Genomic DNA, 56,526 nt, shown 5'->3' on the forward strand with positions numbered 1-56,526 from the left:
GGTGCGACCGCCGGGCAGGGCCGGCCGGCGCAGCGGGCGCAACGCCCGCGCGGAGTCCAACTTGCGGGTGATCATCTGCCGCCTCCGTCCCGGGTGCCGTCGTGGTGACACCCGTAGAGCGGCAGGTTAGGCCGGCAACGGCCGGCGCTGCGGACCCCTCGTCCCCGCCTGTGGACAACTGACCGGCCTGTGGATAACGCCCATCTACCGGCTGGATCTGCTATCGCACCCGGCGGGACCCGCTATGGCACGGAAAGGGAATCCGGGCGATCGACCCGGCCCGGCCGACTTTCGGGAACCCGAGTGGATCAAGGATGGACAGCGCCGCCCGGGCGATCGCGGGCGGCGCTGTCGGCGAGCTTGGGGAAGGCTGAGGTCAGGACGTGGAGCTGGCCGCCGGAGCCTTGCCGCCGCCCGACCCACCGGACGAAGACCCACCGGACGAAGACCCAGACGACGACCCGGACGACGAGGACGAAGACGACGATCCGGAATCCCCACCCGAGGACGAGGACGACGAGGACGACGAGGACGACTCGGACTTGGCCGGCTTGCTCGGCGTGCCTCCAGCGGAGGTCTCGGAGACGGACGCGCGGGAGTCGGTGCGGTAGAAGCCCGAGCCCTTGAAGACGATGCCGACCGAGTTGAAGACCTTGCGCAGCCGCCCCTGACACGCCGGGCACTCGGTCAGCGGCTCGTCCGAGAAGGACTGCACCGCCTCGAGCTGGTGACCGCACGCGGTGCAGGCGTACTGGTACGTGGGCACGTTCTCCTCCGGTATCTGAGCTCGGCCAGTTGGCACTCGACGTATTCGAGTGCCAATGGTGCGTCATTCGCCCCGGGTTCGTCCAGCGGACGTGTGGGGCGCGACACCCTGCGCCGCACCCGGGCCGTCGTCAAGCGTACGCATCCCGTCGGTGGGGGTGACGACCGCGCGGACCGGACGGTCGTGCGGCTCCGCCGGCAGCGCCTCGACCAGCTCCCCGTCGTGCAGCGGGACCACGGTCAGGGTCGCCGTGGGCACCCGTGCCAACGCCCGGTCGTACGAGCCGCCGCCCCGGCCCAGCCGTCGGCCGCGTCGGTCGACGGCGAGCGCCGGCACGACCACCAGCTCCGCTCCGGTGACCGCGGCCACGCCGAGGCGGGGGCCGGTCGGCTCCCGCATACCCCGACCGGCCGCGCTTAGAGCATCGGGTCCGGAGTACGCGGCCCAGTCCAGGTCCAGGTCGGGGAGGAGCACCGGCAGCAGCAACTCGGCGTCGGGCGGCAGCGCCGACCGCAACACCTCCGGCAGGTCGGCCCCGCCCGGCTCGGAGCCGACCGGGACGTACGCCGTGATCCGGCGCGGGCGCAGCCGGCGTACCAGGGCGACCAGCTCGGCCTGGACGCGCCCGGCGGCCTCGGCCCGCGCCGGAGCGGTCAGGGCCCGACGGCGGGCGAGCAGGTCGACGCGGGTGTCCCGCTTCGCCACTCGGGTCACTTCCGCTTCATCAGAAAATTCCGGCACGCAACACTCCTGACGCAACGCCACTCCCACGGTTGCTCTGTGTCAGCATCGCAAGCAACGGAGGCGGAACTTCCGGGGGGACCGAGTGACGCTACGCGGGCGGTTGACGGCAGCCTTCCTCGTGGTGGTGCTCGGCCCGGTCCTGCTCGGGGCGTTCTTCGTGGCCTCCACCGTCACGGCCGTCGACCGCAGCCGGTCCACCGAGCGCCTCGCGGTGGCGGCCTCCACGGTGCGTACCTCAGTCGACGCGCTCTGCCAGCAGCTGCGCGCCGCCGCCGACGCGGTCGCCCTCACCGGTGACCCGGCCGTCGCCGCCGGCCAGCTCGTCGGCCGTGGGCTGGCCGCAGCGGTGCTGGTCACCGACGTGAACGGACGCGTCACGTACGCCTCGCCCGGCGCTCCGTCGACCCCCTGGCGGGACTGCTCCGAGCCGGCCACCGCGTCGTCCGGCCCGGTCCGCGCGCTGGCCGCCCGGGTGGACCGCCGCGACCCGGCCGGCGCGCTACTGGGCACGGTGGCCGCCGCGCACCTGGTCGACCCGGCCTTCGTGGCCCGGCTGGCGGCGGTGACCGGGGTCGCGGTCACCCTGCTCGACAGCGGCGCGAGCGCCGCCCGCGTCACCCACACCACCGAGTCCCGGGAGGTACGCGACGCGGTGCTGGCCGCCGCCGGGGCCACCAGCGGTGAGCGCGTCACCGAGAGCACCAAGGGTCGGTACGTGCGCCGGATCGGGCCGTCCGCGGGCCAGCCGCTGCCGCTGGTGTTGTCGGTGCCGAGCGAGCGGCCGCCCGGGCTGCATGTCACGCTTGCCGGCGTGGTCGTGCTGGCCGGGCTGCTCGCCGTGTTCACCGCCTGGCGTCTGGCCCGGGTGACCACCCGGCCACTGGTGGAGCTGGCCGGAGCGGTCGACCGGGTGGCGCACGGCGACCTGACCGCCCGGGTGCCGGTGCGCAGCCGCGACGAGCTGGGACGGCTGGCGGCCGCGTTCAACCGGATGACCCGCGAGACCGGGTCGTACGTCGCGGCGCTGACCAGCAGCCGCGACCAGCTACGCGGGCACCTCGCGGTGCTCGGCGACACCCTGGCCAGCACCCACGACCTGCAACGCATCCTGCGGGTGATCCTGCACAGCGCCATCGCGGCCACCGGGGCGCGGGCCGGCGCGGTGCTGCTGGTGGAGGCCGGCGGGGTGCTCGTCGCGCAGTGCAGCGAGGGGTTGGACGGGCGCTGGCCGGCGGGGGACCAGGACGGGTCGCAGGGACTGCGGGTGCCCGTGGGCGTCGGTGTGGTCGGCGTGGTGGCCGCGACCGGCGAGCCGCAGCGGGGCCGGGTGGAACCGACCGAGGCCCCTACCGGCGAGCCCCGCTGCCGCACCTACGTCGCGGTCCCCTTCGCCACCCCGGGCGGCGCGAGCACAGCGGGCGGCGCGAGCACCCCGGGCGGCGCGAGCACCCCGGGCGGCGAGAGGAGTCCCGACGAGGCCGGCGCCGCTGCGGCCGCGCTCGGTGTGCTGGCGCTCTACGACCGGGTGGGCGCGGACGAGTTCGACGACGACGACCTGGTCAACCTGCGCACCTTCGCCGGCCACGCGGCCGTGGCGGTGGAGAACGTCCGGGTGCACGAGGAGGCGCAGCGGCTCTCGCTCACCGATCCGCTCACCGGGCTGTGGAACTACCGCTACCTGCGCGAGTCGATCCGGCGGGAGGTGGAGCGGGCCAGCCGGTTCGGCCGGATGCTCAGCGTCCTCGCCCTCGACCTGGACCGCTTCAAGGACGTCAACGACACGTACGGGCACGCGGCGGGGGACACCGTGCTGGCCGAGTTCGCCCGGCGGGTACGCGGTGAGATCCGCGAGGTCGACCTGGCCTTCCGGCAGGGCGGCGAGGAGTTCGTGCTGCTCCTGCCGGAGACCGACGCCCGGGGTGCGGCGATCGTCGCGGAGCGGCTGGGCGCGGCGGTGCGCGAGACACCGATCGCGGTCGAGGCGTACGCGGGGCCGATCGTGGTCACCGTGTCGGTGGGCATCGCCGTCTACCCGGACCACGGCAGCACCGGACGGGAGGTGCTGGAAGCCGCCGACGACGCCCTCTACGCGGCCAAGGCGGCCGGCCGGGACACCTATCGCGTGGCCGAGGCCCGCCCCGACGTGCCGACGCGGGAGATACCGGTACCCGCTTGCGCCGTCAGCCCACCCGACGGGCTGCCGCGTGCCGGCCGGCCCGTGCAGGCGCCCCGGGAGCCGGGCGGGCACGCCCGGTCGGAGTCGACTGCTGGCGTACCGGAATCGAACCGGTCGGGGCCCGCGCACGCCGGCCCGGATCCGGCGGACGAGCCGGCGGCCACCGCCGCGGACGCCGCGCGGGCCGGCCCCGACGTCACCCGGCCGGGGTCGGGCGGCGGCGCGTCTTCTGGGCCACACCCGCCGCGGCAGAGCCGTGGCCGATAGTCTCGCGGCATGTCGGAGCACTCAGCGAACCCCTCATCGACGGTCGCCGCAACCGGCCGTCCCGTGGCGGTCAAGGCCGTTATCCCGGCCGCCGGACTGGCCACCCGCTTCCTGCCGGCCACCAAGGCGGTGCCGAAGGAACTGTTGCCGGTGGTGGACCGGCCGGTGCTGCAGTACATCGTCGAGGAGGCCACCCAGGCCGGCATCGGCGACGTGTTGCTGATCACCGGCCGGGGTAAGACGTCGATGGTGGACCACTTCGATCGACGCCCCGACCTGGAGACCAGGCTGGAGGAGAAGGGCGACGCCGAGCGGCTGGCCGCCGTGCGCCGGCCCAGTGAGCTGGCCGAGATCTACACCGTCCGGCAGCCGGAGCAGCTCGGGCTGGGCCACGCCGTCGGGTACGCCGAGTCCCACGTCGGCGACCAGCCCTTCGCGGTGCTGCTCGGCGACGAGTTCGTCAAGCCGTCCGAGCCGCTGCTGCCGGCGATGCTGGAGCTGCAGGCCCGCACCGGCGGCGTGGTGCTGGCCTTCTTCGAGGTCGACCCGGCCGACACCAAGCGCTACGGCATCGCCTCCGTCGAGCCGGCCGAGGCGGAGCTGACCGACATCGGTGAGGTCGTCAAGGTCACCGGCATGGTGGAGAAGCCGCAGCCGGAGGACGCGCCGAGCAACCTCGCGGTGCTGGGTCGGTACGTGCTGCCCGGCAAGATCTTCGACGCGATCCGCCGGACCAAGCCGGGCAGCGGCGGCGAGATCCAGCTGACCGACGCCATGGAACTGCTGCGCACCGAGGGCACACCGGTGCACGCGATCGTCTACCGGGGCACCCGCTACGACACCGGCATGCCACTGGGGTACCTCCAGACCGTCGTGCAGATCGCCGCCGAGCGCGAGGACCTCGGCAGCGAGTTCCGCTCCTGGCTGGCCGAGTTCGTCAAGGCCGACGCGGCAGGCGGATCTGGTACATGACCGCGACGGCCGACGCCGAGGCGGCCGCGAACGAGTTGACGCCGCTCGCCGACTACCTGGGCAGCGTGCTGCGCAGGTTACGAGCGCTGCCGCCACTCGACCTCGACCTCACCCAGGCGCACGGCAACGTCCTCGCCGAGGACGTCGTCGCGCCGCACGCCTTCCCGGCCTTCGACCAGGCGGCCGTGGACGGGTACGCGGCCCGGTGGGAGGACATTTCCGGAGGGGGCCGGGGCCCGAGCTACGTCCCGGCCCCCTCCGGCACGCCAGGCGGCCGGACCATCCGGCTCAACGTGGTCGGCGACCTCGGCGCGGCGAGCTGGCGGCCGGTGCGGCTCACCCCGGGCTCGTGCTTCTCGGTGGCCGCCGGGGCGCCCCTGCCGGTCGCCGCGGACGTCGTGGTCCCGGTGGAGTGGACCGACCAGGGCATGGCCGCCGTGGAGATCTTCCGCACCCCCAAACGGGGGTACGGGGTACGCCGCGCCGGTGAGGAACTGCCGGCCGGCACCCTGCTCGCCCGCGCCGGCACGTACGTCTCGCCGGCGCTCGTCGCGGTCTTCGCCGCCACCGGCATCGGGCACGTGGTGGTCCGGCCCAGCCCTCGGGTGGTCATCGTGGCCACCGGCGACGAGTTGGTCGACGTGGGCCGGGGCAGCCAGCCCGGTCAGGTGGTGGACGCGAACTCGCACGCGCTGACCGCCGCCGCCGCCGAGGTGGGCGCGCTGGCGTACCGGGTCGGTATCTGCGACGACGACCCGGAAGGGCTGCGCGGGCTGCTGGAGGACCAGACCCTGCGCGCCGACTTGATCATCACCACCGGGGGGACCGGCACCGGCCCCGGGGACATGGTGCGGCGGATCCTGTCCCGCCGCGAGGGTGGCCGCGCCGGGCCGGTGACCTTCACCGACGTCGCGCTCTATCCCGGCACCGCGCTCGGGTTCGGCACCGTCGGCGCCGAGGAGGTGCCGGTGGTCTGCCTGCCCGGTGACCCGGGGGCCGCGCTGATCGGTTTCGAGGTGCTGGCCCGCCCCGCCATTCAACTGCTCGCCGGCGCCGAGCCGGTGTTCCGGCCCAGCGTCCGGGCGCACCTGCTGGAGACCGTGTCGTCCCCCGGCGGGTTGCGGGAGTTCCGGCCCGCGCACGTCGCGGAGCGGCGCGGCGGCGGTTACACCGTGCAGCCGCTGCGCGGCGGCCCGTTCACCCTCTCCGGCCTGGCCGAGGCGAACGGGCTGCTGGTGCTCGGCGAGCGGGTCACCACCGCCGCCGCCGGCTCCACCGTGGACGTCCTGCTGCTCGACCGGCGCCGGTGAGTGCGCTCGGCTGTTCTTCGACGGTGCGCGTGGTGGGTCCACTTGCGCACGATCCGGTCCCGCGCGGGAGACTGTGCGGGTGAGCCTCTTCGGACCCGCGCGAGCCCCCGGCTGGCCGGCGGTGCTGGTCGACGGCCCGGTGCTGCTACGGCCCTACCGGCGCTCCGACGCGGCGGCGTGGTCGGAGGTGCGCCGGGCCAACCGGGCCTGGCTGGCACCGTGGGAGTCGTCGCTGCCGGGCAGCTGGGACGAGCTGAACTCGCCGGCCGCGTTCCGCTGGGTGCACCGTGACCAGCGGCGTTCCGCCCGCGAGGGCGAGGGTATGCCGTTCGCGGTCTGCCTGCGGGAGGCCGACCGGGACCGGTTGGTCGGGCACCTCAACGTCGGCAGCATCGTGCGCCGCGCCTTCTGTTCCGGCTACGTCGGCTACTGGGTCGACGCCCGGGTCGCCGGACAGGGCGTGATCCCGACGGCGCTCGCGCTCGCCGTGGACCACGCGTTCGGCCCGGGTGGGCTGCACCGGGTGGAGGTCAACATCCGGCCGGAGAACCGACCGTCGCGGCGGGTGGTGGAGAAGCTGGGCTTCCGCGAGGAGTCGTACCACGTGCGCTACATGCACATCGACGGCGCCTGGCGGGACCACATCGGATACGCGATGACGAGCGAAGAGGTCGCCGCCGAGGGCGGTCTGCTGGCCCGCTGGCACCGGGTACGCGCCACCGCGCGGTGAGCCGTCCCACGCACGGGATCGGCGCGGCGCGGCGGCATCACGGTCGGTGCGCCGTAACCTCAAGTAACTGCAAGCTGCGGCAAGCGCTCACCGCCCGGACGATCTACGCACCCAGGCACGATCGGTGGAAGATCCTGCGGTCGGGCAGCGTTTGCTCCGAATTCGGTGACGGGAGGGGTGAGGGTGCCGACCTCGGTGCTCCTCGCCGTCCTCGCCGCCGCCGGCCTGCTCGCCCTGGCCCCGGCGCTGGTTCGTCGGTACGACGCCACCGAGCGGCTGGTGGCGGAGCGGGCGCAGTCGACGGCGCGGGTGCTCCAACGCCGTCGACGGCGCCGCACTGTGCCAGGACGGCAGCCCGTGCACCCGCCCCGCTCCCTCGTCGTCACCCTCAGTGAAGATGCGACTACAGGAAGGCTGGCTGCGCCGGTCTCCGCGCCCCCGGCGGCACGCCGCTCCGGCCGGCTGCGCGCCGTACCGCCGGCACCGAAGCGCTCCCGCCGTCGTCCGCCGCGCCGGCAGCACACCCCCGCCGTGTACCGCCGACGCCGGGTGCTCGCCGCGCTGCTACTGCTCAACGTCGTCGAGTTGATCGGCGTGCTGTTCGTCAGCCCCGGCTTCTGGATCGGCTTCTCGGTCACCTTCCTGCTGCTGGCCCTGTACGTCGTACACCTGCGCGGGCGTGCCCTCGCCGGCCGGCGTCGACGCCGCGCCCACGCCCGGGAGGCGGCGTGGCTGGCAGCCCGCCAGGCCGAGGTCCGCCGCGAACAGGCCCGCCGAGCGGCGGCCCGCCGGGAGGCGCAACGCCGCCTGGCGGCCCAGCGCGAGGGGGTACGCCGAGCAGCCATGGGCCTCGACCGGCCCGGCGACCTGCCGGCGGCCGTCAACGGGGGCTCGGTCTCGTACCGTCGCTCCGGAGGACTGCGCGGCCGCCCCTACGAGGCCGGCCGCGGCGCCTGACCCCGCGCTGCCTCGACCTCGCGGTGCCCGGCGTCGCGCTGCCCTGTGTCGCGGCGCCTGGCCTCGCGGCGCCTGGCCTCGCGGCGCCCGGTCTCGCGACGCCCGGCGTCGCGCTGCCCGGTGTCGCGGCGCTTGATCGACTCCGGTTCGCCGAGGTGGGGGTATCGCCGCGAGATGATACCGCCACATCGGCGACGTCGAGTCGATCAAGGGTGTGCGGGGGCTTGATCGACTCGACTTCCTGGAAGGCGGGGTGTCGAGGCGTCCCGGATGCCCCGGTTTCCTGGAAGTCGAGTCGATCTCCGTGCTGGTGACAGCGCCGCACCGGGGGCGGATTCGCGGTGGAGGCCGGCGACCTGTTAGCCTTGCTGCCGGCCCGCCCGGTGTAAGCCGGGTGGGACCGAAGCCGGTTCGCCGGTGGGGGGCTGTGGCGCAGACTGGTAGCGCACCTCGTTCGCATCGAGGGGGTCAGGGGTTCAAATCCCCTCAGCTCCACCCCAGGTCAAAGGCCGTTTCCGCGAGTCGGAGACGGCCTTTTTCGATCATGAAGGCAAGCGCGGCGGCGCGGACGTGCACGGTCAACTGAAGCGCTCGGTGGTCACGAGCACCGGGCGAGCACGGCCGGATCGGTGCGCAGACCGCGACTCAGCGAGGCGGAACTCCACCAACCGGCGCTCGGCGTCCAGCCCGCGCTGTGCAGACCCGTCGTGGTGAAGTCGTCGTGCCGGGTGAACTCCTCGACGAGGATGCCCTCCACCTCATGATCGCCCTGCGCGGACCGGACCAGGTGGTAATCCAGCGAAGGCCCGGCGTGCGGCCGATCGGTGCTCACCGGCCCCATCCTCCGGCCACGCCGCACACCGGGCAACAGTGATCCGTCCATACCAGACGGTTAGCCCGCAGACGTCGATCATGTCGTCCATCCGACCTGCCGCAACCGAGAGGCATGTTCAGGGGTGCTTCTGGCATCAGTTGACGCCCGGGAGTATCCGGGCCGCCCGCACGGGGAGAAGAGAATGACGCACACCGCTCGACACCGGATGCTCGCCGGCACCGCCGCCGGCCTGCTGGCCGCCTCTCTCGGCGTCGCCGTGGCCTCGACGGCGACCGCCGCGCCCAGGACCGGGGCCACCAGCGCCTGCACGATCAGCACCTTGCCCTATCCGACGGACACCTACCGCGCCGACGCGAGCGTCATCGACCCGTCGGGCCGCTTCGTCGCCGGCACCGCCCTGCGGATCCGGGAGGACGGCAACCAGTACCTGCTGCTGACCTGGGACGGGCAGCAGCTCACCGAGACCGAGGCGCCGGGCAACGGGATCGACCCGGTCGACGTCAACGAGAGCGGCATCGTGATCGGCAACGGCTGGGCGGAGAACGGCATCGGCCGACCGTGGACGTACCGCGCCGGCAAGCTCGAGCAGTTGCCGGTGCTGCCGTCCACCGGCATCTTCGTCTCGGCCATCAACAAGGCCGGCGACATCGTCGGCTACGGCTCGGACATCGTGCCCGGCGAGTTCGTCGCCCTGCGCTGGCCGGCAGCCCGCCCGGGCACGGTCGAGGTGCTCGACGCCCCGGTCAACGCCCAGCCGGTGGGGATCTCGCCGAACGGGACGATCGTCGGTTACGCGGGCCCGTTCGGTGACTGGACCAGCTGGGTCCGCCGGCCGAACGGCAAGATCAAGCCGCTCGCGGTTACGGGTGGTGGTTCGACCTCGCTTAACGCCGCCGCGGGCCACTGGGCCGTCGGCCAGGCCTGGCTGGGTGGCACCAGCCCGGCCAAGGTGCGGTGGGACGTGCGCGACGGCTCGTACACGTTCCTCGACCAGGAGATGGGGCTGGACGACGTCAACGCCAAGGGCGTCGTGGTGGGTGGCGACCGGGTCGCGCGCGGGTCCACCTCGCGGGTCCTGCCGGGCAGCGGCGAGCGGATCAACATCGGCGCTCGGGCCATCTCCGACACCGACACCATCGTCGGCTTCCGCAACGCCGACCGGGTGACGCCGGTGCGCTGGACGGGCTGCTGACCGCGCACCAAACGGGGGCGTGGGGCCGGTCCGATCACCGGGCCGGCCCCACGGCACGTCACGGCCTCCAGGAGCCGGCGGTCGCGAACTTGTGCTGGTACTCCAGCACTCCCGAGGTGTCCTGCACGTCGAACACCACGCTGCCGGTGCGCTTGGTGCCCGCGGTCAGGTCGTTGGCGGCCGGCATCGGTTTGCCGCAGCCGGAGAAGGCGCCGGCGATCGCGTTGGTCTCCGTCCCGTCGGCGGCGACCCACTGGAAGTACAGCGGGTTCGCCGAGCCGGTGCCCTTGGTGACCGCCACAGTCACGTCGGCGATCACGTACATGCCCTCGTCGGGCTTGAGGCCGTACGACGTGCAGGGCTTGGTGGCGGTGCTGAACTTCGTCACGGTGATCTCGACGGTGCCGCCGTTGTCGTCGATGACCAGGGTGTCCCCGGCGGACATGTTCCGGGTGTCGCTGTCGGCGGACGCCCGGGGCGACGGCGCGGTGCTGGCCGGCGGCTGCCCGACACCACGGGTGACTGCCGGGGTGGGCAGCGCGTCGGTCACCTCGTTCGCGGCGCGGTTCGCGCCGATGACCACCGCCACGATGCCGCCCGCGCAGCACAGCAGGGTGAGCACGGCCGCGGTCACCGCGATGGCCACCACTGTCTTCTTGGAGTTCTTCGTCTGCACGGGCGGCGGCGGCATGAGCGGGTAGCCCGGCCCACCGGGCTGCGGGTAGGCGCCCGCGCCGGGCTGCGGGTAAGCGCCGCCGGCCTGCGGGTACGCGCCGCCCGAGAACGGCGGCTGCTGCGGGTTCGCCGCTGCCGACCACGGGCTGGGCGGCACCGGCGCCTGCGGGACCGTCGGGTCGGCGGCGGACTGCTGCGGCTGCGGTGTCGCCGCGAACGGTTGCGTCGGCGGCTCCGGGTTCGGCTGCTGAGGGTCCTGCGGCCCGGCGGGGGGCTGGGGGTGGGTCACCGTACTCCTTGACGCCTCGTACGTGCGGTTCGGGAACCCGCCGACGCTACCGTGCGTCGCCGACCCGCCGGTCGCCGCGCCGGCTCGTGTCCCACCGTCCGCGAGTCGTCGACGCACCGGCCAGAATGGACGGTGCAGGGGTCAGCGCAGCGTGAGGACGGCGGCGGTGCGGACCAGGCCGTCGGCGACCACGAACCGGCCGGTGATCGTGCCCGGAGGATCGGCGACCTGCGCCGCGTCCACCCGCGCCGGTGCGATCCGGGCGGTGAACGTACCGGAGTCCGGGTCCAGCGTGAGGTGGGCGTCGTGGAAGTCCAGCCAGCTTCCGACGACGGGGTGCCAGACCTTGTAGACGGTCTCCTTGGCGCTGAACAGCACGACGGGCCAGGAGATGTCGGAGGGTAGCCGCGCGAGGGTCTCCTCCTCCTCGGGCAGCAGCACGAGTCGGCGTACCCCCGCATTGATCTCGCGGTGCCGTTCGGCGTCCATGCCGACCGATCGCAGGTCGGTGGCGCGCGCCGCGGCGGCGGCGCAGTAGCCGGTGGTGTGGGTGATGGTGCCGACCACCCCGGCGGGCCAGATCGGCGCGCGGTCGGCGGCGGCCGGCACGGCCGCCACCGGCAGGCCGAGGTCGGCCATCGCGCGGCGGGCGCACACCCGGCCGGCGGTGAAGTCCCGTCGACGGGTCTGCACCGCCCGTTCGCCGAGGCACGCCTGTTCGGCGGTGAGGAGTTCCCCGGTCCAGTCGTCGGGTGCGGCGACCGCCACGGCGACCGTCGGCGGCAGGAGGTCACGCACGGCCGCCACCTACCGTCCGGTAGCGAAGGGGCATCCGCTCGACCGTCAGATTTCCGACTCCCACGACGGGAGAAGGTACCGCAAAGATGTAACACCGGAGGGACGCGTCGCGCCCTCCAGGATGGCTCCGGGGGGACCACCATCAACACCTGGCCAGTCCCGCGAACATCTTGAGAGGACCTGCGATGAGCGATGGCACCGAACCGCCGGGGGATCGGGCCGACGACCACGCACCGACGACCCCGGGCTGGAGCTGCGGCTCCTGCGGCGACGAGTGGCCGTGCGCGACGAAGCGCAGCCGGCTGCTCGCGGAGTACGGGGATGACCGGGCGATGCTCAGCGTCTACCTGGGCTCGTGTCTCGCCGCCGCCGCCGAGGATCTGCGCGCGGCCCCGGTGATGTCGCTGCAGGACCGGTTCATCGGCTGGCTGCCCCGCGGCGCGCGACGCCGCTGAGCCCGCCGGTGGCCCCGCCCGGCGTGGGCGGGGCCACCGGTTGGCCGGGCGGGTTCAGGCCCGGCGAGGCCGGCGGGTCAGCGCGAAGCCGAACACCCCGGCCACCGCGGCGAGCACGCCGCCGATGCCGGTCCAGATCCACCGCGAGCCGAGATCCGGCAGCCAGTCCGCCGGCGAGTCGCCCTCGTCGTCGGCCTCCGGGTCGGGCGTCGGTACGGCGTTGAGCACCGTCCCCGCCCTGGTGTTCGCCACCAGCGGCGCGGCCAGCTCACCGTCGTCGGCCGAGGCGCCCCGGTCCGCGAGGACGCCGACCAGCAGGTCCACGTCGACGGGTGCGCCCAGGTCGGGCTCGGGCAGGTCGATGACGGAGAGCCGGACGACGTACGTGCCGGGCAGCGGGTCCGCCGACCACGGCTCGGCCCAGGGCCGCACCTCGCGCAGCGTGCAGCCCAGCGCCACGCTCGACGCCTTGCCGTCCACCGTCGGGGTCTGCGCCCCGGCGGTGCACGCCTGCCGTCGGCGCAGCCCGTCGAACACGTCGACGGTCCAGGTGGAGGCGCCGCTGCGTGCCTTCGGGAAGGTGACGGTGGCGCTGATCTCGTGCACCTGCCCGGCGGTCGCCGGGAACGACCAGTAGAGGTGGTCGCCGACCGAGGCGTCCACCCGCACCGGTTGGCCGGCCGTGATCGGGGTGGCGGTGAGGAACGAGGTGCCGGCCCGGGTCACCGGCGTGGCGCCCGGAGACGGGGTGGGGGCGGCCAGGGCCGCCCCGGGCAGCAGCGCGGCCCCACCGGCGGCGAGCAGCGCCGCCAGCGACCGGAACAGTGCGGTACGCATCAGTTCTCCCTCCAGGTGGCGACCCACCAGCGGGTGAGCAGGCCGGCGATCAGGCCGGTGAGCAGGCCGGCCACGGTGAGCAGGGCGAGCAGCACCCAGCCCCGGCCGAGGTCGGGCCCGTCCGGGGCTCCCGCGGCGGCGACCACGTCGATGGTCAGCTCCACCGGCATGCCGGGCGTCGCCGCGGTGCCCGGGCGTGCGGCGAACGAGTTGCTCACCACCAGGCAGACGGTGGTGGGCTCGACGACGGGCGTCGAGGTGTCGGCGGTCGCGTTCTCGTCGTCGGCGGTGTCCTCGTCGTCGGCTGTGGCCGACCAGCGCAGACCGGCGGAGAGCACGTCGGCCCGGCCGCTGCCCGCGTCGGCGCCACGGACGAGTTCCCGGCCATCCGATGCGGTGGCCCGCAGCAGCACCCCGTAGTCCCGGTTCACCGGCCGGTCCAGCGCCATGCTCACCGACGCGCGCAGCTCCTGCCCGGGGCGTACGGGCACCCGGTAGTAGCGGTGCTCGGAGAACGACTCCCGGTCGGCGTACACGCCTGGGGCGAGCAGCGGCGCGGAGTCACAGGCGCTCGCGCCGCCGACCACGGTCGGGGCCCGGGTGTGGGTGTCACCGGCCCGCTCGACGAGCTGTTTGATCCGGCCGGTCAGCTCGTCGGCGCTCTGCGCCGCGGTGTAGGTGCCTCCGGTCGCCCCGGCGATGCAGAGCAGCTGACGGCGTACCTTCTCGTCGGGCGCGAGACCGAGCGTGTCGACGACCAGGCTGGTGCCCTGCGCGGCCAGTTCCCGGGCCACCTGGCACGGGTCCGGTGGTGCGCAGGTGTCCTCCCCGTCGGTGATCAGCACGATCCGCCTGGTGGTGGCGCCGGTGCCCAGGTCCTGTGCGGCGGAGCGCAGCGCGAGCCCGACCGGGGTGAACCCGGTCGGTCGGAGCGTCGCTACCGCCGCCTTGGCCCGGGTCCGGTCGACCGGCCCGACCGGAACGATCTGTTGGGTGTCCTGGCAGCCGACCTTCTTGTCCTTGCCCTTGTAGGTCGCGCCGAGCACCCGGATGCCGAGCTGGGTCTCCTCCGGCAGCGCGTCCACCACGTCGTTGAACGCCTGCTGGGCCACCGAGATCCGGCTGCGCCCGTCGATGTCCGCGGCCCGCATCGAGCCGCTGACGTCGAGCACCAGCTCGACCCGGGGCGGCTCGGTCGCCTGCTCCTCGTCGGCCGCCGCCGGGACCGGCCCGGTCAGCGCGGTGGTCGCCAGCAGTCCGAGGAGGACGGCCGCCGATCGTCTGAAGTTGATCACGGCGGGCAGTGTAGTAAAATCCACTTTGGATGATCATTGGGGTGGTTGGTCGTCCCGGATGACCGGGGACGCGTGGACCCGGCCGGGTCAGGCGGGCGGGTCGAGCAGTGCGACCAGCCGCGTCGGCGCGATCTCCCGGTACGCGTCCCGACACAATTCGTCGATCTCGGCCCAGTCGACCGTGCCGTCCAGCCGTACGCCGACCCAACCCCGACCGCCGACGTAGGGCGGGCGGAAGAAGCGGGCCGGGTCGGCGGCGGTCAGCTCCGCCTGGGCGCCCGTCGGCGCGGCGCACCAGAGGTGGGGAAAGTCGTTCTGGTGGTGCCCGTCGGCGTGCAGAGTGACGAACACGCTCTTGTCCCGGACGAACCAGGTCGGTGACCCGTGGCTGGGCCGCTCGGTCACCTCGGGCAGCGCGAGGCAGATCGCCCGGACCCGTTCCAACAGCTCCACGGCACCCCGCCTCCCGTCACGATCCCGACGCCCACCACGGCGAGCCTAGTGCGTCGGGCCGGGTCGCCGGCAGCCCTCGAAGCGGCCTCCGTCGGCGTCGAGTCAGCCGGTTCGGGGGCGCTGGGTCCACGTCAGGTCACCCTCGGTCAACGGTCGGAGGGGAGACGTCGGCCCGGGTGGAATCCGTCGGAAATCTGACCCAAGTTGACCCGTTGTGCCGGTGGTGCGCGGTGGTTAAGCTCTTCATGCGCGCCCCAATCGCCCGCTTCCCCCGTGGCAGGCGATCGGGGCGCGCGTCTTCGTGTAAGAGGTCGGGCCCGCACGCGTGACGCGTGCGGGCCCGATTTTCCGTCGCGCTGTGCGGCGCGTCGCCCGCCGGTGCTTATATCCAGCGGCCGTCGAGCCACATTCGGGACAGCCAGTCCGAGTACGGGATCAGCCGTCCCACGAAAATCGGATAGAAGTACGCGAAGCACAACGCCACCAGCAGCACGTACGCCCCGGCCGCGATGCTGCCCACCAGCCGGCGTTCGTAGCCCGCGTCGCCGGGCACCAGGGCTGCCGTCTCACCCACGTCACCGCCGGGCGGAGCGATCAGCGCGCCCAGCACGTACACCACGGCCAGCACCAGGAACGGCAGCGCCGGCGCGACGTAGAACGAGAACATCGTCCGGCCGTCGAGGGCGAACCAGAACCAGGGCAGCAGTCCGGCGGCCACGGTGAGCAGGATCGCGCCGGCCCGCCAGTCCCGTCGGGCGATGCCCAGCCAGACCAGCGCCACGAGGGCGGGCAGGAACGACCACCACAGCAGCGGGGTGCCGAGCAGCAGGATCTCCGAGGCGCAGGTCGGCGCCCCGCAGGCGCCGTCGCCGGACCAGTGGAACGCCACCGGCCGCCCGAGCAGCAGCCACTGCCACGGCCACGACTGGTACTTGTGCGGATCGTCGAGCTGGGCGTGGAAGCCGTACGCGGCGCGGTGGTACTCGAAGAGGTTGACCAGCGGGCCGATCACCGGGGTGTCGCTGAGCGGGGCGCTCGGGTAGGCCGACGCGAGCCGGTAGTAGCCGTCGTCGCTGAGCAGCCACCCCGACCAGGTGGCGAGGTAGGTGCCGACCATCAGCACGCCGGCCAGCACCAGCCACGGCACCTCGTCGAGCAGGGTGTCCCGCCAGGGTCTGCGGACGCCCGCCGAGCGGCGGACCCCGACCTCCCAGAGGACGACGAACAGGGCGAACACCGGCACGAAGTAGAGCGCGCTCCACTTGACCGCGCAGGCGCAGCCGATCAGCACCCCGGCGGCGAGCCGCCACCACGGCCACGTGCGCCAGCCGGTCGCCGGCCGGCCCGCGCGCCCCGGCAGACTCGGGTCGAGCCCGTCGTCCAGGGCGCGCGCCCAGCGCCGGCGGCGGGCGTCCCGGTCGAGCACCAGCGCGCCGAAGGCGGCCAGCACGAAGAACAGCAGGAAGATGTCGAGCAGCGCCGCGCGCGACAGCACCAGGTGGAAGCCGTCCAGCGCGAGCAGCAGGCCGGCCGCGCAGCCGAGCACCGTCGAGCGGAACAGCCGCCGACCGATCCGGACCAGCAGCAGTACCGACAGCGTGCCGATCACGGCCGCCGAGAACCGCCAGCCGAACTCCGGCGCGGTGGTGAACAGGTGCCCACCGACGGAGACCTTCGACTCCGCGTCCTGATAGCCGAAGGCCCACTCGCCGACGCCGATCAGCCACTTGCCCAGCGGCGGGTGCACCACGTACGACGGGCCGTTGTCCTTGTAGTTCCACTCGACGCCCCGGCTGATCAGCCCGTACGCGTCCTTGGCGTAGTACGTCTCGTCGAAGATCTTGCCCTTGGGGCTGGACAGGCCCACGAAGCGCAGGATCCCCGCGATCGCCACCACCACGGCGGTGGCGAGCCACGAATACGGGTCCATCCGGGTGTCGACGGTGGCGAACCGGCGGCGGACCACGGCGGATATGCCCCCACCGTCGGCACGTGGTGCCGTCGGTTCCTGGTGGGGGCTGGGCTCGCCGGACACCTCGACCGTGTCTGCCGGGTCGGCGCTCGGGCTCTGCGCTGTCGACGCACTCGTCACCCGGCGATCGTAGGCTGCCAGGGTGTCCTGTGGCGCCCGTCGTCCCTGATACCGGTATTCGCTGTCGATGAAGGAGACGATGTCGTGGGTGAAATGTCCGAAGCTGGGCGCCTGATCCTGCTCGGTGCCCCGCTCGGCAACCCCGCCGATGCCTCGGTGCGGTTTCGGGAAGTCCTGGCCAGCGCCGACGTGGTGGCCGCCGAGGACACCCGCCGCCTGACCCGGCTGGCCCGCGACCTCGACATCACCGTCGGCGGCCGGATCGTCTCCTATTTCGAGGGCAACGAGGAACGGCGTACGCCCGAACTGGTCGAGGTCATCCTCGGCGGGTACGTGGTGGCGCTGGTGACCGACGGGGGCATGCCGAGCGTCTCCGACCCGGGTTACCGGCTGGTCCGGGCCGCGTTGGACGTCGGGGCGCCGGTCACCGTGGCCCCCGGGCCAAGCGCGGTGACCACCGCCCTCGCCGTTTCCGGGCTGCCCTGCGACCGGTTCTGCTTCGAGGGGTTCCTGCCCCGCAGTGGGGGTGCCCGCCGGTCCCGGCTGCGCGCGCTCGCCGCCGAGGAGCGCACCCTCGTCTTCTTCGAGGCGCCGCACCGGATCGGCGCGGCGCTCGCCGACCTGGCCGAGACGTTCGGCGCGGACCGGCCGGCCGCGCTCTGCCGGGAACTCACCAAGACCTACGAGGAGGTGCTCCGCCGCCCCCTCGGCGAGTTGGCCCGGTGGGCCGCCGAGGGTGATCCGCGCGGGGAGATCACCCTGGTGGTGGCCGGCTCGCCGGTGACCGCGCCGGAACGCCCCGACGACGACACCCTGCGCGCGGCCGTCGCCGAGCGGGAGGCCGCCGGCCGGTCCCGTCGGGACGCCATCACCGACGTCGCCACCGAATACTCGCTGCGCCGCCGTGAGGTCTACACGATCGTGCACAGCTGACCCACCGGCGCGTTCACCACGCGGCGGCGAGGAAGCCGAGGGTGATCAGCGCCGGGCCGGCGAGAGCCGTGGCCACCGCCCAGCGGCGGTGTCGCCGGCCGGGCAGCCGGGCCGACCCCGTCCACCGGACGATGCCGGCGGCGCAGCCGAGCACCGCCAGCAGCCCGGGCAGCCAGCGCAGGTGTCGGCCCGCGCCGGTGTCGGCGTACGCGGTGTCGCCGTCCGGGCCGGTCATCCGTGCCCGCAGCGCCGCCCCGGGGGCGCCACCTCCGGCGGGTACGCCGCTGACCCGTACCCCGTGGGCCAGGAACCGCCCGTCGTCGGCCGTGAAGATGCCCCGGCACCGCTGGGTGAGACCGCCTCCGGTGCAGTGGTCGATCACCACCGTGCCGTCGCGCGCGTGCCCGACCGCGAGCCAGAACGGGCCGGCGCTGACCCAGGCGAAGAAGGCCGCGACCAGGCTCAGCAGCACCAGCGCGGTCAGTCCGGGCAGCGGGTCCGGCAACGCGGTCGTCCGCGACGAGGGACGGCGAGCCCGGCGCTGGGGGGCGGCGACCTCGCGGACGGGAGTGCCGTCCCAGTGCACCTGCTCGATCGGCGCCCAGAACGTGCCCTCGTCGTCCGGTGGCCGGTCCCCGTCGACCCGGTGAGCAATTCGGCGACGGCTCTGCTGGCGTACCGGCACCCGACGCGGCACCGCGTCCACCGGCGCCCCGGTGGTCGGCTCCACCTCGACCGGGACCCGGGTTGCCGGCTGCGCCTCGACCGCCGTTCGGGCCGGTTCGCGCGCCGCCGGCGCGACGTCGGCCGACGCGCCCGGCGGGCTCGGCGGCTTCGGGCGGGCTGGGCTGGGCACGGGCGCCGTCGGGCTGGGCCGCGCCGGGGTGGGGGCCGGCGCGGCCGGCGTGGGCCGGGCCGGGGTGGCGGCGAGCTCCGTCGAGGTGTCCCGCCGTGGCGCGGCCGCCCGCCCGGACGGCGTGGGCCGCTGGTGGCCGGGCCGATCGGGTTCGGGGGCGGTGACCAGCCGGGGCTGCGGCGCGACCCCGGCGGCCCGGGGTGAGTCGGGCTCGTCGCCGCCGGTCGGCCCGGTGGGACGCTCGTCGTGGTCCCGGGCCGCTCCTCTGCCAGTCACGACGTTCATTGCACACCGGCAGCGGAGGCAGATCGGGCAGCTGGACCGCGTGTCGACGACAAATCGGACCAATGGGCGGGGTGGTCGATCCGGTCCGGCGGCCCGGCACCCCCCATTGGTTCGCGGACGCCCCGGGCGGGTCACTAGGCTTGCTGCTCATGAGTCACGTTCTCGCGGCAGTGGCCTGGCCGTACGCCAACGGCCCCCGCCACATCGGCCACGTCTCCGGTTTCGGCGTTCCCTCCGACGTCTTCGCCCGGTACATGCGGATGGCCGGCCACGACGTGCTCATGGTCTCCGGCACCGACGAGCACGGCACCCCCATCCAGGTGCAGGCCGACGCCGACGGGGTGACCCCGCGCGAGCTGGCCGACCGGTACAACAGGGTGATCGTCGAGGACCTGCACGGCCTCGGGCTCTCCTACGACCTGTTCACCCGCACCACCACCCGCAACCACTACGCGGTGGTGCAGGAGCTGTTCGAGGGGATGTACCGCAACGGCTACATCGTGCCGAAGACCACCATGGGCGCGATCTCGCCGTCCACCGGGCGCACCCTGCCCGACCGGTACATCGAGGGCACCTGCCCGATCTGCGGGTACGACAGCGCGCGCGGCGACCAGTGCGACAACTGCGGCAACCAGCTCGACCCGATCGACCTGATCGACCCGAAGTCGCGGATCAACGGGGAGACCCCGAAGTTCGTCGAGACCGAGCACTTCTTCCTGGACCTGCCCGCCCTGGCCGACGTGCTGCGCCAGTGGCTGGACACCCGGGAGGGGTGGCGGCCCAACGTGCTGCGGTTCTCCCGCAACCTGCTCGACGACCTCCAGCCGCGGGCGATCACCCGGGACCTGGAGTGGGGCGTGCCGATCCCGCTGGACGGTTGGCGGGATCGCTCCGACAAGCGGATCTACGTCTGGTTCGACGCGGTGATCGGTTACCTGTCCGCCTCGATCGAGTGGGCCCGCCGCTCCGGCGACCCGGAGGCGTGGCGCAGGTGGTGGTCCGCCGACGGGGAGGGCAAGGACGCCCGGTCGTACTACTTCATGGGCAAGGACAACATCGTCTTCCACTCGGTGATCTGGCCGGCGCTGCTCTCCGGGTATTCCGGCGAGGGCTCCCGCGACGGTGAGCCGGGCGAGCTGGGTCGGCTCAACCTGCCCACCGAGGTGGTCTCCAGCGAATACCTGACCATGGAGGGGCGCAAGTTCTCCTCGTCCCGCAAGGTGGTCATCTACGTCCGCGACTTCCTGGAGCGCTACGACGCCGACGCGCTGCGCTACTTCATCGCCGCCGCCGGTCCGGAGAGCAACGACACCGACTTCACCTGGGCGGAGTTCCTGCGCCGCAACAACGACGAGCTGGTCGCCGGCTGGGGCAACCTGGTCAACCGGTGCGTCTCGATGGCCGCCAAGAACTTCGGGGCGATCCCGTCGATCGACCCGGCCGGCCTCACCGAGGCCGACGAGGGGCTGCTCGCCGTCGCCCGCGCCGGGTTCGACACGGTCGGCGACCTGATCGGCCGGCACCGGCAGAAGCAGGCCATCGGCGAGGCGATGAGGGTCGTCGCCGAGGCCAACAAGTACCTCTCCGAGCAGGCGCCGTGGAAGCTCAAGGCCGAGGCCGACAAGCCCCGCCAGGGCACCATCCTGCACGTCGCCCTCCAGGTGGTCAGCGACGCCAACACGCTGCTCACCCCGTTCCTGCCGCACTCCGCGCAGCAGGTGCACGAGCTGCTGGGCGGCACCGGCGTGCACGCGCCGATGCCGGTCATCGAGCAGGTCGACGACCTGGACGGCGGGCCGGCGTACCCGGTGCTGACCGGGGACTACACGGTGGGCGCGCGCTGGGAGTCGGTGCCACTGGAGGCCGGTCGGCCGCTGGCCGCGCCGAAGCCGGTGTTCCGCAAGCTCGACCCGTCGATCGTCGACGAGGAGCTGGCCCGACTGGCCGGCTGATCAGCGAACGGCGCGCGGCGGTGGGCTCTCGGACCGCCGCGCGCCGTCACATCACGTACCGGGTGTCCCTGATCTGGTCGTCGCTCACCTCGGCGCCCGGCGCCCAGGTCTCGTAGACGCCCCGGTCGTGGCACTGCGCGCCGGTGGCGATCACCGCGTCCGGGTCCGGGAAACGCAGCCGTAGCCGCAGCCAGCCGGCCTCCTCGCGCAGCACCAGGCACGACACGCCCCGCCACTGCGCGAACCGGACCCGGCGGGCCACCGCGTCCACCGGATAGCGGGCCGCCCGGGTCATCGCCAGCACCCGGAACCCCCCGGGCAGGTCGGCCACCGCCTCGTACTCCGTGTCGCCGTAGAGGCCGACCAGCTGGGTGGAGCGCGGGGCGTCGCCGGTCGGCACGTACTCCTGGTCGGGGGAGAGGCCCGGCACCGCGGCCAGCAGGTGCCGCCACTGCGGGCCCACCATCCGCAGCCACGCGCGCTGCTCGGCCTGGTAGCTGTAGAGCACCACCTCGACGCCCTCGGCGGGATAGGCGACGAGCGTCGCGTTCGCCGGCATCGGCAGGTCGGCGAAGTCCCGGGTGATGAACTCGGGGATGAGCTGGCCGTTGCTCGGCACGAAACCGGTGCCCAGCACCGGCGGGCCCAGCCGGTCCCGGGACGCCAGCGCCGTCAGCCCCCGGTGCGCCTCGCCCACCGGCACGTCGTAGTCGCCCGGGTCGGCGGCCCGCCAGCGCAGCGCGTACGCCACGTCCGAGCCGTCCCGCCCGACGTCGCCGTCGGTGCGCAGCACCGTGGTCGTCGACGGCGTACGCAGGTGCGCCACGTCGTGCTCGCGATAGCAGAAGCCGTGCGGCAGCCAGCCCCGCACGTACCCGGCGAGCTGCCGGCCGGAGAGCACCTTCACCATCCGGGTGCCGCGCCGGATGATCGCCGAGGCACGCATCGCGGCCAACACCGGGTCACCCGCCGCGGACGGCTGCTGGCTGAGCTGGTGTACGTGCGACCAGCCGTGTTCCCGGTGCGCCGGCATCATCAGCGGTGTCTCCGGCTCCTCGGCCGGCACGACGGCACCGTGCACCGCGCTCACCTCCGTGACGTGCACGAACCGACGCCACGGCAGGGCGCTGCCCGGACGCGGCGCCCGCTCGAAGCCGGCCACCTCCTCGGCGCTGAACAGCTCGTACGCGGCGCCCCGGGCGATCTCCTCAGCCGGGTAGACGCCGCCGCCGAAGGCCACGCGCAGGCCGGTCCGTTCGCCGGCGGCGTCGCTCGCGTGGGGTGTGACGCTCACCCCGCCGCCTCGCTCCGCTCGGCAGCGGCGTGAGACGCCACGCTGCTGTGCCTCATGGTTCGCTCGCTGCGCTCGCTCACCCCGCCGCCTCGCTCCGCTCGGCAGCGGCGCGAGACGCCACGCTGCTGTACCTCATGGTTCGCTCGCTGCGCTCGCTCACACCACCGCCTCGCTCCGCTCGGCAGCGGCGCGAGACGCCACGCTGCTGTACCTCATGGTTCGCTCGCTCACCCGGCGACGGTAGAGTCGCGCGGCGTAGTCGAGGTGAACGCCGGGTGGCGGGCGGATGGACGGCCCCGGTGTGTGATGCTGTCGCTGATGAGCGAGCCGACTGAAACCCGCCGCGAGCGTGCCGCCCGGCGGGCCGGAGAGTTCCCGCCCGCCCCCGAGCCGCTGCCCCGGCCGGTGCTGGACAGCCACACCCACCTGGACATCACCGTCAGCGAGGCTGGCGTGCCCGGTGGCGGGCCGTCCGACGACCCGGTCGCCACGGCGATCACGGTGGCCACCAAGGTCGGCGTGGACCGGCTGGTCCAGGTGGGCGTGGACGTGGCCTCCTCGCGGTGGGGCGCGGACATCGCCGAGGCGTATCCCGCCGTGCTGGCCACCGTGGCGCTGCACCCCAACGAGGCGCCCCGGCTGGCCGACCTCGACGAGGCGCTGCGGGAGATCGAGTCGCTGGCCGCCCGCGACCGGGTCCGGGGGATCGGCGAGACCGGCATGGACTTCTTCCGTACCGGCGACGAGGGGCGCGCCGCGCAGGAGACGAGCTTCCGGGCGCACATCGCCATCGCCAAGCGGTACGGCCGGACGCTTGTCATCCACGACCGGGACGCGCACGCCGACGTGCTGCGGATCCTCGACGACGAGGGCGCACCGGACACGGTGGTGCTGCACTGCTTCTCCGGTGACGCCGAGTTCGCCCGCGAGTGCGTGCGCCGGGGCTACCTGCTCAGCTTCGCCGGCACCGTCACCTTCGGCAGCGCGACCGCCCTGCGCGAGGCCGCCGCGCTCACCCCGCTGGACCAGATCCTGGTGGAGACCGACGCCCCCTACCTCACCCCGACCCCGCACCGTGGCCGGCCGAACGCCTCGTACCTCATCCCGCTCACCGTCCGGTCCCTCGCCGCGACCACCGGCAGCGACCTGGACGAGCTGTGCGCGGCCATCTCCGCCACCGGCGACCGGGCCTTCGGCCCGTGGTGAGCCCGGCCCGGCGGCCGGTCCCGACGACGCCGCTACGCTGCCAGCCATGACCGGTCTCCTCGGCCCGGCGGAGATCCGGGAGCTGGCCGCCCGGCTGGGCGTCGCGCCCACCAAGAAACTCGGCCAGAACTTCGTGCACGACCCGAACACGGTGCGGCGGATCGTCACGGCCGCCGGCCTGACCCCCGACGACGTGGCCCTGGAGGTGGGCCCGGGGCTCGGCTCACTCACCCTGGGGCTGCTGCCGGTCGCCGGGCACCTGCACGCCGTGGAGATCGACCCGACACTCGCCGGTGCGCTGCCGGAGACCGTCGCCAGGCACGCCGGGGCGGACGCCGCCCGGCTCACCGTGCACCGCGCCGACGCGCTCCGGGTCAGCGCCGCCGAGCTGGCTGACCCGCCGCCGACCGCGCTGGTCGCGAACCTGCCCTACAACGTCGCCGTACCGGTGGTGCTGTACCTCCTCGCCGAGCTACCCACCCTCCGGCACGGCCTGGTGATGGTGCAGAAAGAGGTCGCCGACCGGCTCGTCGCCGGTCCCGGCTCGAAGGTGTACGGCATCCCGTCGGTCAAGCTCGCCTGGTACGCCCACGCCCGAAGCGCCGGTAAGGTGCCGCCGAACGTGTTCTGGCCGGTGCCCAACGTCGACTCCGGTCTGGTCGCCTTCACCTGCCACGAACCGCCCCGCGCCGACGTGCCGCGGGAGCGGGTCTTCGCCGTCGTGGACGCGGCGTTCGCGCAGCGCCGAAAGACCCTGCGCGCCGCGCTGGCCGGCTGGGCCGGTGGCCCGGACCGGGCCGCCGCCGCGCTGACCGCCGCCGGCGTCGACCCCGGGGCCCGGGGGGAGTCACTGACCGTCGAGCAGTTCGCCGCCATCGCCGCGTCGGCCCCGGCCGGTACGGTGGCCGCGAAGTAGGCTGACGCCGTGTCCGCCGACTCCGCCGAGGAGCTGATTTTGAGCAAGCCGTTCGACATTCGCCTGCGCACGCGGGACCTCACCCCGTGACCGAGGCCTGGCGACCGGACGACGAGGACGATCGACGCGGGGCCATCGGTCCGGTGCGGGTCCGGGTGCCCGCCAAGGTCAACCTGCACCTCGGGGTGGGCCCGCTGCGCCGCGACGGCTACCACGAGCTGAACACCGTCTATCACGCCATCTCCATCTACGACGAGCTGACCGCCCGCCGGGGCGACACGCTGGCGTTGACCATGGAGGGCGAGGGCACCGGCGAGCTGGCGCTGGACGACTCCAACCTGGTGATCCGCGCCGCGCACGCCCTGGCCGGGTACGCGGGGGTGCTGCCGCACGCCCGCCTGCACCTGCGCAAGCAGATCCCGCTCGCCGGCGGGCTGGCCGGCGGCAGCGCCGACGCGGCCGCCGCGCTGGTGGCCTGTGACGCGCTGTGGGGCACCGGGCTGTCCCGCGACGAACTGGCCGGGATCGCCGCCGACCTGGGCTCCGACGTGCCGTTCTTGATCTACGGCGGCACCGCGCTGGGCACCGGCCGGGGTGAGGCGGTCAGCCCGGTGCTGGCCCGAGCCACCTCCTGGCACTGGGTCGTGGCGATCGCCGACAGCGGCCTGTCCACCCCGGCCGCGTACCGCGAGCTGGACCGGCTGCGCGACTCCGGCGCCGCCGGCGCCCCGCTGGGCAGCACCGACGCTCTGCTGGGTGCGCTGCGTCAACGCGACCCCCGGGTCCTCGCCCGAACGCTCGGCAACGACCTGCAGGACGCCGCGCTGGCCATGCGGCCCGCGCTGGCCGACACCCTCAAGGCCGGCGAGGCGGCCGGCGCGCTCACCGGCATCGTCTCCGGCTCCGGCCCGACCTGCGTCTTCCTCGCCGCCGACGCCGCCGACGCCGAGCGGATCGCCGCCGAGCTGACCAGCGCCGGGGTGTGTCGGGAGGCACGGGTCGCGCACGGGCCCGTGGTGGGCGCGCGCGTCGGCTGACGTCGCGTCCCGGACGGCCCGCGCGGCGAGGGTGGCCGGAACGTCCGCGTACCCTTGGGTTCAGGCGTCCCGAGGTGCCCGCCGGCACCCGGACGCCTTGATCTTGAAGGGTGGAACGTGGCCAACATCGTCAATCTGGACCGGGTGTCCAAGGGGTACGGCGCCGCCGGGCGGCTGCTCACGGACGTCTCGCTCGGCCTGGACGACGCCGACCGGATCGGTGTGGTCGGCCTCAACGGCGCCGGCAAGTCCACCCTGCTGCGCCTGCTCACCAAGCAGGAGGAGCCCGACGACGGCCGGGTCACCCACCGCCGTGACCTGCGCGTGCTCTGGCTACCGCAGCAGCTCACCCTCGCCCCGGACGCCACCGTCCGGGACGTCGTGCTCGGCACCGCCTGGCTCGGTGAGGGCATGGGCGCCGAGCACGAGTGGGCCGGCGACGCCGGCGTCCGCAACATCCTCGACGGCCTCGGCATGCCGCACCTCGGCCTCGACCAGCCGGTCGGCCCGATGTCCGGTGGCGAACGGCGGCGGGTGGCGCTCGCCGCGCTGCTCGTCCGCGACTCGGACCTGCTGATCCTCGACGAGCCCACCAACCACCTCGACGTCGGCGGTGTCGACTGGCTGGCCCGGCACCTGGTCGGCCGCAAGGGCGCCCTCGTCGTGGTCACCCACGACCGGTGGTTCCTGGACGCGGTCTGCACCACCACCTGGGAGGTCGGCGACCAGACCGTCCGGGCGTACGAGGGTGGCTTCGCCGCCTGGACCCTCGCCCGCGCCGAGCGTGAACGCGTCGCCGCCGCCACCGAGGCCCGCCGGCAGAACCTGCTCCGCAAGGAGATCGCCTGGCTGCGGCGCGGGCCGCCCGCCCGCACCTCCAAGCCGCAGTTCCGCATCGACGCCGCGAACGCGCTGATCGCCGACGTGCCGCCGGCCCGCGACACCATGTCCCTGCAGCGCATGGCCGTCTCCCGGCTCGGCAAGCAGGTGTACGAGCTGGAGAACGTCGAGCTGCACGCCGGGCCGAAGGAGATCCTGCGCGACGTCACGTGGCTTGTCGGCCCCGGTGACCGGATCGCCATCCTCGGCGCCAACGGCGCCGGCAAGACCACCCTGCTGCGGATGCTCGCCGGCATCACCCGCCCCGACGGCGGCCGCCTCGGCACCGGCTCGACGGTGCGACCGGCGTTCCTCTCCCAGGAACTCGTCGAGCTGCCCGGGCACCTGCGGGTGCTGGAGGCCGTCGAGGAGGTCGCCCGCCGGGTCCAGCTCGGCGACCGGGAGGTCTCCGCCGCCCAGCTCGCCGAGGTCTTCGGGTTCGACGACCGCCGGCTCTGGACGCCCGTCAGCGACCTCTCCGGCGGTGAGCGTCGCCGGTTGCAGATGCTGCGGCTGCTCGCCGGCGAGCCCAACGTGCTGCTCTTCGACGAGCCCACCAACGACCTGGACACCGACACGCTGGCCGCGCTGGAGGACCTGCTCGACTCGTGGCCCGGCACGATCATCGTGGCCAGCCACGACCGCTACCTCATCGAACGCGTCACCGACACGGCGTACGGGATGTTCGGCGACGGCCGGCTCGTGCACCTGCCCGGTGGCGTCGACGAGTACCTCGCCCGGACCGCCGAGCGAGCCGGCGCCACCCGGGCGGGCGGCACCGGCCCGGTCGCGCCGGCCGGGCCCACCGCGGGTGGCATGTCCGCCGCCGAGGTGCGCCAGGCCCGCAAGGAGCTGACCCGGATGGAACGGCAGCTCGGCAAGCTCGACCAGCGCGAGGTGACCCTGCTCGACCAACTCGCCGCCGACGCCACCGACTACGCCCGCGTCGCCGAGCTGGACACCCAGCTCAAGGATCTGCGCGCCGAACGGGAACGGATCGAGGAGACCTGGATGACCCTCGCCGAGGACCTGCCCGAGGGCTGAGCGGGCCGGGCACGCCGGCGCGGGGGCCGTGTGCGGCGTCACACCGACACATGCGGAACAATCGTCGGCGACACCTCACCCTTGGAGACCCAGACATGGCCCACACCCCCATCAACCACCCCGCGCGGCCGATCTACCGGGCGATCGGCGGGCTGACCGGTCTGTACCTGGTGGTCTTCGGCGTGCTCGGCATCATCACGAGCGCCGGCAACGAGATCCTCGCCCAGGACGACACCCGCGTCCTCGGCCAGGGCGCCAACCTCGGCTTCTCGCTGCTCTGCGTGCTGCTCGGGCTCGTCGTGCTGGTCGGCACCGCGCTCGGCCGCAACATCGACGTGGCGATCAACCAGTGGATGGCGTACGCCCTGATGGTGATCAGCCTGGCCGGTCTGGCCTTCATCCGGACGGACGCCAACTTCTTCAACTTCAGCATCTTCACCGTGATCGTCGTGATGACGGCCGCCCTGGTGCTGCTCATGGCCGGCATGTACGGCAAGGTCGGCACGGAGGATGAGGCGGAGGCGTTCCAGAAGGCTCGTCTCGTTCTCTGAGTCTCTTCCGGTGTGTGGTTTTCGCCGGAGCCCGAGCTGCTCCGGGCGGTCAGGCTTGATCCCTGCGCAGCTCGGGCTCCGGCGAAACCTGACCTGGTCCGGCCTGCGGCGGACCGTTTCGGGCTTTGTGGTTCTCCGGACGGTCGGCTCTGCCCTGGGTGACAATCCTCCTGAAACGGTCGATTCAGGGGGGTCTGGGTATGCCGCACTTTCCGGTGAACCATCCGGCACGGCCGCTCTACCGGGTGCTCTCCGGCCTGATCGGCGTCTACATCCTGGTCTTCGGCGTCTGGGGTGTCGCCGAGACGATCGGCGACCCGCTCTTTGACCGGGGCAACCACTGGGCCCTCGGGCTCCGCACCAACCTGGCCTTCTCGCTCGCCTCGGTGGTCTTCGGAGTCGTCCTGATCATCGGGGCGTCCCGGCGCAGCAACCTCGGCCACTACATGAACCTCACCGCCGGGGCGGTGTTCCTGGTGACCAGCATCCTCATGATGTCCGTGCTGCAGACCGACGCGAACTTCCTCAACTTCTCGATGTCGACCGTGATCGTGTCGATGCTGTTCGGCCTGATCCTGCTGGGCACCGGCCTGTACGACAAAACCGGCCCGTCGGAGCACGCCGAGGCGGAGCTGGAACGCCGCAAACATCCGGTGGCCGACGTGCACCGCCGCTGAACGGTCAGCGGCGGCGGGCGGTGATCAACGTGGGCTTCGCCTCCAGGTGCGACAACCCGTTCCAGGCCATGTTGACCAGGTGCGCCGCCACCGTCTCCTTGCGCGGCTTGCGCACCTCCAGCCACCAGCGGCCGGTCAACGCGACCATGCCCACCAGGGCCTGCGAGTAGAGCTCGGCCAGCTTCGGGTCGTACCCGCGGCTCTTGAACTCGGCGCCCAGGATGTGCTCGACCTGGTGGGCCACGTCGTTCATCACGCTGCTGAAGGTGGCCGTGCCGGACAACAGCGGCGACTCGCGGACCAGCACCCGGAACCCGCTGGTCTCCTCCTCGATGTAGCCCAGCAGGGCCATCGCCGCCTGCTCCAGCAACTCACGCGGATGCCCCGCCGTCAGCGCCGTGGTGATCCGGTCCAGCAGGGCCCGGACCTCCCGGTCGACCACGACCGCGTACAGCCCCTCCTTGCCACCGAAGTGCTCGTACACCACGGGCTTGGAGACCTTGGCGCGGGCCGCCACCTCCTCGATGGAGGTGGCGTCGAAACCTCGCTCGGCGAACAGCTGCCGGCCGATCGCGATCAACTGCTCCCGCCGCTGCGCAGCCGACATGCGTACGCGTGAGGGGGGCTTGGGTTTCGCCGCCGCGGCCGGCACCGCACGCCGGCCGCCGGCTTCGTCACTGACCTCGGGCATGTCGCCGCCTCGCTGGCGCTCGGTGACGCCCTGCCGTGGAATGGTGCCTCCGCTGTGCCCGCTCACGTCGTCGCCTCACTGGCGGGCGGCCCGTCCGGCCTGCCGTGCCGTCCGACCGTACCCGGATCGGGCTCGGCCCCCCCGTCCGCCGAGCCGTCCGGCCCCCCGCTCCGCTCGGCCACCCGGCCATCCTGCCAGGTGGCACCCCACGGCACCGCCCGGTTTACCGGGGTGCGACCGGTTTCACGAGCTTGGCCGCGAGACGTTCGGGCTTCGGCCAGCGCACCTGCGACGCCGCGCCGACCTTCTCGAACAGCCAGATCACCCGGGCCGAGATGTCCACCTGACCACGCAGCACACCGTGCCGCGCGCTGGTCGGGTCCGCGTGGTGCAGGTTGTGCCAGCTCTCACCGAACGACAGGATCGCCAGCGGCCAGAAGTTCGACGCGCGGTCGCCCTGGCGCATCGCGAACGGGCGCTCGCCGTACACGTGGCAGACCGAGTTGATCGCCCAGGTGACGTGGTGCAGGAGGCCGATCCGGACCAGCCCGGCCCAGAAGAACGCGGTGAGCGCGCCCTGCCACGACCAGGTCACCAGGCCCCCGATCAGCGCCGGGCCGAGCAGCGAGACGGCCACCAGCACGGGGAACAGTCGGTCCACCCGGCTGATGTCGCGGTCGGCGATCAGATCCGGTGCGAACCGCTCCCGGTTGGACAGCTCGCGGCGGAACAGCCAGCCCACGTGTGCGTGGAACAGACCCCGCGTCAGTGCCCAGAAACTGGTGCCGAAACGCCACGGCGAGTGCGGGTCACCCTCCAGGTCGGAGAAGGCGTGGTGCCGCCGGTGGTCGGCCACCCATTGGATGATCTCGCCCTGTACCGCCAGCGAACCCGCGACCGCCAGGGTCACCCGCAGCCAACGCTTGGCCTTGAACGAGCCGTGCGTGAAGTAGCGGTGGAAGCCCACCGTGATGCCGAGCCCGGAAACCACGTACCAGACCAGGCCGATGATCACGTCGCTCCAGCCCAGCCAGCCGCCCCAGGCGATCGGCACGGCGACCAGCAGGGCCACGAAGGGGATCACGACGAAGGCCCACAGGGCGGCCAGGATCCCGTTGGACTGGCTGCCGTCGGTGAGCGGTTTCGGGCCGGGGCCGGCGGTGTTGGGTTCGAGCATGGTAGTGGACATGGCACCTCGCAGAGGGGACGGAAACGATCACGAACCTACGCCTACGTCACCGTAACTTACGGCTCGGTAGATCGCACGGGGAAGTTTGAAAAAGCTGTCGTACGTAGGTCCTAAAGCCCTGCTCAGGGCCCACCCTCCATTCGCTGTGGGGTGCCGCCCGAGCGGTTTCCCGCGCGGGGTGTCACCGCCGCCTCGGTCACGAGCCACGTGCGATGGTCGGCAAGGCCGAGGGGATCATGAAGGGCAGGAGTGCTGGCGTCGCGGCCGTCGGGCGTTAAGGTGTACCGGCAGGATGCTCGTTCTGAGGCGACGGTGTTCTTGACGTTGCAATCGGCCGTGGTGTAATTGGCAACACCCGGGTCTTTGGTACCCGTATTTCAGGTTCGAACCCTGGCGGCCGAGCTGTCCCGACAAGTCCGTTTTGGGTTCTGCTGGGGGTAAGAGGACGCGCTGCCGGGCCGCGTGGTTAGCATGGCCGCGAGAGTGTCCGCCGTCCCGACGGGAGCCACGTCGTGCCCCAGCCCCACCTTCGTACCGTCGTCGTGCTCGCCGCCGGTGAGGGCAAGCGGATGAAGTCGACACTGCCCAAGGTGTTGCACCCCCTGCTCGGCCGTACGCTGCTCGGCCACGTGCTGAGCGCGGCCGGGCCGCTGGCCGCCGACCGCACCGTCGTCGTGGTGGGCCACGGCGCCGACCAGGTCCAGGCCCACCTGACCGAGATCGCCCCCGACGCCACGCCCGTGCTCCAGGCCGAGCAGCTCGGCACCGGACATGCCGTGCGGATCGCGTTGGACGCCGTACCGGAGGGCGCCGGCACGGTCGTGGTGATCAACGGCGACGTGCCGCTGCTGCGCCCGGAGACGGTGGGCGCGTTGGTGACCGCGCACGAGGAGGCCGCCGCGGCGGCCACCGTGCTGGCCGCCGAGGTGCCCGATCCGACCGGGCTCGGGCGGATCGTCCGGGACGCCGACGGCCGGCTGGAGCAGATCGTCGAGGAGCGCGACGCCGACGCGACCCAGCGCGCGATCCGGGAGATCAATGCCGGCATCTACGCGTTCGACGCGGTGCGGCTGCGCGACGCGCTGGGCAAGCTCTCCACCGACAACGACCAGGGCGAGGAGTATCTGACCGACGTGTTCGGCCTGCTCCGGTCCGTCGGCGAGCCGGTCGCGGTGCACGTGGCCGTCGACCACGTCGAGACGCTGGGCTGCAACGACCGGGTGGAGTTGGCGTCGCTGCGGCGACTGCTGCGCGACCGGGTCAACGAGGCGTGGATGCGCACCGGGGTGAGCCTGCTCGACCCGGCGACCACCTGGATCGACGTGACGGTGGCGCTGGACCGCGACGCGGTCATCGACCAGAACACCCAGCTGCGCGGGGCCACGGTGGTCGGCGCGGGCGCGCTGGTCGGGCCGGACGTGACGCTGATCGACACGATCGTCGGCCCGGCGGCGTCAGTGGTGCGCAGCCACGCGGTGGGCGCCGAGGTGGGCGCGGGCGCCAGCGTGGGGCCGTACGCGTACCTGCGGCCGGAGGCCCGGCTGGGCGAGAAGGCGAAGGTCGGCACGTTCGTCGAGGTGAAGAAGTCCGAGATCGGGCCCGGCTCGAAGGTGCCGCACCTGACGTACGTGGGTGACGCGACGATCGGCGAGCAGACCAACATCGGCGCCGCGTCGGTCTTCGTCAACTACGACGGGGTCAACAAGCACCGCACGGTGATCGGCAGCCACGCCCGGACCGGGGCGGACAACATGTTCGTCGCGCCGGTCGAGGTGGGTGACGGCGCGTACACGGCGGCCGGCTCGGTGATCGTGGACGACGTGCCGCCGGGCGCGATGGGTGTCGCCCGCGCGCGCCAGCGCAACATCGAGGGCTGGGTGGTGAAGCGGCGGGCCGGTACGGCGGCGGCCGAGGCCGCGCAGCGCGCCGGCGACGCGGAGGGTGCGTCGGAGGTGGCCGGCACCGCAAGCGACAGTGAGGCAATGCACGGGCGGGCCGAGACGGTGGGCGGTGCGTCCGGCGCGGGAGATACTGCAACCGAATAGTCCCCGACCCACCACCACCGGGCCGGGTACCGCCGACAAACGGGAGCAGACGGGCCCATGGGCAGCATCGTCGCCGAAAACCGCAAGAGCCTGATGCTCTTCTCCGGACGGGGTTTCCCGGAACTGGCCAAGGAGATCGGCGAGGTGCTCGGTGTGGCACCGACGCCGGCCGACGCGTACGAGTTCGCCAACGGCGAGATTTTCGTACGGTTCAAGGACTCGGTGCGTGGTTCGGACGCCTTCGTGGTGCAGTCCGTGACGCACGGGGTGAACACCTGGGTCATGGAGACCCTGATCATGGTGGACGCGTTGAAGCGGGGGTCGGCGAAGCGGATCACCGTCGTGCTGCCGTTCTACCCGTACGCGCGCCAGGACAAGAAGCACCGGGGTCGGGAGCCGATCTCGGCCCGCCTGGTGGCGGACCTGCTGAAGACCGCCGGCGCGAACCGCATCCTCACCGTCGACCTGCACACCGCGCAGATCCAGGGCTTCTTCGACGGCCCGGTGGACCACCTCTTCGCGATGGACATCCTCGCCGAGTACGTGGAGCACAAGTACGCCGGCCGCCCGATGACCGTGGTGGCACCGGACTCCGGCCGGGTGCGGGTGGCCGAGCGGTGGACCGACCGGTTGGGTGGCTGCCCGCTGGCGTTCATCCACAAGACCCGTGACCCGATGAAGCCGAATCAGGTCGTGGCGAACCGGGTGGTCGGCGAGGTCGAGGGTCGGGTCTGCCTGATCGTCGACGACATGATCGACACCGGTGGCACCATCGCCAAGGCCGCGGACATCCTCAAGGAGTCGGGCGCGGCGGAGATCGTGGTCGCTTCCACCCACGCGCTCCTGTCGGACCCGGCGACCGAGCGGCTGAAGAACAGCTCGATCAGCGAGATCGTGGTGACCAACACGCTGCCGTTGCCGCCGGAGAAGCAGCTGGACAAGCTGACCGTGCTGTCGATCGCGCCGCTGCTGGCGCGGGCGATCCGGGAGGTCTTCGACGATGGCTCGGTGACCACTCTCTTCGGTGGCCTGAGCTGAAGATGGCCGAGTCGGCCGGCCGGAGCTGACAAACTGGTCGAAACGGGCTGGCACGCTGGCGGGGAACACCGTCGGCGGGCCAGCCTGGAGCCGTGACCGGGGACTGCCGGAAACCCGGGAAACAGCTCGGGTAGACTGGTGCGGTTGCCACGGCGAGGGTGCCCGGCGGGCCGCTGAAGAGCGCCGCACGGAGGCACCGTCATCGACGCGGTGCTCCGGGCAGTCGTTCATGACGCATGAGCCCCAGCGAGCCCCTCGCCCCAGCACCGCAAGACGACAAGCCGCCGCAGCGAAAAGCATCAGGAGTTTCCCCGTGTCCGAGGTAAAGATCAGCGCCGAGCCCCGCACCGAGTTCGGCAAGGGTGGTGCCCGTCGTACCCGCCGGGCCGGCAAGGTGCCCGCCGTGCTGTACGGCCACGGCGAGAAGCCCAAGCACATCGCGCTGCCGTCGCGGGAGTTCGCCGCCGCGATCCGCAAGGGCGGTGCCAACCAGCTCTTCGCGATCGACATCACCGACGGCACCCAGGTGCTGGCGCTGCCGAAGGCGATCCAGCGGGACCCGATCCGGGACACCTTCGAGCACGTCGACCTCATCCTGGTTCGCCGGGGCGAGCAGGTCACCGTCGACGTTCCGGTCCAGCTGACCGGCGAGGCCGCCCGCGACACCCTGATCGTGCACGACCACGACACCCTCTCGGTGACTGCGGACGCCACCAAGGTGCCGGACCACCTCGAGGCGTCGATCGAGGGCCTGGAGGCGGGCTCCTCGGTGACCGCCGGCGACGTCGAGCTGCCCAGCGGTGTCGAGCTGGCCGTCGACCCGACGCTGCCGGTCGCCGCGGTGACCGCCGCGCCGACCGCCGAGCAGCTCGAGGCGACGCTGCCCGAGGTCGAGGAGGCCACCGAGGAGGCCGAGGCCGAGACCGGCGAGGTCACCGAGGGCTCCGAGGGTGCGGACGCCGCCCCGGCCGCCGAGGGCGCGGAGAACACCGAGGCGCGTACCGAGGCCTGATCGGTTCGTATCGTGCGGCAGGCGTCCCCGAGTTTCGGGGGCGCCTGCCGGCGTATCGGGAGTCGGTGAAGACGGCGGGAGGGGCGGGTCGTGACGGACGAGGCGGGGCCGTGGCTGGTGGTCGGCCTGGGCAATCCGGGCCGGGAGTACGCCGGGAACCGGCACAACGTCGGGTTCATGGTGGTGGAGCTGCTGGCGGGGCGGTTGGGCGCGCGGTTCGGCCGGCACAAGCGGGCGGTGGCCGAGGTCGCGGAAGGGCGGCTGGGGTTCGGCGGTCCGAAGCTGGTGCTGGTGAAGCCACTGACGTACATGAACCTGTCCGGCGGGCCGGTCGCGGCGCTGTCGCAGTTCTACAAGGTGCCCCCGGCGCGGGTGATCGCGGTGCACGACGAGCTGGACATCGGCTTCGGCCAGGTGCGGATCAAGTGTGGCGGCGGCGAGGGCGGGCACAACGGCCTGCGTTCGATGTCCAAGTCGTTGGGCACCAAGGACTACGTCCGGGTGCGGTTCGGCGTGGGTCGGCCGCCGGGGCGGCAGGATCCGGCGGATTACGTGCTGTCGGATTTCGGCGCGGCGGAGCGTAAGGAACTCGATTTCCTGGTGGACCGGGCCGCCGATGTGGTGGAGTCGGTGATCGTCAAGGGCGTGGAGCCGACCCAGAACCTGTATCACGGCGGTTGAGCCGGGCGGGGCGTACCGGATCGGAAACGGTTGGCCGGTAGTCTGCGCCTTTCGGCGTGCCGTGACCGGCGACGCGGGTCGCGGCCGATCGGTGCGTGCGGGCACGGGCCGCGGCGAGGCGACGGGAGCGGGCAGATGGGCAGTCCTCCGATGATCGACGGGGCGTTCGCCCGGTGGTTGGCCTCCCGGGCCGGTCAGGCGCTGCTCGACCTGCGTGCGGAGTTGGGCTTCGCGGACACGGGCGCTCTGAAGTCAGCCGGGGACAAGGTGTCGCACGACCTGATCCGCACGGAGTTGGCGCGGTGGCGGCCCGGCGACGCGGTGCTCTCCGAGGAGGACGAGGGCTCGCGGTTGGCCTGGGCGGCCGAGGTGAACACCGGCGCGGTGTCCCGGCTGACCGCGGACCGCGTGTGGATCATCGATCCGTTGGACGGCACCAGGGAGTTCGCCGAGGAGGGCCGCTCGGACTGGGCCGTGCACGTCGCCCTCTGGGCGCGGAGCGCGCCGAGCCCGCACGGGCTGGTCGCCGGGGCGGTGGGATTGCCGGCGCAGCACCGGGTGCTGGGCACCGACTACCCGCCCGCGTACCCGCCGATGACGGTGGAGGCGGCGACGGCCGGTGAGCGCAAGATCCGCCTGGCGGCGAGCCGGAGCCGACCGCCGGTGTTCCTCACCGACCTGGCCGAGGACGTCGGCGCGCACCTGGTGCCGATGGGTTCGGCCGGTGCGAAGATCGCCGCGGTGGTGACCGGCGAGGTGGACGCGTACATCCACGCGGGTGGGCAGTACGAGTGGGATTCGGCGGCCCCGGTGGCTGTGGCGACGGCCACCGGACTACACGCTTCCCGGATCGACGGTTCTGCGCTTCGATACAACGAGGCGGATCCGCGCCTGCCGGACCTGCTGGTCTGTCGCAAGGATCTCGCCAACCGGTTGCTTGCAGCGCTGCAGAGGCATTCCGGGTAGCCTGAGCGCACTTCTTGACATGTCCGACCGGAAAGGTCTGGAAATCGGATGAGCGAGCGAGTGTCATGACGTCCCCCGCGGCCTACCGGGTCTCCCACCTGGACGCCCTTGAGGCGGAGAGCATCTTCGTGATGCGCGAGGTTGTCGCCGAGATGGAACGCCCGGTGCTGCTCTTCTCCGGCGGCAAGGACTCGATCGTCATGCTGCGGTTGGCGCAGAAGGCGTTCGCTCCGGCCAACATTCCCTTTCCCGTCATGCATGTCGACACCGGGCACAACTTCCCCGAGGTGCTCGAATACCGCGACCAGCGGGTCGCCGAGCTGGGGTTGCACCTCGTGGTGGCGAGCGTGCCGGAGGCCCTGGCCAGCGGGCTGGTCCGTGAGTCCGGTGACGGGATGCGCAACCGGATCCAGACGCCGGTGCTGCTGGACGCGGTCGAGAAGCACCGCTTCGACGCGCTGTTCGGTGGCGCCCGCCGCGACGAGGAGAAGGCGCGGGCCAAGGAGCGGGTGTTCAGCTTCCGCGACGAGTTCGGCCAGTGGGATCCGAAGAATCAGCGCCCGGAGCTGTGGTCGCTCTACAACGGCCGGCACCACCCGGGCGAGTCGATCCGGGTCTTCCCGCTGTCCAACTGGACCGAGCTGGACGTGTGGCACTACATCGCCCGGGAGCGCATCCCGCTACCGTCGATCTACTACGCGCACGAGCGCGAGGTGATCGAGCGGGACGGAATGTTCTACGCGGTCAACGAGTTCTTCCGTCCCCGCGCGGGTGAGGAACGGTTCAAGGCGCAGGTGCGCTACCGCACCGTCGGCGACGCCTCCTGCACCGCGGCGGTCCGCTCGGACGCGGACACCGTGGAGAAGGTCATCGAGGAGGTGGCGGCCACGCGGATCACCGAGCGGGGCGCGACCCGTGGTGACGACCGGGTCAGCGAGGCCGCCATGGAGGACCGCAAGCGGGAGGGGTACTTCTGATGACCACCGAGATCGTGGCCCCGGCCGTTGCCGGCACCGAGGCCACCCCGGAGGCGCGGCCGATGGACCTGCTGCGGTTCGCCACCGCCGGCAGCGTGGACGACGGCAAGTCGACCCTGATCGGCCGGCTGCTCTACGACACCAAGTCGCTCTTCACCGACCAGCTGGCGGCGGTGGAGGCGGTCAGCGCGGCCCGTGGCGACGAGTACACCAACCTGGCGCTGCTCACCGACGGCCTGCGCGCCGAGCGGGAGCAGGGCATCACCATCGACGTGGCGTACCGGTACTTCGCCACGCCTCGACGCAAGTTCATCATCGCGGACACCCCCGGGCACATCCAGTACACCCGCAACATGGTCACCGGCGCCTCGACGGCCGACCTGGCGCTGATCCTGGTGGACGCGCGCAAGGGCCTGGTCGAGCAGTCCCGCCGGCACGCGTTCCTCTGCTCGCTGCTGCGGGTGCCGCACCTGGTTCTGTGCGTCAACAAGATGGACCTGGTCGACTGGTCGCAGGAGGTCTACGAGCGGATCGCCGACGAGTTCACCGCGTTCGCCGCGAAGCTCGACGTACCGGACCTGACCGTGGTGCCGATCTCGGCGCTGCGCGGCGACAACATCGTCACCCGGTCGGAGAACATGCCGTGGTACGAGGGCCCGTCGCTGCTGCACCACCTGGAGCGGGTGCACATCGCGAGCGACCGCAACCTGGTCGACGTCCGGTTCCCCGTGCAGTACGTGATCCGCCCCCAGTCCACGACGGTCACCGACTACCGGGGTTACGCCGGTCAGGTCGCCTCCGGCGTGCTGAAGCCGGGCGACGAGGTGATGGTGCTGCCGTCCGGCTTCACCAGCCGGATCGCCGCCGTGGAGACCGCCGACGGGCCGGTCGCGGAGGCGTTCCCGCCGATGTCGGTGACGGTACGGCTGGCCGACGAGATCGACATCTCCCGGGGCGACATGATCTGCCGGCCGAACAACGCGCCGGCGGTCGCCCAGGACATCGAGGCGATGGTCTGCTGGATGGACGAGACCAGCCCGCTGCGGGTCGGCGGCCGGTACGCGATCAAGCACACCACCCGGTCGGCACGGGCAATCGTGCGGGGGCTGCACTATCGGTTGGACATCAACTCACTGCACCGCGACGAGTCGGCCGACGAGCTGCGGCTCAACGAGATCGGCCGGGTGCGGCTGCGCACGACGGTGCCGCTCCTCGCTGACGAGTACCGCCGCAACCGCACCACCGGCGGCTTCGTCATCATCGACGAGGCCACCAACCGCACGGTAGGCGCCGCCATGATCGTCGAAGCCAGCTAAACCCAGCGCCCCCGGCCCTCGCCGGCTCGGCGCCGGCATGATCGCACTCGATCCATGAAGTAGTGGCCTCGCCCACCGGGCGAGGCCACTACTTCCATGAACGAGCACGATCTCCCCCCTGCCCCTGCCCCTGCCCCTGCCCCCGCCCCCGCGCCCGCCGCCGCGACTCGTGATCAAGAGATTTGCGTCAAAATCCGGGCTCGGACTGACGCAAACCTCTTGATCAACCAGCGAGTGGGGGGCCGGGGGGTGGGGGGCCGGGGGTGGGGGTCAGTGCAGGCGGGTTGCGCCGGGGGCGGGGAGGACCGGGAGCGTGGTGGGGGCGGTGAAACCGCGTTCGGCGTACGCGGCCGTGACGGCTGCCGCCACCGCCTCGGCGCGATCGGTCTCCACCAGGGCGAGGACGCAGCCGCCGAACCCGCCGCCGGTCATCCGGGCACCCAGCGCGCCAGCCGACAGCGCCGCCTCGACGGCCGTGTCGATCTCCGGCACGGTGATCTCGAAGTCGTCGCGCATGGAGACATGCGAGGCGGTGAGCAGCGGGCCGATGTCCCGGACCCGGCCGGCGCGCAGCAGCGCCACCGTGTCCAGCACACGCTGGTCCTCGGTGACCACGTGCCGGACGCGCCGCCGGGTCTCCTCGTCGTCGAGGCGGGCCAGTGCGCTGTCGAGCTGGTCGACGGCCACGTCGCGCAGCGCGGCGACGCCGAGCGCCTTGGCGGCCGCCTCGCAGGAGCGGCGGCGGGCGGCGTACTCCCCGTCGGCGTGCCGGTGCGGTGCGCGGCTGTCGATGACCAGCACGGCCAGCCCGGCGGCGTCCAGGTCGAACGGGATGTGCTCGACGGACTCGTCGCGGCAGTCGAGGAAGAGCGCGTGCCCGGCGCGGCAGCGGATCACCGCGGACTGGTCCATAATGCCGGTCGGCGCGCCCACGTAGACGTTCTCCGCCCGCTGCGCCAGCCGCGGCCGCCGCTCGGGGGACAGGTCCAGCTCACCGAGGTCGAGCAGGGCGGCGAGCACGGACGACTCCAGCGCGGCCGACGAGGAGAGCCCGGAACCCAGCGGCACGTCGGAGGCGATCGCCAGCCGGGCGCCGGGCACCGCGTGGCCGGCGTCGCGCAGCGCCCAGACCACCCCGGCCACGTACGCGCCCCAGCCGGTCACCCGGCCGGGCTCGGCCACGTCGTCCGCGCCGAAGGTGATCGTCTCGTCGGAGAGCTCGGACCAGACCGTCCAGCGCTCGTCATCCTGCCGGTCGGCGGCGACGACCGTACGCAGTGGTAGCGCGAAGGGCAGCACGAACCCGTCGTTGTAGTCGGTGTGCTCGCCGATCAGGTTGACCCGGCCGGGCGCGGCCCAGAGGCCGGTGGCCTGGCCGCCGTACTGGTCGGTGAAGCCGGCGGCGGCCCGCTCGACGACGTCACCGGTGGGGCTGGTCATGACTGCTCCAGGACGTGCGTGCGGTAGAAGGCCCAGGCGTCGCCGACCATGTCGTGCAGGGTGGGCTTCTGCGGCACCCAGCCCAGCTCGTCGCGGGCCAGGGCGGAGGAGGCGACCAGCTCGGCGGGGTCGCCCTCGCGGCGCGGCGCCACCTCGACCGGCAGTTGGTGCCCGGTGACCTCGCGGACCACGTCGGCCACCTGCCGGTTGGTGAAGCCGTTGCCGTTGCCGAGGTTGTAGACGCGGTGCTGGCCCGCGGTGGCGGCGTCCAGCGCCAACAGGTGGGCGCGGGCCAGGTCGGCGACGTGGATGTAGTCGCGGACGCAGGTGCCGTCCACCGTGGGGTAGTCGTCGCCGAAGAGCTGGAGCTTCTCCCGCCGGCCGGCGGCGACCTCCAGGGCGATCGGGATGAGGTGCGTCTCCGGGTCGTGCCGCTCGCCGAGCGCGACGTCACCGGCGAGGTGCGCCCCGGCGACGTTGAAGTAGCGCAGCGAGACGGCGGCCAGCCCGTGCGCGATGGCCTCGGAGGTGAGCGCCATGTCGACGGCGAGCTTGGTGGCGCCGTACGTGTTGGTGGGCGCCTTGACCGCGGTCTCCGTGATCGGCAGCTCGGTGGGGTTGCCGTAGACGGCGGCGGTGGAGGAGAAGACCATCCGGGGCACCCCTGCGGCGCGGACGGCGTTGATCAGGGCGAGCGAGCCGACGGTGTTGGTCTGCCAGTACAGCTCCGGCTTCACCATCGACTCGCCGGCGGCGATGAGGGCGGCGAAGTGCAGCACCCCGTCGAAGCCGGCGTCGGGGGTGAGGATCTGGGCGGCGTCGTGAATGGACGCTTCGACGTGGGTCGCGTCCGGAGCGAGCGCCTCGCGGTGACCGGTGCGCAGGTCGTCCAGGACGACGACCTGGTGGCCCGCGTCGAGCAGCATCCGGGTCACCACGCTGCCGATGAATCCGGCGCCCCCGGTGACGAGCAGTTTCACGTCGTTGCCTCCTGCCTGGCCCGCCGGGACGTGGCCTTTGGTGATCACCCTACGGCGGCGGATAAGACCGGAGTCGACCACCACCAACCCATTCCATCATAATCTCTCACGTTTAAACAGAGCCGCACATCGCCGATGACTCCGCGCGATCGCCGGTACGGCGGGCACCCGGTGTCTACCATCTCTGTCATGCGGGAAGCGGCCCGTTCCGGGCTCCGGCGACGCGTGCGGGGGAAGCCCCGCCGCGACCCCGGCCCGCTCGCCCGAGCCGTCGCCCGGATCCTGGTCCGTGCCGCCGACGGCGCCACCCGCCTCGTCACCGACCTGCTCGGGGCCGGCCCGGCGGCCGGGCGGGAACGCATCTCCGAGGCCGAGCTACGGGACCTGCTCGCGGTGAACACGGTGCTCGATCCGGACGAGCGGCGGATCATCGACGAGGTGCTGGTGGCCGGCGCGCGTCTCGTCCGCGAGGTGATGATGCCCCGCACCGAGGTGGTCTTCCTGCCGGCCCGGCTGACCATCGCCGAGGCCGCCCGGCTGGTGCGGGCCGAGACGCACACCCGTTACCCGGTGACCGATGGCACCCAGGACGACGTGGTCGGGTTCGTGCACCTGCGGGACGTGCTGCTGCGTCCGGACGCCGACCCGTGCGTCACCGTCGGTGAGCTGACCCGTGAGGTCAGGCAGGTGCCCGGCAGCAAGCCGGTCCTGGCCGCGCTGACCGAGATGCGCCGGGAGGGTCACCACCTGGCGGTGGTGATCGACGAGTACGGCGGTACCGCCGGGATCGTCACCCTGGAGGATCTGATCGAGGAGCTCGTCGGGGAGATCCACGACGAGTACGACACGACCCCCGACCCGCCGCACGCCGGCCTGCCGGCGGTGGTCGACGGCCGGCTCAACCTCGCCGACTTCGCCGAGCGGACCGGCGTGGCGCTGCCCGCCGGGCCGTACGAGACGGTCGGCGGGTACGTGATGGCCGTGCTGGGCCGGCTGCCACTGCCCGGGGACGAGGTGCCCGTACCCGCCGAGCCGCCCGACGACGGCGGTCCCGATCCGGTGGACCCGGCGGACGGTTGGCTGCTGCGGGTGCTGGCCCTGGACGGACGTCGGGTCGCCCGACTCGCGGTGTCGGCGCTCCGCGTGCCGGAGCAGCGGCGCGTGGGCGTGCCACGCGAGGTCAGCGCCCCGACACCGGCCGGCCATGGCCGACGCGCCGGCCCGTCATGACGGCCCCGCCTGCTTGCTGACAGAATTATCGCCATGCCCGACGTTTCCGAGCGACCCCGCGTCTTCTCCGGCATCCAGCCGACGGCCGACTCGTTCCACCTCGGCAACTACCTGGGAGCCGTGCGGCACTGGGTGGCCCTGCAGGACACCCACGACGCGTTCTACTGCGTGGTGGACCTGCACGCCATCACCGCGGGTCACGATCCGGCGCTGCTGCGCCAGCGGACCAGGGTGGCGGCCGCCCAGCTCTTCGCGGTCGGCCTCGACCCGGAGCGCAGCACCCTGTTCGTGCAGTCACAGGTGCCTGAGCATCCGCAGCTGGCCTGGGTGCTCGGCTGCATCACCGGCTTCGGCGAGGCCAGCCGGATGACCCAGTTCAAGGACAAGTCCCAGAAGCAGGGCAACGAGCGGGCCAGCGTCGGGCTCTTCACCTACCCGGTCCTGCAGGCCGCCGACATCCTGCTCTACCAGGCCAACGCGGTCCCGGTCGGCGAGGACCAGCGTCAGCACCTGGAGCTCTCCCGCGACCTGGCCCAGCGGTTCAACTCGCTGTTCGGCGCGACGTTCACGGTGCCCGCGCCGCACATCGTCAAGGACACCGCGAAGATCACCGACCTGCAGGACCCGACGGCGAAGATGTCCAAGTCGTCGTCCTCGCCGGCCGGCATCATCGACCTGCTGGACGATCCGGCCCGGTCGGCCAAGAAGATCCGCTCCGCGGTGACCGACACCGGTCGGGAGATCGTCTTCGACGCCGAGACCAAGCCGGGCGTGTCCAACCTGCTGACCATCTACTCGGCGCTCAGCGGGCGTGGCATCGACGAGCTGGTGGCAGCGTTCGCCGGCCGCGGCTACGGAGACCTCAAGAAGGAGCTGGCCGAGGTCGTGGCGGAGTTCGTCCGCCCCATCCAGGAGCGCACGCGCACCTACCTCGACGACCCGGCGCAGCTGGACAAGCTGCTCGCCGCCGGTGCGGAGAAGGCCCGGTCGGTGGCCGGCGCGACCCTGCGGTCCGCGTACGAGCGGGTCGGCTTCTTCCCGCCGGTGCGCGGCGAATAGCGCTGCGGGACAGGTGGGCGGGTCGGTGGCCGACGTGGCGGCACGGAGCGTGGATCGCAGTGGCGGGGTGCCGCCGTCCGGCGACACCGTCCAGATCGGCATAGCGGTGGACATCCCGGAGCCGTGGGGGGCCCAGCTCACCCGGCGCCGGGTCGAGGCGGGCGATCCCCTCGCGGTGCCGGCACACGTGACGCTGCTCGGTCCGACCGAGATCCCGACCGCCGTCCTGCCGGGCGTCGAGCGGCACCTTGCCGCTGTGGCCGCCGCGCATCTGCCGTTCACGCTGCACCTGCGGGGCACCGGCACGTTCCGGCCCGTGACGCAGGTGGTGTTCGTCGCGGTGGCCGCCGGGATCAGCGAATGCGAACTGCTGGCCGCCGCGATCGCGGCCGCGCCGGGCCTGCACCGCCAGACCCGCTTCCCGTACCATCCGCACGTCACCGTGGCGCAGGACGTCCCTGGCGAGGCGTTGGACAAGGTGTACGAGGATCTGGCCGACTTCTCCGCGATGTTCGAGGTCGACGGGTTCACCCTCTTCTCGCACAGCGGGCAGGCCCGGTGGCAGCCCCGCCGGGACTTCCGCCTCGGCGACTGACGGTCGGCGACCCGCCGGGCGGCGAGCACTATTGCGCCGGTTGCGACGGCGGCGGTGAAAGATCGGCGAGGATGATCGCGTGAACGTGATCGGCCGTATCGAGGCGGGCATCGACCGCTGGGTGGGTGCCGCGCGCAGCCGGTCGAGCCTGTTCGACCACGTGTGGCGTGCCGGGGCGCTCTACGCCGAGGTGTTGGCTGGGCGGCTCGCCGCGGCGATCGCCTACTACGGCTTCTTCGCGGTCTTCGCGCTGGCTCTGGTCGCGTACTCCATCTTCGGCGCGATCCTGGAGGACAACGACGAGGTCTCCGCGGCGGCGGCCAGGTTCCTGAAGGAGAACCTGCCGTTCCTGGACGCGCAGCAGATCGCCAACTCCAGCGGCACGGTCGGCGTGGTCGGCCTGGTCATCCTGGTCTTCACCGGGATCGGCTGGGTGGAGGCGATCCGCTCCTCTCAGCGCCTCATGTACGCGCTCAACCAGCAGCCCGGCAACCTCGTGGTCCGGCGGCTGGTCGACCTGGGGGTGATGATCGGCGTCTTCGTGCTGCTCGGCCTCTCGGTGGCGGCGGTGGACGCGTTGGAGTCGCTGCTGCGCTTCCTGCTGCGCAGCACCGGGTCGGTCGGGCTGACCACGGTCAGCGCGGTGCTCAGCGTGCTGGTCAACGCGGTGCTCGCCACCGCGCTGCTGCTCGCGGTGCCCCGGCTGCGGATGAGCCGGTCCCGGCTGCGCCCGGTGGTGCTGCTGGTGGCGATCGGCATCACGCTGCTCAACACCGTCGGGCGGTACTACGTGGTGCGCACCGAGCGCAACCCGGCGTACACGGTGGTGGCCGGCGCGGTCGGTCTGCTGCTCTACCTCTACCTGCTCAACCAACTGGTGCTGTTCGGGGCGGCGTTGCTCGCGACCAGTACGAGCGGGCGGGTGGTGGATCTGGCGGAGGGCGCCCCGCCGGTGGATCTCGACGAGGACACCGATCCCGGTGCGCCGGGCGGTGCGGGCTGATGGCGGAGGTGCCTGACGTGCTGATCACGGTCGATCCCGACTCGCCGGTGCCCCCGTACGAGCAGGTGCGGGTGCAGCTCGCCGAGCTGATCGGCGACGGCCGGTTGCCGGTGGGCAGCCGACTGCCCACCGTCCGGCAGCTCGCCGCCGACCTGCGGCTGGCCGCGAACACGGTGGCGCGGGCGTACCGGGAACTGGAGGTGGCGGGGCTGTTGGAGACCCGGGGGCGCAACGGCACCTTCGTCGCACCCGGCCGCGACGACGCCGTCGACCGGCTGCACCGGGCCGCCGTCGAGTACGCCGCCGAGGCCCGGCGGCTGGGCGTACCCCCGGACCGTGCTGTCGCTCTCGTCCGCGCCGCCGTCGACGCCACCCGGCACGACTGAGCCCTGCAGGTCGATCAACGTTCCCCCGTGGTTATTGCTTGTGTTGCCGAGGGCTACCGGCTCCAGAGATGTCAATGAATGCGCAATATTGACCGATGTTGCGGCTGTGCGTACCCGAGCGCTTCCCGCCGCCTCGCAGGGCACCAGAGGCAACCCGGGGGAGGACGTGAACAGCTCACCCGCCGTCACTCCTTCCGGACCGATGGCGGCGTTCCCCGGCATGACACCGAGCAAGGTCATGGACGCCTGGGCCGGGCGGTGGCCCGTCCCGGTGACGGTGGACGGCGCGCTGCACATCATCCGGGTGACCCTGCCCGGTAAGCAGGGCCAGTTGTCGGCCGCGGTCGGTCAGCCCTCGAAGGACCGCACGAACGAGGTGGCCCAGGTCCTCTGCATGGTCAAGCTGGGTGGTGCCGTGCAGCGGCCGTTGTTGCAGTCGCTGGTCGAGGGCTGCATCGGTCCGGTGCTCAAGGCGGAGGAACGCAAGGCGGTGCTCAACTGGCTGGTCGGCGTGGACTTCTCCGCTCCGACCTATCAGCTCCGGCGGACCTCTGAGTACGAACTGAACGCCAACCACAATTCCGACGAGAACTTCGCGCTCACCCTGTACGCGCGTTGATTCGCGGCGGTATAGCGCCGGGCCGCTGAACGGCCGATCGGGCGCCGGACGGGCGGTAACTGAACGGAACGGCACCGATGCTCGCGTTCGCGGACCATGATGAGCCCGTGGGCGCACTCATGACACTGGACCTGCCGGCCGACTCGCCGATGCTCGGCCTGCCGTGGATCATCACCTTCGGGCCGCTGGGCGACCTCGACGAGTGGGAGCCGGTGGTCTGCGGGCCGTACGAACGGCCGCACGCGTTGGCGTTGGCCGAGGCGGTGGTGGCCGATGAGCAGTTGATGGCCGTGGTCGAGCCGCTGCTGCCGGCGCTGTCGGCCGACGAGATCCGCAGCGAGATCGCCGCCGCGCAGGTGGCAGCGGAGGACGAGGCCCGGCAGGTCGAGGGGGCGGACCTGTACGGAGACTTCGAGGACGTGATCGACGAGGAGTTGGATGCGGCCGCCGACGAGGCGGGCCACGGTGAGCCCGCCGAGCCGCCGGACGAGGCCGAGGTGCGCGCCGGCTTCACCCGGATCGCGGCGCTGCTCACCGCGAAGTGACGCGACTGCTCAGCGGGCCGGCGGCCCGTCCAGCACGCAGAACTCGTTGCCCTCGGGGTCGGCGAGCACGGTGAACCGCTCGTTCCCGGTCTGGCCGACGTCGACGTGCCGTGCACCAGGGCACACCACCTGTCACACACGGACACCGGCGCCGCGCGGAGTGGACTCCGCGTGACGCCGGTGCACCTCACCCCCCACCACAAGGGGCCGGTAGCCCAGTCGCCCGTTGGCGCGGGGCACGACGGACGACCAGGTCGAGTTGGGCTTACCCGCTCAGCGCCGTTCCAACCAGGCGGCCGCGTCGACGGGCAGCAGGCGATCGGTGAGCGGCGCGCTCGCGACGATGAGCTCGCCGTACCCGTCGAGGGCCACGGGCGCTCCGCTGAGGTTGACGACGCAGGTCAGCGCGGTGGTGCCCGCGGTGCGGGAGAAGGCCAGCACGCCCGGTTCGGCCTGCAACCAGGTGACCTCGCCGGCGTCGACGGCCAGCGCCGGGTGTTCGTGACGAATACGCAGGGCGGCCCGATACAGCTCCAGCGTCGAGTCGGGCGTACCGGCCTGCGCGGCGACCGACAGGGCGTCCCAGGTCGTCGGGGCGGGCAGCCAGCTCAGCTCGCTGCCGGCTGGCCCGAAGCCGTACGGCGCCAGCTGACCGCTCCACGGAATCGGCACGCGGCAGCCGTCGCGACTCTCGCCGGTCCGCAGGAACGCCGGGTCCTGGCGCAGCTCGTCGGGAAGGTCGAGAACCTCGGGCAGGCCCAACTCCTCGCCCTGGTAGAGGTAGGCGCTGCCGGGGAGGGCGAGCATCAGCAGGCTGGCGGCGCGCGCCCGGCGCAGCCCTTCGGCGCCGTCGCCGTAGCGGGTGACGTGCCGCTGCTTGTCGTGGTTGGACAGCACCCAGGTGGTGGGCGCGCCGACCACTGTCGCCTCGGCGAGGGCGGTGTCGATCACCTTGCGGAACGAGTCGGCCGACCAGGTGGCGTCGAGGAAGTCGAAGCTGAACGCCTGGTGCAGCTCGTCCGGGCCGATGTAGCGGGCCAGCCGCTGCGGCGTCTCGGCCCACGCCTCGGCGACCGCCATCCGACCGCCGGGGTAGCTGTCCAGGATGGGTCGCCACGCGCGGTAGATCTCGTGCACCTCGTCCTGGTCGAAGTAGGGCAGGCGGGCCTTGCCGAGCAGGTCGACCTGGCGCTGCCCGGTCGTCGCCGTGCTGAAGCCGACGTCCGGCAGACCCTCGGCCTTGATCATGCCGTGGGCCACGTCGACGCGGAAGCCGTCCACGCCCCGGTCGAGCCAGAACCGCAGGACGTCCTCGAACTCGGCGCGGACCTCGGGGTGCCGCCAGTTCAGGTCCGGCTGGGCCGGGTCGAACAGGTGCAGGTACCACTGGCCGTCGGCGATCCGGGTCCAGGCCGGGCCGCCGAAGATGCTCTCCCAGTCGTTGGGGGGCAGGTCACCGTGCTCGCCCCGGCCGTCGGCGAAGAGGTAGCGGGCCCGCTCGGGCGAGCCGGGGCCGGCGGCGAGGGCGTCGACGAACCAGCGGTGCGCGCTGGAGGTGTGGTTGGGCACCAGGTCGACGATGATCCGCAGGCCGAGGGCGTGCGCGTCGCTGATCATCGCGTCGAAGTCGGCGAGGGTGCCGAACAGGGGGTCGACGTCGCGGTAGTCGGCGACGTCGTATCCGCCGTCGATCATCGGGGAGGTGTAGAAGGGGGTCAGCCAGAGCGCGTCCACCCCGAGGTCGCGCAGGTACGGCAGCCGCTCCCGGATGCCCGCGAGGTCGCCGACGCCGTCACCGTTGCTGTCGGCGAAGCTGCGCACGTAGACCTGGTAGACGACCGCCGAGCGCCACCAGTCGTCGTCGGTGCGGGGCGGGGTGATGGTGCTGACGGTCATTGGTGATGTTTCCCCGTCTGTCTCAGGCTCGGGCGCGGCTGTCTGAGCAATATGCCGCCCGCCTCTGCAAGAGTCAAGCAGATCTTGCGTAAGGAAACCGCACGGCGGCCGGGGCGACCGCGGTCGAGCCCCGCGCGACCAACTCGGGGCGGAACAGGTACTCCGAGTGCGGGGCGCCGTGCCCGTTGATCTCGTCCACCAGGGCCCGGACCGCCGCCACCGCCATGGCGATGACGGGCTGCCGCACCGTGGTCAGCGGCGGGTCGGTGAAAGCCATCAGCGGTGAGTCGTCGTAGCCGACCACGGAGAGGTCGCCCGGAACGGTCAGACCGCGTTGCCGGGCCGCCCGCACCGCACCGAGCGCCATCAGGTCGGAGCCGCAGACCAGGCCGGTGACGCCCCGGTCGAGCAGCCGGCCGGCCGCCGCCTCGCCACCCTCCACACCGAACAGTGTCAGCTCGGCCAGCGGGCCGAGGTCGGCCTCGGCGACGCCGGCCAGGCGGGTCATCGCCGCCCGCCAGCCGGCCACCTTGCGCTGCACCGGCACGAACCGGTCCGGGCCGGTGATCAGGCCGATCCGCCGGTGCCCGAGCGCGACGAGGTGGGCCACCGCCAGGTCGGCGGCCTCCCGGTCGTCACAGGAGACGAAGGGGGCGCCGATGCCGGGGACGTACCCGTTGATCATCACGACCGGCAGCGGCCGGGCGATCAGCGCCCGGTAGCGGTCGTGGTTGGCGGCGGTGTCGGCGTGCAGGCCGGAGACGAAGACGATCCCGGAGACCTGCCGGTCCAGCAGCATCTCCACGTATTCGTCCTCGGTCACGCCGCCGGCGGTCTGGGTGCAGAGCACCGGGGTGAACCCGCTCTGCGCCAGCGTCGACTCGATGACCTGCGCGAACGCCGGGAAGATCGGGTTGTCCAACTCGGGCACCACCAGGCCGACCAGGCCGGCGCTGCGCTTGCGCAGTCGTGCCGGTCGCTCGTAGCCCAGGACGTCGAGGGCGGTGAGGACGGCCTGTCGGGTCTCCGGGGCCACGCCGGGGCGGTCGTTGAGCACCCGCGACACCGTGGCCTCGCTGACTTCGGCCTGCTGGGCGATGTCGGACAGTCGAGCGCGCATGGCGGCACTTTAGCCCACCGGCAAGTTCTTGCGGGGCTCTCTGCAAGCCCTTCCATTATCTGCAACCTCTTGCTAACGTCCCCGCAACATACGCGAGCAGCGGCGCAGCATCACTGCGCCGGTTGGCAAAAACTTTCAGTTTTCCCACTGGCGGGCCGTCCTTCCCCCGGCGGATCCGCCATGACGACAGGAGTACCGATGCGCATCCGTACCGCGGGTGTGGTCGCCCTCTTCGCCCTGGCGCTCGCCGCCTCCGGCTGTGGTGGCGACAGCGACAAGCCGGCCGCGAAGGAATCCCCCAAGGCGGCCGGCGGCAAACTGGTGATCTGGGCGGACGACAAGCGCACCGCTGCCCTCAAGCCGTTCGCCGAGAAGTTCGGCCAGGAGAACGGCGTCACCGTCGAGGTCCAGGCCGTCAGCAAGGACCTGCAGACCAACTTCGTCACCGCCTCGCAGCAGGGCAGCGGCCCCGACGTGGTGGTCGGCGCGCACGACTGGATCGGCAACCTGGTGCAGAACGGCGCCATCGACCCCGTGCAGCTCGCCGCCGAGCAGAAGAGCGCGTTCAACGCGACCGCCATCAAGGCGGTCACCTTCAACGGTCAGCTCTACGGTGTGCCGTACGCGCAGGAGAACCTGGCGCTGATCCGCAACACCGAGCTGGCCCCCGAGGCGCCGAAGACCATCGAGGACCTGGTCGCCACGGGCAAGCAGCTCAAGGCGTCGAAGAAGGCCACCGAGACGCTCTGCCTCCAGGTCGGCCAGAACGGCGACGCGTACCACATCTACCCGCTCTACAGCTCGGCCGGCGGCTACCTCTTCGGCACCGGAGCCAACGGGGACTACGACCCGAAGGACCTGGGCGTGGGCAAGCCCGCGTCGATCGAGGCGTTCAAGAAGATCAGCGCGCTGGGCGAGAAGGGCGAGGGCGTGCTCAAGCGCTCCATCGCGGACACCAACTCGATCGCCACCTTCACCGGCAAGAAGTGCGCGTACCTGGTCTCCGGGCCGTGGGCGATCGCCGACGTCAAGAAGGCCAACGTCAAGTACGACATCTCCGCCATCCCCGGCTTCGCCGGCGGTAAGGAAGCCCAGCCGTTCGTGGGTGTGCAGGCGTTCTACGTCGCCGCCAAGGGCAAGAACAAGGCACTGGCCCAGGAGTTCGTCGCCAACTACACCACCACTCCCGAGCTGGCCGTCGCGCTCTACAACGCCGAGCCCCGGCCGCCGGCGCTGACCGCCGCCCTCGACCAGGTCAAGGGCAGTGACCCGGATCTGGCGAAGTTCCAGGAGGCCGGCAAGAACGGCCAGGTGCTCCCGGCGATCCCGGCGATGGCCGCCATCTGGGACCCGTTCGGCAAGGCCGAGGCCGCCGTCATCGGCGGGGCCGACCCGACCAGCACCATCACCGCCGCCGGCAAGACCATCTCCGGCCAGATCAAGTAATGAGTACGCCGCTGTCCGGCCCGGGGTCTGCCACGCAGACCCCGGGCCGGGGGCCCGTCGGCTCCCGACCCCCGCGCTCGCGTGACCACGCGCCGATCACCCTGACCGGCCTCGCCGGCAAGGTGCTCCTGCTCGGCCTCACCGCCGGCATCGCCCTCTGGGCGGCATTCCCGCTCATCGACGGGGAGAAGTGGGCCGGCCTGGCCCTGCTGGCGGCGACCACCGCCGGGCTGTTCTACCTCTACCTCACCCGGCGGCACATCCCGGCCAAGTACCTGGTGCCAGGCACCCTGTTCCTCATCGCCTTCCAGGTGTTCCCCGTGCTCTACACGGCGAGCACCGCCTTCACCAACTTCGGTGACGGGCACCGGGGCAGCAAGGACGAGGCGATCGTCGCGATCCAGACCTCGTCGGTCACCCAGGTGCCCGGCTCCGCCGAGTACGCTCTGTCGGTCGCCACCAAGGGCGACCCGGCCACCGCGCCACTGGTCTTCCTGGTCACCGACCCCACCACCGGGGCGGTCTCCGCCGGTGACGCGGGCGGGCTGCGCCGACTCGACGCCGCCGACGTCACCGTCGGCACGGGCGGAAAGGTCACCGCCGCCGACGGCTACACCGTGCTGAACTTCGGCCAAGCCAGCGCCCGCAGCAAGGAGATCACCGACCTGGTCGTCCCGACCGCCGGTGGCGCGCTGCGGTCCAGCGGCCTGTCCCGGGCGTACGAGGGCAAGGCGGTGCGGGCGTACGACGCCGGCTGCGACTGCGTCCGGGACACCGGAACCGGGCAGACCTGGACCGCCGACGAGGAGGTGGGCGCCTTCGTCGCCGCCGACGGCGAGCGGCTGGCCCAGGGCTGGAAAATCAACGTCGGGCTGCGCAACTTCACCCGCGTGCTCACCGACGAGAACATCTCCGGCCCGTTCCTGGGCACCCTGATCTGGAATTTCGCGTTCGCCATCGCCTCCACCGCAGGCACGTTCCTGCTCGGCATGCTGATCGCGCTCGTGCTGCACTCGCCCCGGATGCGGGGCACCAACGTCTACCGGGTGCTGCTGGTCCTGCCGTACGCCATGCCGTCGTTCGCGATGCTGCTGGCCTGGCGGGACATGTTCAACGCCGACTTCGGCCTGATCAATAACCTGTTCGGGCTGGACGTGGACTGGTTCGGCCAACCGTGGACGGCCCGCTTCGCGGTCATCCTCGTGCAGCTGTGGCTCGGCTACCCGTACATGTTCCTGGTGGCCACCGGCGCGTTGCAGGCCATCCCGAGGGAGCTGACCGAGGCCACGTCGGTCGACGGGGCGTCGCCCTGGCAGTCCTTCCGCGCGGTCACCCTGCCGCTGCTGCTGGTCGCGCTGTCTCCGCTGCTGATCTCGTCGTTCGCGTACAACTTCAACAACTTCAACGCGATCTACCTGACCACCGAGGGCGCGCCCTTCCCGGCCGACAACCCGACCAACGGCGCCACCGACCTGCTCATCACGTACACCTATCGGCTGGCCTTCGGCGGGCAGGGCGCGCAGTTCGGCTTCGCCGCCGCGATCTCGCTGTTCATCTTCGCCATCGTCGCCGTCGTCTCGGCGGTCAGTTTCCGGCGGACCCGCAAGCAGGAGGAGGTGTACTCGTGAGCACCCTCACCGCGCGTACCGGCGACACGGCCGGCCGCCCGGCCGCGAACCGGAACATCAGTGGTAGGCGGCGTAACCGCTGGTTCGCCCAGGTCGGCTGGCGGCACCTGGTCGCCATGCTCGCCGTGCTGTTCAGCCTCTTCCCGATCGTGTTCGTGCTCTCCGCCGCGCTCAATCCGCTCGGCACGCTCTCCACCAGCGAGCTGGTGCCCACCGACGGGGTGTCGCTCGGCAACTTCAGCGGGCTGTTCGAGCGGACCGCCTTCGAACGGTGGTTCCTCAACTCCCTGCTGATCGCCGGGGTGGCCTCGTTCGCGTCGGTGTTCCTGTCGGCGCTGGCCGCGTACGCCTTCTCCCGGATGCGCTTCCGGGGACGGCGGGTGGGGCTGTTGTCGCTGCTGCTGATCCAGATGTTCCCGCAGTTCCTGGCGATCGTGGCGATCTACCTGATCTTCGGCACGATCACCGACCTGTGGCCGTCGATCGGCTTCAACACCCCGTGGGGGTTGCTGCTGCTCTACCTGGGTGGGGCGCTCGGCGTGAACACCTGGCTGATGAAGGGCTTCTTCGACACCCTGCCCCGGGAACTGGACGAGTCGGCGACGATGGACGGCGCGTCGCACGCCCAGGTCTTCTTCCGGATCATGCTGCCGCTGGTGGCGCCGATCCTGGCGGTGGCCGGGCTGCTGGCGTTCATCGGCACCATCAACGAGTTCCTGATGGCCAACGTGTTCCTCACCAGCAGCGACTCGAAGACCCTCGCGGTCGGCATGTACGGCCTGTTGCAGGGCAACGAGCGCAACAACAACTTCGGGATCTTCGCGGCCGGCACCCTGCTCACCGCGATCCCGACGGTGCTGGTCTTCCAGCTCCTGCAGCGCTACATCGTCTCCGGCCTGACCGCCGGAGCGGTCAAGGGATGACCACGCCGCAGCCGCACCACGACGGATCCGTCGGCTACGTCCCGCAGCAGGAGCCGACGCTCGGCGAGACCGTCGACGTCTTCGTCCGGGTTCCGGCCGGTGCCGACGTCCGGCAGGTGCACGTGCGGACCACCGGCGACGGTGAGCCACACTTCCGTGCGGCCACCGTGGACCGTGCCGAGGGCGACGTCCTCTGGTGGCGTGCCGAGGTCGAGGCGCGCAACCCGGTGAGCAACTACCGCTTCCTGCTCTCCGGGCGGCACGGTCCCCGGTGGCTGACCGCCGCCGGTGTGGCCGACCACGACGTGCCCGACCACGGCGACTTCAAGCTGGTCACCCACGCCGCGCCGCCGGCCTGGGCACGGGACGCGGTGATCTACCAGATCTTCCCGGACCGGTTCGCCCGTTCGGCGGCGGCGGATGATCGGCCGCTGCCGGACTGGGCGATCCCGTGCGACTGGGACACCCCGGTGATCGGGCGGGGCCCCGAGACGCCGTACCAGTTCTACGGCGGCGACCTGGACGGGATCACCGAGCGGCTGGACCATCTGGACCGGCTCGGGGTGAACACCGTCTACCTCACCCCGATCTTCCCGGCCCGTTCCAACCACCGCTACGACGCGGCCAGCTTCGACCGGGTCGATCCGCTGCTCGGCGGGGACGCCGCGCTGGCCCGCCTCGCCGAGGCGGTACGCGCCCGGGGCTGGCGGCTGCTCGGCGACATCACCAGCAACCACACCGGCGACGGCCACGACTGGTTCGCGTCGGCCTCCTCGGACGTGCGCGCGCCCGAGCGGGGGCTGTACTACTTCGACGAGAGCTCCGGCTCGTACGAGTCCTGGAACGGCGTCAAGTCGCTGCCGAAGCTGAACTGGGGCAGCGCCGACCTGCGCCGTCGCTTCGCCACCGCCGAGGACGCCGCGCTGCGCCGCTGGCTGCGCCCGCCGTACGGCCTTTCCGGGTGGCGGGTCGACGTGGCGAACATGACCGGCCGGCGGGGCGTCGACGCGTACACCCACGAGGTGGCGGCGCTGCTGCGCTCGGTGGTCGTCGGGGAGCGTCCGGACGCCCTGCTGATGGCCGAGCACGGCCACGACCACACCGGTGACCTGGACCGCGATGGCTGGCACGGCACCATGAACTACGTCGGCTTCACCGACCCGATCTGGTCCTGGCTGCGCCACGGCGACCAGCCGGTGCCGAACTTCCTCGGTACCCCGGGCGGGGTGCCCCGGCGGGACGCGGAAGCGGTGCTGGCCACCATGGGCGCGTACCGGTCGCTGGTCTCGTGGCGCTCGTACGTGCACTCCTGGCAGCTGCTCGGCTCGCACGACTCGGCGCGGATCCGGACGGTGGTCGGCGACGCCGCCCGGCAGGAGGTGGCCGCCGGTCTGCTCGCCACGATGCCCGGCACTCCGATGATCTTCGCGGGGGACGAGCTGGGGCTGACCGGCACGAACGGCGAGTCCTCGCGTACCCCGATGCCGTGGCGCCGGCCGGGCAGTTGGGACGCCGCCACGTTCGCCACGTACCGGTCGCTGATCGCGTTGCGTCGCGCGGAGCCGGCGCTGCGCCACGGCGGTCTGCGGTGGCTGCACCACGACCCGGACACGCTGGTCTTCCTGCGGGAGGCGCCGGCCGGCTCGGTGCTGGTGCTGGCCCGCCGGGCGCCCGGCACGCCGGTGCGGCTGACCGGGCTGCCGGCCGCCGACAACGTGTACGGCGGGGCGTCCGCGCTCCGGCCCGGGCCGGACGGGGTGTCGACCCTGTCCGGCGACGGCCCCACCTTCCAGGTGTGGCGGCTGTGGTGACCGGGCTCGACGCGCCGACCGACCGACCCCCTACTACGAACTGTCGTTGATGGGGGAGGATGGGCGGCGTGGAAGCACTGCGACTCATTCTCCTCTATGTCCATCTGATCGGCTTCGCCCTGCTGCTCGGCGGCTCGATCGCGCAGTACGTCAGCGGGAAGCTGCGCATCAACTCCGCCATGCTCTGGGGCGCCGTGATCCAGCTGCTGACCGGGCTCGGTCTCTCCGCGCCGCTGCGCGGCGGTGGTGACGACGAGCCGGACCCGGCGAAACTTGTGACGAAGTTGGTGATCGCGCTGCTGATCTTCGTCATGGTCTTCTTCTCCCGGAAGCGGGACGTGGTCAACCGCGGCCACTTCCTCGCGATCGTCGGCCTGACCCTGGTCAACGCGGCGGTCGCGGTCTTTTGGCGGTAACGTCCGGCGGAGGGGATGACCTCCGCGAACCGGACGTTCGGGACGCCTCGATGCTCGGTTACCAGCACGAAGAGTGATGTGCCCCACGCAAGGGTTACACCCGGGTAACAGGCGCTCAACAGTCGTGCACGATTGTCGGCCGGTGGGTGGGCGCGGGCGTACGCTCCCGTCCGTAACGTGGGACAGCCGGCGGCACACCCGCAGGTCGGCTGATGGGCTGCCACCGCACTAGGCGCGGTGTGCAATGGGAAGGAGACGTCTTGCGCTCGGTGCGTGGGATGCGGATCGCCTCGATCTTCGCGGTAGGTGGGCTCGTGCTCAGCGCCGCCGCGTGTGGCGAGGCCCCCGATAGTGACAAGAACGCCGGCAGTGGCGCCAAGAAGTACAGCGCCTGCATGGTGACCGACGTTGGCGGCATCGACGACAAGTCGTTCAACACCTCGGCCTGGAAGGGTCTGCAGGAGGCCAAGGCCGCCAACGACAACATCGACATCAAGTACGTCGCGTCGAAGTCCGAGCCCGACTACGAGCCGAACCTGACGCAGTTCGTCAACCAGAAGTGCGACTTCATCCTGGCGGTCGGCGGCCTGATGGCCAACGCCACCTCGAAGATCGCCAAGGCGAACCCGAACCAGCAGTTCGGCATCGTCGATGCCAACCCGGGTGACGCCAACGTCTACCCGATGCAGTTCGACACCGCCCAGGCCGCGTTCCAGGCCGGCTACCTCGCCGCCGGGATGAGCAAGACCGGCAAGGTGGGCACCTACGGTGGTCTGCCGATCCCGCCGGTGACGATCTTCATGGACGGCTTCGTCGACGGTGTGAAGTACTACAACACCGCCAAGGGCAAGAACGTCCAGGCGCTGGGCTGGAACAAGGAGACCCAGAAGGGCTCCTTCACCAACGACTTCGCCAAGCAGGACGAGGGCAAGAAGGTCTCCGACGCGCTGGTCGCCCAGGGCGCGGACATCATCATGCCGGTCGCCGGCGGCTCCGGCCTCGGCACCACCGCCGCGGCCAAGGCCTCGGGCGGCAAGTACA

Annotated in this window: 52 protein-coding genes, 2 tRNA genes and 2 pseudogenes (1 of these 56 running past the window's edge); 38 read left to right on the top strand and 18 right to left on the bottom strand. The window is 72.2% G+C overall.

Going from position 1 to position 56,526, the window contains the following annotated elements; all coding sequences use genetic code 11:
• The first annotated feature begins 383 nt into the window (after positions 1 to 383).
• Complete coding sequence (locus tag ACFYPH_RS02350) at positions 384 to 611, top strand: hypothetical protein (protein WP_355066758.1); 228 nt, start codon at positions 384 to 386, stop codon at positions 609 to 611.
• 14 nt (positions 612 to 625) lie between these two features.
• Here ACFYPH_RS02350 and ACFYPH_RS02355 read toward each other — a convergent pair.
• Both ACFYPH_RS02355 and ACFYPH_RS02360 read right to left on the bottom strand, forming a co-directional pair.
• Positions 626 to 802, bottom strand: a pseudogene (locus tag ACFYPH_RS02355) (FmdB family zinc ribbon protein); the annotation flags it as partial.
• Positions 803 to 829: 27 nt separating this feature from the next.
• Positions 830 to 1,507, bottom strand: a complete 678-nt coding sequence (locus tag ACFYPH_RS02360; protein ID WP_387178320.1) for a 5-formyltetrahydrofolate cyclo-ligase — start codon at positions 1,505 to 1,507, stop codon at positions 830 to 832.
• A gap of 85 nt (positions 1,508 to 1,592) precedes the next feature.
• Here ACFYPH_RS02360 and ACFYPH_RS02365 point away from each other — a divergent pair, with 85 nt between their 5' ends.
• The 6 genes from ACFYPH_RS02365 (at position 1,593) to ACFYPH_RS02390 (ending at position 8,417) form a co-directional block, all read left to right on the top strand.
• The gene (locus tag ACFYPH_RS02365) at positions 1,593 to 3,953 is read left to right on the top strand and encodes a diguanylate cyclase (protein ID WP_387178323.1); all 2,361 of its coding nucleotides are present in this window, start codon (positions 1,593 to 1,595) and stop codon (positions 3,951 to 3,953) included.
• A 9-nt stretch (positions 3,954 to 3,962) separates the two neighbouring features.
• Complete coding sequence (locus tag ACFYPH_RS02370) at positions 3,963 to 4,925, top strand: UTP--glucose-1-phosphate uridylyltransferase (RefSeq protein ID WP_354855901.1); 963 nt, start codon at positions 3,963 to 3,965, stop codon at positions 4,923 to 4,925.
• Positions 4,922 to 6,235 carry a gephyrin-like molybdotransferase Glp gene (gene glp / locus ACFYPH_RS02375; protein ID WP_139582488.1) on the top strand — a complete coding sequence of 438 codons (1,314 nt, stop codon included), beginning with the start codon at positions 4,922 to 4,924 and terminating at the stop codon, positions 6,233 to 6,235. Before ACFYPH_RS02370 ends, glp begins: the two co-directional genes overlap by 4 nt.
• Positions 6,236 to 6,314: 79 nt before the next feature.
• On the top strand, positions 6,315 to 6,965 hold the full coding sequence (locus ACFYPH_RS02380) for a GNAT family N-acetyltransferase (RefSeq protein WP_234584369.1): 651 nt from the start codon (positions 6,315 to 6,317) through the stop codon (positions 6,963 to 6,965).
• A 177-nt stretch (positions 6,966 to 7,142) separates the two neighbouring features.
• The gene (locus ACFYPH_RS02385; RefSeq protein WP_355066742.1) at positions 7,143 to 7,922 is read left to right on the top strand and encodes a hypothetical protein; all 780 of its coding nucleotides are present in this window, start codon (positions 7,143 to 7,145) and stop codon (positions 7,920 to 7,922) included.
• A gap of 421 nt (positions 7,923 to 8,343) precedes the next feature.
• Positions 8,344 to 8,417: transfer RNA gene (locus ACFYPH_RS02390), tRNA-Ala, on the top strand.
• Between the two features lie 103 nt (positions 8,418 to 8,520).
• Here the strand turns inward: ACFYPH_RS02390 and ACFYPH_RS02395 are convergent.
• Positions 8,521 to 8,754 (bottom strand): hypothetical protein, encoded by a 234-nt coding sequence (locus ACFYPH_RS02395; protein ID WP_354863269.1) that lies wholly within the window; start codon positions 8,752 to 8,754, stop codon positions 8,521 to 8,523.
• 184 nt (positions 8,755 to 8,938) lie between these two features.
• Between ACFYPH_RS02395 and ACFYPH_RS02400 the strand changes: the two genes are divergently transcribed.
• Entirely contained in the window at positions 8,939 to 9,949 is a 1,011-nt protein-coding gene (locus ACFYPH_RS02400) for a hypothetical protein (protein WP_387178328.1), read from the top strand.
• A gap of 58 nt (positions 9,950 to 10,007) precedes the next feature.
• On the opposite strand, the gene ACFYPH_RS02405 is transcribed toward ACFYPH_RS02400, so the two are convergent.
• Entirely contained in the window at positions 10,008 to 10,913 is a 906-nt protein-coding gene (locus ACFYPH_RS02405) for a hypothetical protein (protein ID WP_387178331.1), read from the bottom strand.
• 141 nt (positions 10,914 to 11,054) lie between these two features.
• Positions 11,055 to 11,711: a 4'-phosphopantetheinyl transferase superfamily protein gene (locus tag ACFYPH_RS02410; RefSeq protein WP_354863272.1), complete on the bottom strand. Its 657-nt coding sequence runs from the start codon at positions 11,709 to 11,711 to the stop codon at positions 11,055 to 11,057.
• 185 nt (positions 11,712 to 11,896) lie between these two features.
• Between ACFYPH_RS02410 and ACFYPH_RS02415 the strand changes: the two genes are divergently transcribed.
• On the top strand, positions 11,897 to 12,166 hold the full coding sequence (locus ACFYPH_RS02415; protein ID WP_354863273.1) for a hypothetical protein: 270 nt from the start codon (positions 11,897 to 11,899) through the stop codon (positions 12,164 to 12,166).
• 54 nt (positions 12,167 to 12,220) lie between these two features.
• Here ACFYPH_RS02415 and ACFYPH_RS02420 read toward each other — a convergent pair whose 3' ends face one another.
• From ACFYPH_RS02420 to ACFYPH_RS02435, 4 genes are all read right to left on the bottom strand, one after another.
• A complete protein-coding gene (locus tag ACFYPH_RS02420) occupies positions 12,221 to 13,003 on the bottom strand; it encodes a peptidase (RefSeq protein ID WP_354861848.1) in 783 nt (260 codons plus the stop codon).
• Positions 13,003 to 14,298: a VWA domain-containing protein gene (locus tag ACFYPH_RS02425; RefSeq protein ID WP_387178336.1), complete on the bottom strand. Its 1,296-nt coding sequence runs from the start codon at positions 14,296 to 14,298 to the stop codon at positions 13,003 to 13,005. The genes ACFYPH_RS02420 and ACFYPH_RS02425 overlap by 1 nt, the downstream gene beginning before the upstream one ends.
• Positions 14,299 to 14,385: 87 nt before the next feature.
• Positions 14,386 to 14,751 (bottom strand): MmcQ/YjbR family DNA-binding protein, encoded by a 366-nt coding sequence (locus ACFYPH_RS02430; RefSeq protein ID WP_354861851.1) that lies wholly within the window; start codon positions 14,749 to 14,751, stop codon positions 14,386 to 14,388.
• A gap of 382 nt (positions 14,752 to 15,133) precedes the next feature.
• Entirely contained in the window at positions 15,134 to 16,681 is a 1,548-nt protein-coding gene (locus tag ACFYPH_RS02435) for a dolichyl-phosphate-mannose--protein mannosyltransferase (protein WP_387179313.1), read from the bottom strand.
• Between the two features lie 255 nt (positions 16,682 to 16,936).
• Here ACFYPH_RS02435 and rsmI point away from each other — a divergent pair, with 255 nt between their 5' ends.
• The gene (gene rsmI / locus ACFYPH_RS02440; RefSeq protein WP_387179316.1) at positions 16,937 to 17,776 is read left to right on the top strand and encodes a 16S rRNA (cytidine(1402)-2'-O)-methyltransferase; all 840 of its coding nucleotides are present in this window, start codon (positions 16,937 to 16,939) and stop codon (positions 17,774 to 17,776) included.
• A 13-nt stretch (positions 17,777 to 17,789) separates the two neighbouring features.
• Here the strand turns inward: rsmI and ACFYPH_RS02445 are convergent, their stop codons facing one another.
• On the bottom strand, positions 17,790 to 18,908 hold the full coding sequence (locus ACFYPH_RS02445) for a hypothetical protein (RefSeq protein WP_387178339.1): 1,119 nt from the start codon (positions 18,906 to 18,908) through the stop codon (positions 17,790 to 17,792).
• Between the two features lie 158 nt (positions 18,909 to 19,066).
• Between ACFYPH_RS02445 and metG the strand changes: the two genes are divergently transcribed.
• Positions 19,067 to 20,869 (top strand): methionine--tRNA ligase, encoded by a 1,803-nt coding sequence (metG, locus tag ACFYPH_RS02450; RefSeq protein WP_387178342.1) that lies wholly within the window; start codon positions 19,067 to 19,069, stop codon positions 20,867 to 20,869.
• 46 nt (positions 20,870 to 20,915) lie between these two features.
• On the opposite strand, the gene ACFYPH_RS02455 is transcribed toward metG, so the two are convergent.
• On the bottom strand, positions 20,916 to 22,163 hold the full coding sequence (locus tag ACFYPH_RS02455; RefSeq protein WP_387178345.1) for a hypothetical protein: 1,248 nt from the start codon (positions 22,161 to 22,163) through the stop codon (positions 20,916 to 20,918).
• A gap of 306 nt (positions 22,164 to 22,469) precedes the next feature.
• Here ACFYPH_RS02455 and ACFYPH_RS02460 point away from each other — a divergent pair, with 306 nt between their 5' ends.
• The 6 genes from ACFYPH_RS02460 (at position 22,470) to ACFYPH_RS02485 (ending at position 28,473) form a co-directional block, all read left to right on the top strand.
• Positions 22,470 to 23,369: a TatD family hydrolase gene (locus tag ACFYPH_RS02460; RefSeq protein WP_354861859.1), complete on the top strand. Its 900-nt coding sequence runs from the start codon at positions 22,470 to 22,472 to the stop codon at positions 23,367 to 23,369.
• Positions 23,370 to 23,415: 46 nt separating this feature from the next.
• Entirely contained in the window at positions 23,416 to 24,285 is an 870-nt protein-coding gene (gene rsmA, locus ACFYPH_RS02465) for a 16S rRNA (adenine(1518)-N(6)/adenine(1519)-N(6))-dimethyltransferase RsmA (protein WP_354861861.1), read from the top strand.
• Positions 24,286 to 24,371: 86 nt separating this feature from the next.
• Positions 24,372 to 25,322, top strand: a complete 951-nt coding sequence (locus ACFYPH_RS02470; RefSeq protein WP_354861863.1) for a 4-(cytidine 5'-diphospho)-2-C-methyl-D-erythritol kinase — start codon at positions 24,372 to 24,374, stop codon at positions 25,320 to 25,322.
• Positions 25,323 to 25,439: 117 nt separating this feature from the next.
• Positions 25,440 to 27,245, top strand: a complete 1,806-nt coding sequence (locus ACFYPH_RS02475; RefSeq protein WP_354861865.1) for an ABC-F family ATP-binding cassette domain-containing protein — start codon at positions 25,440 to 25,442, stop codon at positions 27,243 to 27,245.
• A gap of 95 nt (positions 27,246 to 27,340) precedes the next feature.
• Positions 27,341 to 27,796 (top strand): DUF4383 domain-containing protein, encoded by a 456-nt coding sequence (locus ACFYPH_RS02480; RefSeq protein ID WP_354861867.1) that lies wholly within the window; start codon positions 27,341 to 27,343, stop codon positions 27,794 to 27,796.
• Between the two features lie 200 nt (positions 27,797 to 27,996).
• Entirely contained in the window at positions 27,997 to 28,473 is a 477-nt protein-coding gene (locus ACFYPH_RS02485; RefSeq protein ID WP_354860522.1) for a DUF4383 domain-containing protein, read from the top strand.
• 4 nt (positions 28,474 to 28,477) lie between these two features.
• Here ACFYPH_RS02485 and ACFYPH_RS02490 read toward each other — a convergent pair whose 3' ends face one another.
• Positions 28,478 to 29,164, bottom strand: coding sequence for a TetR/AcrR family transcriptional regulator (locus tag ACFYPH_RS02490; protein ID WP_354860520.1), 687 nt, complete (start codon positions 29,162 to 29,164; stop codon positions 28,478 to 28,480).
• Between the two features lie 223 nt (positions 29,165 to 29,387).
• Positions 29,388 to 30,353 carry an acyl-CoA desaturase gene (locus tag ACFYPH_RS02495; protein ID WP_387178350.1) on the bottom strand — a complete coding sequence of 322 codons (966 nt, stop codon included), beginning with the start codon at positions 30,351 to 30,353 and terminating at the stop codon, positions 29,388 to 29,390.
• 330 nt (positions 30,354 to 30,683) lie between these two features.
• On the opposite strand from ACFYPH_RS02495, the gene ACFYPH_RS02500 reads away from it, so the two are divergent.
• The 8 genes from ACFYPH_RS02500 (at position 30,684) to ACFYPH_RS02535 (ending at position 38,388) form a co-directional block, all read left to right on the top strand.
• Positions 30,684 to 30,755: transfer RNA gene (locus ACFYPH_RS02500), tRNA-Gln, on the top strand.
• Between the two features lie 110 nt (positions 30,756 to 30,865).
• Positions 30,866 to 32,398, top strand: a complete 1,533-nt coding sequence (gene glmU, locus ACFYPH_RS02505; protein WP_363939141.1) for a bifunctional UDP-N-acetylglucosamine diphosphorylase/glucosamine-1-phosphate N-acetyltransferase GlmU — start codon at positions 30,866 to 30,868, stop codon at positions 32,396 to 32,398.
• Positions 32,399 to 32,455: 57 nt separating this feature from the next.
• On the top strand, positions 32,456 to 33,436 hold the full coding sequence (locus ACFYPH_RS02510) for a ribose-phosphate diphosphokinase (RefSeq protein ID WP_030329105.1): 981 nt from the start codon (positions 32,456 to 32,458) through the stop codon (positions 33,434 to 33,436).
• A 313-nt stretch (positions 33,437 to 33,749) separates the two neighbouring features.
• Complete coding sequence (locus ACFYPH_RS02515; protein ID WP_363939143.1) at positions 33,750 to 34,448, top strand: 50S ribosomal protein L25/general stress protein Ctc; 699 nt, start codon at positions 33,750 to 33,752, stop codon at positions 34,446 to 34,448.
• A 90-nt stretch (positions 34,449 to 34,538) separates the two neighbouring features.
• Positions 34,539 to 35,129 carry an aminoacyl-tRNA hydrolase gene (gene pth / locus ACFYPH_RS02520; RefSeq protein WP_354860515.1) on the top strand — a complete coding sequence of 197 codons (591 nt, stop codon included), beginning with the start codon at positions 34,539 to 34,541 and terminating at the stop codon, positions 35,127 to 35,129.
• Positions 35,130 to 35,264: 135 nt separating this feature from the next.
• Entirely contained in the window at positions 35,265 to 36,095 is an 831-nt protein-coding gene (locus ACFYPH_RS02525; RefSeq protein ID WP_354860513.1) for an inositol monophosphatase family protein, read from the top strand.
• A 65-nt stretch (positions 36,096 to 36,160) separates the two neighbouring features.
• Entirely contained in the window at positions 36,161 to 37,072 is a 912-nt protein-coding gene (gene cysD / locus ACFYPH_RS02530) for a sulfate adenylyltransferase subunit CysD (protein ID WP_354860512.1), read from the top strand.
• The gene (locus ACFYPH_RS02535; protein WP_354860511.1) at positions 37,072 to 38,388 is read left to right on the top strand and encodes a GTP-binding protein; all 1,317 of its coding nucleotides are present in this window, start codon (positions 37,072 to 37,074) and stop codon (positions 38,386 to 38,388) included. The genes cysD and ACFYPH_RS02535 overlap by 1 nt, the downstream gene beginning before the upstream one ends.
• Before the next feature lie 270 nt (positions 38,389 to 38,658).
• Here ACFYPH_RS02535 and galK read toward each other — a convergent pair whose 3' ends face one another.
• Both galK and galE read right to left on the bottom strand, forming a co-directional pair.
• Entirely contained in the window at positions 38,659 to 39,828 is a 1,170-nt protein-coding gene (gene galK / locus ACFYPH_RS02540) for a galactokinase (protein ID WP_354860510.1), read from the bottom strand.
• Positions 39,825 to 40,754: a UDP-glucose 4-epimerase GalE gene (gene galE / locus ACFYPH_RS02545; protein ID WP_387179319.1), complete on the bottom strand. Its 930-nt coding sequence runs from the start codon at positions 40,752 to 40,754 to the stop codon at positions 39,825 to 39,827. The genes galK and galE overlap by 4 nt, the downstream gene beginning before the upstream one ends.
• Before the next feature lie 243 nt (positions 40,755 to 40,997).
• Between galE and ACFYPH_RS02550 the strand changes: the two genes are divergently transcribed.
• The 7 genes from ACFYPH_RS02550 (at position 40,998) to ACFYPH_RS02580 (ending at position 46,245) form a co-directional block, all read left to right on the top strand.
• A complete protein-coding gene (locus tag ACFYPH_RS02550; RefSeq protein ID WP_387178358.1) occupies positions 40,998 to 42,038 on the top strand; it encodes a hemolysin family protein in 1,041 nt (346 codons plus the stop codon).
• A 33-nt stretch (positions 42,039 to 42,071) separates the two neighbouring features.
• Positions 42,072 to 43,097, top strand: a complete 1,026-nt coding sequence (gene trpS / locus ACFYPH_RS02555) for a tryptophan--tRNA ligase (protein ID WP_354860505.1) — start codon at positions 42,072 to 42,074, stop codon at positions 43,095 to 43,097.
• Positions 43,098 to 43,122: 25 nt separating this feature from the next.
• Positions 43,123 to 43,692 (top strand): 2'-5' RNA ligase family protein, encoded by a 570-nt coding sequence (locus ACFYPH_RS02560; protein ID WP_354860503.1) that lies wholly within the window; start codon positions 43,123 to 43,125, stop codon positions 43,690 to 43,692.
• A 79-nt stretch (positions 43,693 to 43,771) separates the two neighbouring features.
• Positions 43,772 to 44,695, top strand: coding sequence for a YhjD/YihY/BrkB family envelope integrity protein (locus ACFYPH_RS02565; protein WP_354860502.1), 924 nt, complete (start codon positions 43,772 to 43,774; stop codon positions 44,693 to 44,695).
• A complete protein-coding gene (locus tag ACFYPH_RS02570; RefSeq protein ID WP_354860500.1) occupies positions 44,695 to 45,081 on the top strand; it encodes a GntR family transcriptional regulator in 387 nt (128 codons plus the stop codon). The genes ACFYPH_RS02565 and ACFYPH_RS02570 overlap by 1 nt, the downstream gene beginning before the upstream one ends.
• 106 nt (positions 45,082 to 45,187) lie before the next feature.
• On the top strand, positions 45,188 to 45,700 hold the full coding sequence (locus tag ACFYPH_RS02575; RefSeq protein WP_355068430.1) for a hypothetical protein: 513 nt from the start codon (positions 45,188 to 45,190) through the stop codon (positions 45,698 to 45,700).
• 107 nt (positions 45,701 to 45,807) lie between these two features.
• Complete coding sequence (locus ACFYPH_RS02580; RefSeq protein ID WP_354860498.1) at positions 45,808 to 46,245, top strand: hypothetical protein; 438 nt, start codon at positions 45,808 to 45,810, stop codon at positions 46,243 to 46,245.
• Positions 46,246 to 46,254: 9 nt separating this feature from the next.
• On the opposite strand, the pseudogene ACFYPH_RS02585 reads toward ACFYPH_RS02580, so the two are convergent.
• From ACFYPH_RS02585 to ACFYPH_RS02595, 3 genes and pseudogenes are all read right to left on the bottom strand, one after another.
• Positions 46,255 to 46,377 (bottom strand): annotated as a pseudogene (locus tag ACFYPH_RS02585) (VOC family protein); the annotation flags it as partial.
• A 141-nt stretch (positions 46,378 to 46,518) separates the two neighbouring features.
• On the bottom strand, positions 46,519 to 48,141 hold the full coding sequence (locus ACFYPH_RS02590; protein ID WP_363939403.1) for a glycoside hydrolase family 13 protein: 1,623 nt from the start codon (positions 48,139 to 48,141) through the stop codon (positions 46,519 to 46,521).
• 73 nt (positions 48,142 to 48,214) lie between these two features.
• Positions 48,215 to 49,261, bottom strand: coding sequence for a LacI family DNA-binding transcriptional regulator (locus ACFYPH_RS02595; protein WP_354860493.1), 1,047 nt, complete (start codon positions 49,259 to 49,261; stop codon positions 48,215 to 48,217).
• 198 nt (positions 49,262 to 49,459) lie between these two features.
• Here ACFYPH_RS02595 and ACFYPH_RS02600 point away from each other — a divergent pair, with 198 nt between their 5' ends.
• The 6 genes from ACFYPH_RS02600 to ACFYPH_RS02625 all read left to right on the top strand — a co-directional run.
• Positions 49,460 to 50,707 (top strand): maltose ABC transporter substrate-binding protein, encoded by a 1,248-nt coding sequence (locus ACFYPH_RS02600; protein ID WP_354860491.1) that lies wholly within the window; start codon positions 49,460 to 49,462, stop codon positions 50,705 to 50,707.
• Positions 50,707 to 52,335 (top strand): ABC transporter permease subunit, encoded by a 1,629-nt coding sequence (locus ACFYPH_RS02605; protein ID WP_387178366.1) that lies wholly within the window; start codon positions 50,707 to 50,709, stop codon positions 52,333 to 52,335. The genes ACFYPH_RS02600 and ACFYPH_RS02605 overlap by 1 nt, the downstream gene beginning before the upstream one ends.
• A gap of 116 nt (positions 52,336 to 52,451) precedes the next feature.
• Complete coding sequence (locus tag ACFYPH_RS02610; RefSeq protein ID WP_354860526.1) at positions 52,452 to 53,258, top strand: ABC transporter permease subunit; 807 nt, start codon at positions 52,452 to 52,454, stop codon at positions 53,256 to 53,258.
• Positions 53,255 to 55,069, top strand: a complete 1,815-nt coding sequence (locus ACFYPH_RS02615; RefSeq protein ID WP_355132722.1) for a glycoside hydrolase family 13 protein — start codon at positions 53,255 to 53,257, stop codon at positions 55,067 to 55,069. The genes ACFYPH_RS02610 and ACFYPH_RS02615 overlap by 4 nt, the downstream gene beginning before the upstream one ends.
• Before the next feature lie 68 nt (positions 55,070 to 55,137).
• Positions 55,138 to 55,485, top strand: coding sequence for a hypothetical protein (locus ACFYPH_RS02620; RefSeq protein WP_234585695.1), 348 nt, complete (start codon positions 55,138 to 55,140; stop codon positions 55,483 to 55,485).
• Between the two features lie 278 nt (positions 55,486 to 55,763).
• Positions 55,764 to 56,526: the 5' portion of a BMP family ABC transporter substrate-binding protein gene (locus tag ACFYPH_RS02625; RefSeq protein WP_354860524.1), read on the top strand. 305 nt of this gene lie beyond the right edge of the window; only the first 763 of its 1,068 coding nucleotides appear in the window; the start codon lies at positions 55,764 to 55,766; its stop codon lies off the right edge, out of view.

The organism is Micromonospora sp. NPDC005252, from assembly GCF_042872475.1.
Lineage (GTDB): Bacteria > Actinomycetota > Actinomycetes > Mycobacteriales > Micromonosporaceae > Micromonospora.

What these genes read in the sequence shown, in the direction of transcription:
- ACFYPH_RS02370 (WP_354855901.1), top strand. Translation starts at nt 3,963, where the DNA reads ATGTCGGAGCACTCAGCGAACCCCTCATCGACGGTCGCCGCAACCGGC.
- glp (WP_139582488.1), top strand. Translation starts at nt 4,922, where the DNA reads ATGACCGCGACGGCCGACGCCGAGGCGGCCGCGAACGAGTTGACGCCG.
- ACFYPH_RS02400 (WP_387178328.1), top strand. Translation starts at nt 8,939, where the DNA reads ATGACGCACACCGCTCGACACCGGATGCTCGCCGGCACCGCCGCCGGC.
- ACFYPH_RS02415 (WP_354863273.1), top strand. Translation starts at nt 11,897, where the DNA reads ATGAGCGATGGCACCGAACCGCCGGGGGATCGGGCCGACGACCACGCA.
- ACFYPH_RS02420 (WP_354861848.1), bottom strand. Translation starts at nt 13,003, where the DNA reads ATGCGTACCGCACTGTTCCGGTCGCTGGCGGCGCTGCTCGCCGCCGGT.
- ACFYPH_RS02435 (WP_387179313.1), bottom strand. Translation starts at nt 16,681, where the DNA reads ATGGACCCGTATTCGTGGCTCGCCACCGCCGTGGTGGTGGCGATCGCG.
- rsmI (WP_387179316.1), top strand. Translation starts at nt 16,937, where the DNA reads ATGTCCGAAGCTGGGCGCCTGATCCTGCTCGGTGCCCCGCTCGGCAAC.
- metG (WP_387178342.1), top strand. Translation starts at nt 19,067, where the DNA reads ATGAGTCACGTTCTCGCGGCAGTGGCCTGGCCGTACGCCAACGGCCCC.
- ACFYPH_RS02460 (WP_354861859.1), top strand. Translation starts at nt 22,470, where the DNA reads ATGCTGTCGCTGATGAGCGAGCCGACTGAAACCCGCCGCGAGCGTGCC.
- rsmA (WP_354861861.1), top strand. Translation starts at nt 23,416, where the DNA reads ATGACCGGTCTCCTCGGCCCGGCGGAGATCCGGGAGCTGGCCGCCCGG.
- ACFYPH_RS02480 (WP_354861867.1), top strand. Translation starts at nt 27,341, where the DNA reads ATGGCCCACACCCCCATCAACCACCCCGCGCGGCCGATCTACCGGGCG.
- ACFYPH_RS02485 (WP_354860522.1), top strand. Translation starts at nt 27,997, where the DNA reads ATGCCGCACTTTCCGGTGAACCATCCGGCACGGCCGCTCTACCGGGTG.
- ACFYPH_RS02490 (WP_354860520.1), bottom strand. Translation starts at nt 29,164, where the DNA reads ATGCCCGAGGTCAGTGACGAAGCCGGCGGCCGGCGTGCGGTGCCGGCC.
- ACFYPH_RS02495 (WP_387178350.1), bottom strand. Translation starts at nt 30,353, where the DNA reads ATGTCCACTACCATGCTCGAACCCAACACCGCCGGCCCCGGCCCGAAA.
- ACFYPH_RS02510 (WP_030329105.1), top strand. Translation starts at nt 32,456, where the DNA reads ATGGGCAGCATCGTCGCCGAAAACCGCAAGAGCCTGATGCTCTTCTCC.
- ACFYPH_RS02525 (WP_354860513.1), top strand. Translation starts at nt 35,265, where the DNA reads ATGGGCAGTCCTCCGATGATCGACGGGGCGTTCGCCCGGTGGTTGGCC.
- cysD (WP_354860512.1), top strand. Translation starts at nt 36,161, where the DNA reads ATGACGTCCCCCGCGGCCTACCGGGTCTCCCACCTGGACGCCCTTGAG.
- ACFYPH_RS02535 (WP_354860511.1), top strand. Translation starts at nt 37,072, where the DNA reads ATGACCACCGAGATCGTGGCCCCGGCCGTTGCCGGCACCGAGGCCACC.
- galK (WP_354860510.1), bottom strand. Translation starts at nt 39,828, where the DNA reads ATGACCAGCCCCACCGGTGACGTCGTCGAGCGGGCCGCCGCCGGCTTC.
- galE (WP_387179319.1), bottom strand. Translation starts at nt 40,754, where the DNA reads ATGCTGCTCGACGCGGGCCACCAGGTCGTCGTCCTGGACGACCTGCGC.
- ACFYPH_RS02550 (WP_387178358.1), top strand. Translation starts at nt 40,998, where the DNA reads ATGCGGGAAGCGGCCCGTTCCGGGCTCCGGCGACGCGTGCGGGGGAAG.
- trpS (WP_354860505.1), top strand. Translation starts at nt 42,072, where the DNA reads ATGCCCGACGTTTCCGAGCGACCCCGCGTCTTCTCCGGCATCCAGCCG.
- ACFYPH_RS02570 (WP_354860500.1), top strand. Translation starts at nt 44,695, where the DNA reads ATGGCGGAGGTGCCTGACGTGCTGATCACGGTCGATCCCGACTCGCCG.
- ACFYPH_RS02590 (WP_363939403.1), bottom strand. Translation starts at nt 48,141, where the DNA reads ATGACCGTCAGCACCATCACCCCGCCCCGCACCGACGACGACTGGTGG.
- ACFYPH_RS02595 (WP_354860493.1), bottom strand. Translation starts at nt 49,261, where the DNA reads ATGCGCGCTCGACTGTCCGACATCGCCCAGCAGGCCGAAGTCAGCGAG.
- ACFYPH_RS02600 (WP_354860491.1), top strand. Translation starts at nt 49,460, where the DNA reads ATGCGCATCCGTACCGCGGGTGTGGTCGCCCTCTTCGCCCTGGCGCTC.
- ACFYPH_RS02605 (WP_387178366.1), top strand. Translation starts at nt 50,707, where the DNA reads ATGAGTACGCCGCTGTCCGGCCCGGGGTCTGCCACGCAGACCCCGGGC.
- ACFYPH_RS02610 (WP_354860526.1), top strand. Translation starts at nt 52,452, where the DNA reads ATGCTCGCCGTGCTGTTCAGCCTCTTCCCGATCGTGTTCGTGCTCTCC.
- ACFYPH_RS02615 (WP_355132722.1), top strand. Translation starts at nt 53,255, where the DNA reads ATGACCACGCCGCAGCCGCACCACGACGGATCCGTCGGCTACGTCCCG.